The organism is Vibrio sp. THAF190c (genome assembly GCF_009363355.1).
GTDB lineage: Bacteria > Pseudomonadota > Gammaproteobacteria > Enterobacterales > Vibrionaceae > Vibrio > Vibrio fortis_A.
This window is the reverse complement of the sequence record NZ_CP045340.1, coordinates 346,030-403,700: the sequence shown is the minus strand read 5'-3', so window position 1 is coordinate 403,700 and position 57,671 is coordinate 346,030. Positions and strand designations below refer to the sequence as shown.

The 57,671-nt window shown below is 43.6% G+C and carries 50 protein-coding genes and 1 pseudogene (1 of these 51 running past the window's edge); 26 read left to right on the top strand and 25 right to left on the bottom strand.

From position 1 onward, the window contains the following. Positions 1-42 carry the 3' portion of an oxidoreductase gene (locus tag FIV04_RS24605; protein WP_152471024.1) on the top strand. The gene continues 864 nt to the left of window position 1, outside the view, so the window shows 42 of its 906 coding nt (coding positions 865-906); its start codon lies off the left edge, out of view; the stop codon is at positions 40-42. Positions 43-153: 111 nt separating this feature from the next. Beyond that, positions 154-1,062, top strand: coding sequence for an AraC family transcriptional regulator (locus FIV04_RS24600; RefSeq protein ID WP_152471023.1), 909 nt, complete (start codon positions 154-156; stop codon positions 1,060-1,062). Positions 1,063-1,084: 22 nt separating this feature from the next. Here the strand turns inward: FIV04_RS24600 and FIV04_RS24595 are convergent, their stop codons facing one another. Next, positions 1,085-2,026 (bottom strand): LysR substrate-binding domain-containing protein, encoded by a 942-nt coding sequence (locus FIV04_RS24595; RefSeq protein ID WP_152471022.1) that lies wholly within the window; start codon positions 2,024-2,026, stop codon positions 1,085-1,087. Between the two features lie 120 nt (positions 2,027-2,146). Here FIV04_RS24595 and FIV04_RS24590 point away from each other — a divergent pair, with 120 nt between their 5' ends. Genes FIV04_RS24590 through FIV04_RS24580 form a run of 3 tightly spaced genes read left to right on the top strand, consistent with a single transcriptional unit; the run spans position 2,147 to position 5,990 of the window. Beyond that, positions 2,147-3,583, top strand: a complete 1,437-nt coding sequence (locus FIV04_RS24590; RefSeq protein ID WP_152471021.1) for a Mur ligase family protein — start codon at positions 2,147-2,149, stop codon at positions 3,581-3,583. Continuing rightward, positions 3,580-4,764 (top strand): D-alanyl-D-alanine carboxypeptidase family protein, encoded by a 1,185-nt coding sequence (locus FIV04_RS24585; protein WP_152471020.1) that lies wholly within the window; start codon positions 3,580-3,582, stop codon positions 4,762-4,764. The genes FIV04_RS24590 and FIV04_RS24585 overlap by 4 nt, the downstream gene beginning before the upstream one ends. After that, positions 4,764-5,990 carry an MFS transporter gene (locus tag FIV04_RS24580; protein ID WP_152471019.1) on the top strand — a complete coding sequence of 409 codons (1,227 nt, stop codon included), beginning with the start codon at positions 4,764-4,766 and terminating at the stop codon, positions 5,988-5,990. Before FIV04_RS24585 ends, FIV04_RS24580 begins: the two co-directional genes overlap by 1 nt. A 95-nt stretch (positions 5,991-6,085) precedes the next feature. Here the strand turns inward: FIV04_RS24580 and FIV04_RS24575 are convergent, their stop codons facing one another. Beyond that, positions 6,086-7,003, bottom strand: coding sequence for an AraC family transcriptional regulator (locus FIV04_RS24575; protein ID WP_152471018.1), 918 nt, complete (start codon positions 7,001-7,003; stop codon positions 6,086-6,088). 366 nt (positions 7,004-7,369) lie between these two features. Here FIV04_RS24575 and FIV04_RS24570 point away from each other — a divergent pair, with 366 nt between their 5' ends. Further along, complete coding sequence (locus FIV04_RS24570) at positions 7,370-7,768, top strand: hypothetical protein (protein ID WP_152471017.1); 399 nt, start codon at positions 7,370-7,372, stop codon at positions 7,766-7,768. A 42-nt stretch (positions 7,769-7,810) separates the two neighbouring features. After that, positions 7,811-8,737: an alpha/beta hydrolase gene (locus FIV04_RS24565; RefSeq protein ID WP_253895603.1), complete on the top strand. Its 927-nt coding sequence runs from the start codon at positions 7,811-7,813 to the stop codon at positions 8,735-8,737. An 81-nt stretch (positions 8,738-8,818) separates the two neighbouring features. Here FIV04_RS24565 and FIV04_RS24560 read toward each other — a convergent pair whose 3' ends face one another. Beyond that, positions 8,819-9,397: a type II secretion system protein gene (locus FIV04_RS24560; RefSeq protein ID WP_152471152.1), complete on the bottom strand. Its 579-nt coding sequence runs from the start codon at positions 9,395-9,397 to the stop codon at positions 8,819-8,821. Between the two features lie 208 nt (positions 9,398-9,605). On the opposite strand from FIV04_RS24560, the gene FIV04_RS24555 reads away from it, so the two are divergent. From FIV04_RS24555 to FIV04_RS27040, 3 genes are all read left to right on the top strand, one after another. Beyond that, positions 9,606-10,478 (top strand): PhzF family phenazine biosynthesis protein, encoded by an 873-nt coding sequence (locus FIV04_RS24555; protein WP_152471016.1) that lies wholly within the window; start codon positions 9,606-9,608, stop codon positions 10,476-10,478. 364 nt (positions 10,479-10,842) lie between these two features. Beyond that, entirely contained in the window at positions 10,843-12,195 is a 1,353-nt protein-coding gene (locus tag FIV04_RS24550; RefSeq protein ID WP_152471151.1) for an ISNCY family transposase, read from the top strand. Positions 12,196-12,336: 141 nt separating this feature from the next. After that, a complete protein-coding gene (locus FIV04_RS27040; RefSeq protein WP_172974326.1) occupies positions 12,337-12,543 on the top strand; it encodes a hypothetical protein in 207 nt (68 codons plus the stop codon). 1,117 nt (positions 12,544-13,660) lie between these two features. On the opposite strand, the gene FIV04_RS24545 is transcribed toward FIV04_RS27040, so the two are convergent. Together FIV04_RS24545 and FIV04_RS24540 are read right to left on the bottom strand one after the other, a co-directional pair. Next, positions 13,661-14,695: a methionine synthase gene (locus FIV04_RS24545; RefSeq protein WP_152471015.1), complete on the bottom strand. Its 1,035-nt coding sequence runs from the start codon at positions 14,693-14,695 to the stop codon at positions 13,661-13,663. 18 nt (positions 14,696-14,713) lie between these two features. Beyond that, complete coding sequence (locus FIV04_RS24540; protein ID WP_152471014.1) at positions 14,714-15,691, bottom strand: DUF1852 domain-containing protein; 978 nt, start codon at positions 15,689-15,691, stop codon at positions 14,714-14,716. Positions 15,692-16,037: 346 nt separating this feature from the next. On the opposite strand from FIV04_RS24540, the gene FIV04_RS24535 reads away from it, so the two are divergent. The 3 genes from FIV04_RS24535 to FIV04_RS24525 all read left to right on the top strand — a co-directional run bounded on the left by FIV04_RS24535 (position 16,038) and on the right by FIV04_RS24525 (position 18,628). After that, positions 16,038-16,844, top strand: coding sequence for a sulfite exporter TauE/SafE family protein (locus FIV04_RS24535; protein ID WP_152471013.1), 807 nt, complete (start codon positions 16,038-16,040; stop codon positions 16,842-16,844). A gap of 35 nt (positions 16,845-16,879) precedes the next feature. Beyond that, on the top strand, positions 16,880-17,326 hold the full coding sequence (locus FIV04_RS24530; protein WP_152471012.1) for a GNAT family N-acetyltransferase: 447 nt from the start codon (positions 16,880-16,882) through the stop codon (positions 17,324-17,326). A gap of 150 nt (positions 17,327-17,476) precedes the next feature. Beyond that, positions 17,477-18,628: a tyrosine-type recombinase/integrase gene (locus FIV04_RS24525; RefSeq protein WP_152471011.1), complete on the top strand. Its 1,152-nt coding sequence runs from the start codon at positions 17,477-17,479 to the stop codon at positions 18,626-18,628. Positions 18,629-18,659: 31 nt separating this feature from the next. Here the strand turns inward: FIV04_RS24525 and FIV04_RS24520 are convergent, their stop codons facing one another. Continuing rightward, entirely contained in the window at positions 18,660-19,268 is a 609-nt protein-coding gene (locus tag FIV04_RS24520; protein ID WP_152471010.1) for a TetR/AcrR family transcriptional regulator, read from the bottom strand. 160 nt (positions 19,269-19,428) lie between these two features. On the opposite strand from FIV04_RS24520, the gene FIV04_RS24515 reads away from it, so the two are divergent. Beyond that, positions 19,429-20,655 (top strand): efflux RND transporter periplasmic adaptor subunit, encoded by a 1,227-nt coding sequence (locus FIV04_RS24515; protein WP_152471009.1) that lies wholly within the window; start codon positions 19,429-19,431, stop codon positions 20,653-20,655. A gap of 13 nt (positions 20,656-20,668) precedes the next feature. Next, positions 20,669-23,851 carry an efflux RND transporter permease subunit gene (locus FIV04_RS24510; protein WP_152471008.1) on the top strand — a complete coding sequence of 1,061 codons (3,183 nt, stop codon included), beginning with the start codon at positions 20,669-20,671 and terminating at the stop codon, positions 23,849-23,851. A gap of 96 nt (positions 23,852-23,947) precedes the next feature. Here the strand turns inward: FIV04_RS24510 and FIV04_RS24505 are convergent, their stop codons facing one another. The 12 genes and pseudogenes from FIV04_RS24505 to FIV04_RS24450 all read right to left on the bottom strand — a co-directional run bounded on the left by FIV04_RS24505 (position 23,948) and on the right by FIV04_RS24450 (position 34,983). Continuing rightward, complete coding sequence (locus tag FIV04_RS24505; protein WP_152471007.1) at positions 23,948-27,070, bottom strand: HD domain-containing phosphohydrolase; 3,123 nt, start codon at positions 27,068-27,070, stop codon at positions 23,948-23,950. 252 nt (positions 27,071-27,322) lie between these two features. Continuing rightward, a complete protein-coding gene (locus FIV04_RS24500; protein ID WP_152471006.1) occupies positions 27,323-27,820 on the bottom strand; it encodes a DUF2867 domain-containing protein in 498 nt (165 codons plus the stop codon). A 67-nt stretch (positions 27,821-27,887) separates the two neighbouring features. Further along, positions 27,888-28,079, bottom strand: coding sequence for a hypothetical protein (locus FIV04_RS24495; RefSeq protein ID WP_150897539.1), 192 nt, complete (start codon positions 28,077-28,079; stop codon positions 27,888-27,890). Between the two features lie 144 nt (positions 28,080-28,223). Then, a complete protein-coding gene (locus FIV04_RS24490) occupies positions 28,224-28,700 on the bottom strand; it encodes a GrpB family protein (protein WP_152471005.1) in 477 nt (158 codons plus the stop codon). 48 nt (positions 28,701-28,748) lie between these two features. Continuing rightward, the gene (locus tag FIV04_RS24485) at positions 28,749-29,195 is read right to left on the bottom strand and encodes a GNAT family N-acetyltransferase (RefSeq protein WP_152471004.1); all 447 of its coding nucleotides are present in this window, start codon (positions 29,193-29,195) and stop codon (positions 28,749-28,751) included. Between the two features lie 58 nt (positions 29,196-29,253). Next, positions 29,254-29,808: an adenylate kinase gene (locus tag FIV04_RS24480; protein WP_152471003.1), complete on the bottom strand. Its 555-nt coding sequence runs from the start codon at positions 29,806-29,808 to the stop codon at positions 29,254-29,256. 78 nt (positions 29,809-29,886) lie between these two features. Further along, positions 29,887-30,396, bottom strand: a complete 510-nt coding sequence (locus FIV04_RS24475; protein ID WP_152471002.1) for a ClbS/DfsB family four-helix bundle protein — start codon at positions 30,394-30,396, stop codon at positions 29,887-29,889. 146 nt (positions 30,397-30,542) lie between these two features. After that, positions 30,543-30,974: a hypothetical protein gene (locus FIV04_RS24470; protein WP_152471001.1), complete on the bottom strand. Its 432-nt coding sequence runs from the start codon at positions 30,972-30,974 to the stop codon at positions 30,543-30,545. Positions 30,975-31,107: 133 nt separating this feature from the next. Next, positions 31,108-32,055, bottom strand: coding sequence for an iron ABC transporter permease (locus FIV04_RS24465; protein WP_152471000.1), 948 nt, complete (start codon positions 32,053-32,055; stop codon positions 31,108-31,110). Between the two features lie 71 nt (positions 32,056-32,126). Continuing rightward, complete coding sequence (locus FIV04_RS24460; RefSeq protein ID WP_152470999.1) at positions 32,127-33,092, bottom strand: ABC transporter substrate-binding protein; 966 nt, start codon at positions 33,090-33,092, stop codon at positions 32,127-32,129. Next, positions 33,089-33,882: pseudogene (locus tag FIV04_RS24455) on the bottom strand (ABC transporter ATP-binding protein). The gene FIV04_RS24460 and the pseudogene FIV04_RS24455 overlap by 4 nt, the downstream one beginning before the upstream one ends. 201 nt (positions 33,883-34,083) lie before the next feature. Next, positions 34,084-34,983: a LysR family transcriptional regulator gene (locus tag FIV04_RS24450; RefSeq protein ID WP_152470998.1), complete on the bottom strand. Its 900-nt coding sequence runs from the start codon at positions 34,981-34,983 to the stop codon at positions 34,084-34,086. Positions 34,984-35,097: 114 nt separating this feature from the next. Between FIV04_RS24450 and FIV04_RS24445 the strand changes: the two genes are divergently transcribed. Further along, positions 35,098-37,140: an alkyl/aryl-sulfatase gene (locus FIV04_RS24445; protein ID WP_152470997.1), complete on the top strand. Its 2,043-nt coding sequence runs from the start codon at positions 35,098-35,100 to the stop codon at positions 37,138-37,140. Positions 37,141-37,217: 77 nt separating this feature from the next. Here FIV04_RS24445 and FIV04_RS24440 read toward each other — a convergent pair whose 3' ends face one another. The 5 genes from FIV04_RS24440 to FIV04_RS24420 all read right to left on the bottom strand — a co-directional run bounded on the left by FIV04_RS24440 (position 37,218) and on the right by FIV04_RS24420 (position 41,650). After that, positions 37,218-37,511 (bottom strand): hypothetical protein, encoded by a 294-nt coding sequence (locus FIV04_RS24440; RefSeq protein WP_152470996.1) that lies wholly within the window; start codon positions 37,509-37,511, stop codon positions 37,218-37,220. Between the two features lie 47 nt (positions 37,512-37,558). Then, complete coding sequence (locus FIV04_RS24435) at positions 37,559-38,227, bottom strand: NAD(P)H-dependent oxidoreductase (protein ID WP_152470995.1); 669 nt, start codon at positions 38,225-38,227, stop codon at positions 37,559-37,561. Further along, positions 38,227-39,174 (bottom strand): ankyrin repeat domain-containing protein, encoded by a 948-nt coding sequence (locus FIV04_RS24430; RefSeq protein ID WP_152470994.1) that lies wholly within the window; start codon positions 39,172-39,174, stop codon positions 38,227-38,229. The genes FIV04_RS24435 and FIV04_RS24430 overlap by 1 nt, the downstream gene beginning before the upstream one ends. A gap of 253 nt (positions 39,175-39,427) precedes the next feature. Beyond that, positions 39,428-40,528, bottom strand: coding sequence for a Fic family protein (locus FIV04_RS24425; RefSeq protein WP_152470993.1), 1,101 nt, complete (start codon positions 40,526-40,528; stop codon positions 39,428-39,430). Positions 40,529-40,759: 231 nt separating this feature from the next. Further along, a complete protein-coding gene (locus FIV04_RS24420) occupies positions 40,760-41,650 on the bottom strand; it encodes an EamA family transporter (protein ID WP_152470992.1) in 891 nt (296 codons plus the stop codon). A gap of 97 nt (positions 41,651-41,747) precedes the next feature. Here FIV04_RS24420 and FIV04_RS24415 point away from each other — a divergent pair, with 97 nt between their 5' ends. Beyond that, entirely contained in the window at positions 41,748-43,130 is a 1,383-nt protein-coding gene (locus FIV04_RS24415) for a PLP-dependent aminotransferase family protein (protein WP_152470991.1), read from the top strand. A gap of 83 nt (positions 43,131-43,213) precedes the next feature. Here the strand turns inward: FIV04_RS24415 and FIV04_RS24410 are convergent, their stop codons facing one another. Further along, complete coding sequence (locus tag FIV04_RS24410; RefSeq protein ID WP_152470990.1) at positions 43,214-44,470, bottom strand: carbohydrate porin; 1,257 nt, start codon at positions 44,468-44,470, stop codon at positions 43,214-43,216. A gap of 362 nt (positions 44,471-44,832) precedes the next feature. Between FIV04_RS24410 and FIV04_RS24405 the strand changes: the two genes are divergently transcribed. The 4 genes from FIV04_RS24405 (at position 44,833) to FIV04_RS24390 (ending at position 49,956) form a co-directional block, all read left to right on the top strand. Beyond that, entirely contained in the window at positions 44,833-46,059 is a 1,227-nt protein-coding gene (locus FIV04_RS24405; RefSeq protein WP_152470989.1) for a dipeptidase, read from the top strand. 91 nt (positions 46,060-46,150) lie between these two features. Continuing rightward, positions 46,151-47,095, top strand: coding sequence for an AraC family transcriptional regulator (locus FIV04_RS24400; protein ID WP_152470988.1), 945 nt, complete (start codon positions 46,151-46,153; stop codon positions 47,093-47,095). Between the two features lie 94 nt (positions 47,096-47,189). Beyond that, positions 47,190-48,416: a dipeptidase gene (locus FIV04_RS24395; protein ID WP_152470987.1), complete on the top strand. Its 1,227-nt coding sequence runs from the start codon at positions 47,190-47,192 to the stop codon at positions 48,414-48,416. A 208-nt stretch (positions 48,417-48,624) separates the two neighbouring features. Next, on the top strand, positions 48,625-49,956 hold the full coding sequence (locus FIV04_RS24390) for an MFS transporter (RefSeq protein ID WP_152470986.1): 1,332 nt from the start codon (positions 48,625-48,627) through the stop codon (positions 49,954-49,956). Positions 49,957-50,047: 91 nt separating this feature from the next. Here FIV04_RS24390 and FIV04_RS24385 read toward each other — a convergent pair whose 3' ends face one another. Then, positions 50,048-51,124, bottom strand: a complete 1,077-nt coding sequence (locus FIV04_RS24385; protein WP_152470985.1) for a LacI family DNA-binding transcriptional regulator — start codon at positions 51,122-51,124, stop codon at positions 50,048-50,050. Between the two features lie 258 nt (positions 51,125-51,382). Between FIV04_RS24385 and FIV04_RS24380 the strand changes: the two genes are divergently transcribed. From FIV04_RS24380 to FIV04_RS24360, 5 genes are all read left to right on the top strand, one after another. Next, entirely contained in the window at positions 51,383-53,485 is a 2,103-nt protein-coding gene (locus FIV04_RS24380) for an alpha-galactosidase (protein ID WP_152470984.1), read from the top strand. A 113-nt stretch (positions 53,486-53,598) separates the two neighbouring features. Then, on the top strand, positions 53,599-55,371 hold the full coding sequence (locus FIV04_RS24375; RefSeq protein WP_152470983.1) for a solute:sodium symporter family transporter: 1,773 nt from the start codon (positions 53,599-53,601) through the stop codon (positions 55,369-55,371). 243 nt (positions 55,372-55,614) lie between these two features. Continuing rightward, on the top strand, positions 55,615-56,415 hold the full coding sequence (locus FIV04_RS24370; protein ID WP_152470982.1) for an HNH endonuclease: 801 nt from the start codon (positions 55,615-55,617) through the stop codon (positions 56,413-56,415). Positions 56,416-56,469: 54 nt separating this feature from the next. Further along, a complete protein-coding gene (locus FIV04_RS24365; protein ID WP_152470981.1) occupies positions 56,470-56,982 on the top strand; it encodes an N-acetyltransferase in 513 nt (170 codons plus the stop codon). A gap of 29 nt (positions 56,983-57,011) precedes the next feature. Further along, the gene (locus FIV04_RS24360) at positions 57,012-57,509 is read left to right on the top strand and encodes a hypothetical protein (RefSeq protein WP_152470980.1); all 498 of its coding nucleotides are present in this window, start codon (positions 57,012-57,014) and stop codon (positions 57,507-57,509) included. The last annotated feature ends 162 nt before the right edge of the window (positions 57,510-57,671 follow it).

Here is a 57,671-nt window from a genome sequence, read left to right as displayed (position 1 = left end):
TCTGAGACAGAGAAGGTTCTAGACATGACATTTTTGTCTTAATTGTTGGATTGTTTTTAACCACATAATTGCTATAGATGTGAAGGCTTTTACTTTGTAATGCTCTGACTCTGCGCTACTTATTAAGTAAATAGTGAATGAAAGGAACCGGTTATGTCACAACTTATAACTATTGATACCGTTCAAGAATCAGTATCAATGTATACAGGAAAAACACCTGATCACCCTTTGATTCATGTCGTTGATTTAGCTGATACTGAAATAGCCCCAGCTTTGCTAAATGCTCGCATTTGCAGCAATCTTTATAGTCTGGTATTCAAAGCAAATGTCACCAAAAAGGTCCAATATGGACGTCGCCACTATGATTTCAGTAGTGGCGTCATTACCGCATTCGCTCCGGGGCAGGTTATAGAGATAAACGAGCTGTATAAGCCTGGAGAACTTAAAGGTTGGTCCTTAATTTTTCATCCCAACGCATTGCTTCAGCACCCTCTGAAGGAAGCAATTAAGCAATATGGCTACTTTTCATATGACATTTGTGAAGCTTTGCATGCATCTGAGCGAGAGCAACAGACGCTAAACCGCCTGGCAAGTGAGATCAAACATGAAACTCAACAAAATCAAGATGAGTTAAGCCTCGAGATTTTGCTTTCAAACATAGATTTACTGCTCAAGTACACCAACAGATATTTCAGCCGTCAGTTCTTAACTCGAAAACCCTTTACACAGAACTCCGTTGAGCGCTTTAATCGTCTGGTTGATGAACATATAGACAAAGCTATGAATAGTGAAATTGGGTTACCTAAAGTTCATCAGTTGGCAGAAGAGATGAACATGTCAGCAAATTACATGAGTGATATGCTACGTAAACAAACAGGGAAAAATGCGCAAGATTTAATTCACCAACAACTCATTGAAAGAGCCAAATACCGTCTACTCAACTCAGATGATAGCGTATCGTCCATCGCCTACCAGCTAGGGTTTGAGTATCCGCAATATTTCAGTCGAATGTTCAAGAAAAAGACGTCAATGACCCCTCAGGAATACCGAACTATGCAATGATGTACTCGTTCTTCTTAGGCGTTTAAGGAGATGGATTACGTAACCTAGACACCTTTTCCGTAACGACTTCTTTAACCAAATCTGACAACCATGTAATTCTTGGGTGCGAACTATCGGCGCTTAGTGATACTAATTCGACATCAAAGTCAGGTATATCGATAGGCGGCTCACAAAGCGTCAATGAGTCATCGATTAGGTCAGTTCTACCCACCATTTCAGCCATTACAGCTAATATTTTTCTACCTGTAAGCATTCTTCGTATGGTTAAAAATCTTGTTGTACCTAATACGACATTTCGTTGAACCCCTAGCTCTTCGAGTGTTTGGTCTACACGAGTAGTAAGCGCTTGGTTCGCCGTAACGATCATTTGTGGTGTCTCTAAGTAGGTTTCTAAGGAAATGGGCAAATCACTACGTAGGACTTGATTATCAAAAGTACAGAGGTGCTTTTCTCTATATAAAAATGTACTTTTTAACTTACTGGGTAGGTCGGAAAATACACCAATGCACACGTCGACATTTCTAGCTTCGAGTTCCGTAACACAATTTCCAGTATCAACGGGTTTAAAGATCACTTTCGCATTGGGTGCTAAGCTTTGTAACTTGTCGAAAAGCTGAGGTGCAAAGATCTGCTCAGCATAATCACTGAATCCCACCTTGAAGGTTCCGCTGAAGTGACGTGGTTGGAAACCGTCAACGTTCAAAATATCTTCTTTAAAGATTGTCATGATCTGCCTTACTTTAGGCTGGATCTCGTGTGCTCTTGCCGTTGGTTGCATCGTATGACCATCTCGTTCAAATAATGGGTCTTCGAGCAGTTCACGTAGTCTTTTCAAGTTATAACTGGTGGCGGGCTGGCCTAGGTGGAGAGCCTCCGCTGCCTTTGAAACGCTACGATGGCGAAAAAGTGCATCAAAGGTGAGTATTAAATTCAAGTCGACTCGTTGCCAATTAATCTGTGCCATTGGATACCCCTCAATTTCTTTGCGTATCAGTCTATTCGATACGGAATATAGAATCATTCGATTTCATTAATTAACTGCGCATTTCTATACTTCAGGCTGCTTTAGATTAAGGAGTTTGAGATGCCGACCAGTTTAATCTCTCAACAATTAGAGATATTAGCTTCATTGGAAGTGAAATCATTCAAGACGAGAAGTGATGACGTAGAGCCAAATGATGTGTTTGTTTGTCGCTATGGCCTAACTCATGATGGTCATGATTTCGTGCAGAAAGCGATTCAAAATGGGGCTATTGCCGTTATATCGAATAAGCCAATGACGCTACAGATACCAACGTTGGTGACGGAAAGTTACTATCAGTCTCTAGCGCTTATCAAAACCTTCTATAAACACCCACACCGAAAAATGCGCCATATTGGAGTGACCGGCACCAATGGTAAAACGACAGTATCGCATTGCCTCAACCAAATTCTCAATCGCACCAATCAAAGTGCATACATAGGGACGTTAGGTGCACAAATCAATGATAAAACGGTACCAACTATCAACACCACACCTGATGGTGTAGCGCTACTTAACATGTTTCATCAGATGCAAAGTGTTGGGACAGAATTCAATGTGATGGAGATGAGTAGCCATGCTCTCTCGCAAGATAGAGCTGGGTTTATCTCTCTTGAGATGGGAGTGATCACCAATATAGGGGAAGACCACATGGATTTTCACCGCACTAAAGACAATTACGTGCAGGCTAAACTACAAATAGTCGATCGCATTGCTCCCAATGGCACATTAGTAGTGAACCTTGATGATCCTCATGCTGCCGCTGCGATGGAAAGAGCCGCAGGTCGAGCTAAGGTTGTGACATTTTCAATGCATGATTCGAGTGCTGATGTTACCGCGACAAAGTGGGAGCCATCGTCGCGTGGGATGAGCTTTGAATTGTCGATTGGAAAAGAGAGCCTGGAAGTCTGCTCTCCCATGCCTTTTGAATACAACATTGAGAATGCATTAGCAATCACGTGTGTACTTTATTCATTAGGTTGGAGTCTGAAGCAAATTGCTGATGCTATCCAAGACGTTGTTATGCCCGACGGGCGTGCTCAATTTTTGTCGTTATCTAATGGGGCGATTGGGCTGGTTGATTATGCTCATAACAGTGACGGATTGAGAGCGCTATTGACTGCAGCAAGACAAAAAGCGAGCCAAAGACTGATTGTTGTCGCAGGCGTTACAGGGGACCGCATACAACAAGCAAGCCTCATTGGTTCAATATGTACCGAACATGCGGATCTCGTAATTTTTACATCTGATGATCCAATGGGCGTTTTACAAAGTGAATTGTTTAGAGTGCTGCGTTCAAAAGCCAAAGATAAGCCAGTTTTTGAAGTCAATGACAGAGCAGAAGCGATAGCCCTCGCCAAGCAGATGAGCGAGTCTGGAGACTTAATCGTTGTCTGTGGAAAAGGGAACGAAGCGTTTCAGTATGTTAATGATGGGAAGTCGTGCAAGCGCCCTTACATCGGTGATGTAGCAGCACTGAAGCAAGAGGTAATGGCATGAATGTGTTGAAGTCTTTTCTTATCTTAATGGCCTTTGCATATGCTGGGTCCGTTAATGCGGTCATTATCCCAAACGCACCTATTTTAAGTGCAAAAGGATATATCTTAATTGATGCAAATTCTGGTGATGTTTTGGCTGAAAGTGATGCAGATGTCCAAGTCGCACCAGCAAGTCTCACCAAGTTGATGACTGCTTATGTTGTTGGGCAAGAAATTGTTAATGGGCGCCTAGCATGGGATACCTCAGTAGAGGTAAGTAGAAAGGCGTGGTCAGCTAACTTTCCTGAATCGTCAAAAATGTTTATCAAACCGGGAGACGATTTAAATGTTCAAGATTTAATGCAAGGGCTGATCATTCAATCTGGTAACGATGCTGCAGTCGCACTTGCTGAACATGTCGCAGGAGGTGAGATCGCCTTCGTTAGCTTAATGAATGGTTGGGCACAGTCCCTTGGCATGACAAACACTAACTTTATTAATGCCCATGGCTTAGACGGGGAAAGCATTGCGACAACACCACGAGACATGGCTACGCTATTGAAAGCCGTGATTAACGATGTCCCAGAGGTTTACTCTCTCTACAACAAACGTCGTTTCACTTGGAACGGAATAGAGCAATACAACCGCAACAAGTTATTGTGGGACAAAACGTTAAATGTTGATGGTGGTAAGACAGGTTACACAGAAGCCGCCGGGTATAGCTTGGTCTCGTCAGCAACACAGGGGCGTATGAGGTTGATATCTGTTGTTATGGGCACGGCAAGTGCTCAAACTAGAGTCAATGAGTCGCGACAACTACTAAATTATGGTTTCCGTTTTTACGACACATTACAAGTCGGTAAGGAAGGGGAGGAGCTGTACCGAGCAGAGGTTTGGAAGGGTGACGTGGATGAAACATCCGTCCAATTTGATGAAGATGTATTTATCACACTGCCTAGAACCCAGGTCGCCTCGGTAGAGCAAATCCTTGAGCTCAATGAAACACTAATGGCTCCAGTTAAAGTAGGCGATGCAGTCGGTGAGGTGGTTTGGAGTGTCGAAGGTCAACCGATTAAAAGAGTGAACGTAGTTAGCGCTGATAATATTGAACAAGGCACCATGTTCAAGAGGATTAAAGATGCGGTATTACTCTGGTTAACCTCTTTGCTTAAAGACGTGAAAAGCTTAGTGGGAGAGTCGTGATGAATCTACCCGTTTCTTACAATAGTATCTGGAGCAACAAAGATTACGTCCGGCTTCTTACAGCTCAAGTCACATCTCTTGTTGGTACTGGGCTGAGTTCGGTATGTCTTGCTTTGCTGGCCTACGAACTTGCTGAAAGTGACGCGAGCATGGTACTGAGCATCGCCTTTGGCCTTAAAATGATCGCTTACATTGGTCTGGCACCGGTGTTCGCTTTTTTTAGCCGTCGATGGCCAAAGAAGCAAGCCCTTGTGGTTCTCGATATCGTCAGAGCTTGTCTTTTCATTGCCTTGCCGTTTACTGATCAAGTTTGGCAAGTCTATGTATTGATGTTTGCTATTAACGCATGTTCTGCTGCATTTACACCATTATTCCAAGCGACTTTGCCTGCCGTATTACCTGACCGGGAGCAATACACAAAGGCGTTGTCTTACAGTCGTGTCGCTTATGACTTAGAACAGGTTGTAAGTCCTGTTTTGAGTGCAGTGTTGCTAACGATGATGACCTTTCGACAACTGTTTTGGATCGATGCATTTACGTTTGTTTTTTCAGCAGCTTTGATTCTAATGTGCTTCATTCCATATGATTCATCAAAGCTTGTGGAGAAACAGCGACTCAACATTAACACGCTGTATAAAGGAATCTCGGCGTATTTAGCAATCCCGCCATTACGGAGATTGTGGTACGCCTACTTGGCCGCGGCTGCTGCCAGCGCTATGGTGATAGTTAACACGGTCGTATATGTACATGATATTCTACACGGTGGTGATAGTGAGACAGCTTTAGCCTTACTCGCGGTGGGGGGAGGCTCGATGTTGATTGCATTTCTACTACCTAAATTCATCGCCAATCAGGAACCGCAGCGATATCATATTCATGGGTTGTGTGTAATTTGTGTCGCATTTTATCTCGGGACGTGGTTACCAAGTTGGCTTGGGTTTATCGTAGTTTGTTTCTCGTTAGGGATAGGGATGTCTTTAATACAGACGACTTCCGGCTTGATCATCAATGACGCATCATCTGGACAAGATGCAAGTCAATATTTCGCTGCCCACTTTTCATTGACTCATTTTTGGTGGTTATTGACTTACCTTTTCGCAGGAATATCGGCGAGCTATTTAGGATTGGCAGGCGCTTACTGGGTGATGTTGTTTATCGCCTTAATCAGCAGCGCTATCTATATTTATCAGTTGCTTAACAGTGCTAGTTCCAAGTCTATTGGGTGACGATAGAAATATTGGAGAGCATAAGCTTCATCGGTTTGGCTTATGCTCTTTGATGTAGTCTTGTGGAGTGCTGATGAACGGAGTGCTCTGGATGTCTAATGTTTAATATTCGCAGTGCGGTACTCTGATGGGGTCATTCCCACTTTATTCTTAAACAATCTAGAGAAGTACTGAGGGTATTCAAACCCTAATCCATAAGCAATCGTTGCAACTGACTCTTTAGTTGAAAGCAAACGATCTTTAGAACGTTCAATCAAAGCCGAATTGATCCAATCTTTAGTCGTTTTGCCTGTTTCAGCTTTCAAAGCGTCACTTAAATAACGACTGGTCATATTCATACTTTGGGCAAGCTCTTCTACTTCGGGTATCGCAGCGGACTCTTCGATGACAGCTTGTAAACGGGCATCGAGCTGCGCAGAAAACTTATCATAGACTGACGTATCCGCTTCTTTTCGCATTAGAAACTGGCGATGATAATAACGGTTGGCGTACATCAATAGCGTGCTGATTTGCGACAGCATTAACTCCTTGCTAAACGCATCTAAAGCATTGCTTGATTCGACCTCTAGCGCATCAAAAAGTGTTGCCATGTGCTGTTCTTCTTTCGGGGAAAGGTGCAGAGCTTCGTGTACGGCATAGCTAAAAAACTGATACTTCTTGATCTCATCTTGCAGTTTATGGCCGCGAATATAGTCGGGATGAAAGCAGATCGTACGTGCAACCGCGTCAACCTTAATACCGCTCACCGTTAACTCCTGGTCAGGCGCAAAAAATAGCATGGTCCCGTTAGAGCAGTCATATTTGGTGCGACCATACATTAGCTCACCAGAGGTGATGTGCTTAAGCGATATGGAATAAAAACCCGACGATAGGCTGATGTGATCTTGGCAACTCAGTTGATTATCTTTACTGTTCGAGCTCATTTTTAATACATCAATTAAAGGGTGCTCGGGTGGGCGTAGTCCAAGCGCGTGATTCTGTTCTGCGATTGTATTGAAGTGGTATTTCTTCATCGTACTGCCTCGTTTGATGATGTATTGCCAATGGTCACAAGCGTATAAGCCTAACGCTTGATTTCTCTAACATTGAATCGTCTTTTTATTATGTTCGATACACAAGAATAGTGCAGTACACAAAACTGCGTAATGTGTATACGGAATGACGAAAACCCTCTCTTATATCGATCGCTAAGCCTTCTTTTTCTAGCGAGCAACTCAATGTCTGAGCCTTAAATTACAACAACTCGAATTAGATAAGGTGATTTTTTGTACCGTTATTTTGTATACAGATTAGGGGATTTTGTGCACTGACGATTGGAATAGCGAGTACTAAGATAACCCCATCGACTATCAAACAAACCACAACAAAGGTTAATCACTATGCTGTCACGCGACGATTTGAGTCAACTTATTCAAGCTGTAGATGGTCAAAAAGTCCATCAAATCAAATGTGGTGACCATCGCTTTATTGATATCACCATAGTGCAGACAGAAGGGCGATTTTTCATCCGACAATACAAGTTTTCTAAACGCAGTTGGTATGAAGCATTTACTCGCAATGTAGCCATTGAAGGTAAATCCAACGGTGTAATGAAAGTTGGGGCTTTGGAAGTATCAATTAATGGAAAAATTCCGGATGACTTGGATGCGATTAACCCAAAAGTAAACCAAGCATACCGGAAGTTGCTTGGGCTTATTTACCCATTGATGCGTTTGACGTTTGATAGAAAAAAACACGAAGAGACAACACTTGAGTTGGTTCCCGTATTTGACAACTAAATCGATGCTCCCACAAAGAGACATGAATAAAAGGTTAGTACTATGAATGTGAAAAAAATAACGTTTAAATCATTTGGTGTGGATCTTGTTGGTAATCTGTATTTACCAGAAGGTTTCGATGAGAATAAAAAATACAAAGCGGTGCTTGGTGCCAGTCCATTCCCCCAGGTAAAAGAGCAAGTGTTGGGCACATATGGACCAGAACTGGCCGAACGTGGTTTTGTCTTTCTTGCCTTTGACTACTTGGGTATGGGGGAATCGCCAGCACTTCCTGGTGAGCACATGCAATCGCGTTATATGTTCCGCTTAATCGAAAACACTTGGGATGCGGTCTCTTTCTTAAACACATTACCTTATGTTGAAGAAGTGGTGGGCCTTGGTGTTTGTCAGGGCGGTTCGATCATGGCGTCAGCTTCTGTAACAGACCATAGAATCAAAAAGATCGCCTTAGTATCTGGAATGATGGCCGCTGACGCATTTCAATGGACAGATAAAGCGATGGCGCATCAAATGATCGCTGCGGCTAACGCTTCTAAACAGAAAATGTATGAAACAGGCGAAGCAGACATTGTCTCTCCATTTGGATTGAACGACGATCAATCTCGAGACGAGTTTATTGGAGAAGCAGCGTTCCCTGAGATGGCGGGAGAGACTTACGATTACTATGGCCGAGATGGTTTTAGAGGTCCAAAAGCGGTGGAGACCTTCACTAACTTGCACATAGCTGATCAACCAATGCAGTCACTATTCTCCTTGTGTGAACATTACGCAGATAAGATCGTGCAACCTACGCTTGTGGTATACGGAGAAGATGCGCCAACGGCTATTTGTTCAACGGCGTTTATTGAAAAGCTAACAAACGACCCAGAAGTATTGGCTTTGGGCGAGTTTAGCCATGTCGATTTCTACTACAAGCCAGAAGCAGTGAAACTATCTGCCGATGCGGTAGCTGACTTCTTCAACAAATAGTCAAATGTACAGAAGCGATTTAGTGCACTATAACTAAATCGCTCTTTTCCAATTGGACTATCCAAAGACGAGGCGCCTAAATTATTCTGGTAAAGGATAATCGTCACCAATTTTACACACTAGGCTTCCCACCAAAGCTTTTTCAAATCGAATGCTACCCTTGGCGTCTGAATCCGCCGCATTCATCTCGCCATCAATCATGCGATTGACCTCCTGAGCCGCTCCGAGTGGAACCAACCAAATACAAGCCGCTAGTGAACATGCCTCAGATGAAGGTTGGCAGCCAGTTTCTGAGCTTCCTCTTATCCATGAACTGGCTTTTTCTTTAAGCAAGATCTGTGTGGCGATATAGTCAGGATGGCTAATGTACTGCTCACCCCCAATCCAGGTATCATCGAAGGGTAGGTATGGTCCTTGCCATGTGGATAATCCAGGATTCTCGATAAGGTTGTTGATATTCAAATAACCATAGTTAGCGTCAGTATCTAAAGTAATGGGTGGCAAACTACCGTTGTCGACGGCATATTGGTGCGTTGCATCTAATATTTGGTCAAGGTAGTTGATGATGAGCTTTGCTTCTTCAGTCTCAGACACATTGGAACTGAACGCTTGGCAACCGAGTAGACTAGCCACAATCAAAGCGGCGCTAGCTACTGCAATTTTCAATTTTGTCACTCGAACTAAAGACACAATTAAAATCCTGTTATTTGTAAAGTTGTGGCAAAAGGGAGATATATATTCAGAGCGGTGAATTTATATCAGAACATACCTAAAATTGTCACAAGTTTGTAATTAAACAGCGAATTTGCACTAACTTAACTATGCCATTAAGTTAGTCGTCAAAGACAAAACGAGGTGTTTAGGATTGATGGAAAACATAGAGGTATTCTTAGTTAACGCATTTACCAAGGATGGAAGCGGAGGAAACCCAGCGGGTGTCGTTCTAAATGCTGATCGTCTCAACGATGCAGACAAGCTACACATCGCTCAGATTATTGGTTACTCAGAGACGGCGTTTGTAAGTAGCGATGAAGAAGTAGACTTTGAAGTCTCTTTCTTTACGACTACTGGTGAGGTAGATTTTTGTGGTCACGCGACGTTGGCGACATTTTCTGTATTACATCAGAAAGGTTTTATCACTGACGGTCAATATCGTCAGAGAACCAAAGCAGGGGTATTACCTGTATCGGTCAACGTCCTCGGTGAGGTCACCATGGAGCAGGCTTTACCAACGTTTGGGCGTACTTTTTCTAATTTCGAAGTGTTTGGTTTAATTGGCATCGATGAAAACGTGTTGGATTCTTTAGACTTGCCGGTACAGGTGGTATCGACCGGTTTACCTGACCTTATTATCCAAGTACCTAAAGGATATCTCGATAAAGTAAATATCGACGAAGCCAAGTTGATTGAGTTCTCTAAAGAGCACGAACTAGTTGGCGCTCATGTCTTTGAGCTGTCTGATGGCACCGAAGTAACCGCAAGCTGTCGAAACTTTGCGCCTTTGTTTGGTATTTCAGAAGAGTCTGCAACGGGCAGCGCGAGCGGCGCACTTGCTTGTTATCTAGATAAGTATTTTGCGGCCGAACATTCACGCTCATTTGTCTTTGAACAAGGCCGCGCCATGGGTGCCTTGTCGCAGATCTTTGCTTCAGTAGAATCAAACGAACATGGTGTTCAACGAGTTAAGGTTGGCGGTGTCGCGAATGTCATAGGCTCAAAGATTGTAAGTCTACAAGACTAAACATCACGAAATCTTGCTCAGATAGATAACGTAAAAATGTTGCTGTTCAAGAATGCCCAGCATTCGCCGAACAACAACATTTATGGTTATTATCTATTTTATGGTAAATCGACTTATTGTTAAATTTTAATAAGTTAGAGAACTAAACGAGCTAAATTCGGAGCCATCAAAATGAGCAGAAGACTGGCTTAGTTACAGGATTTTGTAGACTTAGATATTAAAAGTATAAATTTAACATAATGTATCTAATACGCAGTCAGTTTGTAAGAGCAATATAGTAATGTCCGGTTTGAGCAACTTTAAAATGTCCTCCTAAGCTTAAAGTGTTGCTTGGCTTTGAGGACCTAAACTGATGTTAATTGCTATGAGTGAGCACGAGATAAATCGATTCAAAGTTCTAACGGATGTACAAGAAAAACGCTTACGACAAGTCGACGCTGCAGAAATTTTAAATGTCTCGACTCGACATGTCAGACGACTGTTGAACCAGTTAGCAACTTATGGTGCTAAAAGCTTGGCACATGCAGCCCGCGGTCGCCCAAGCAACCGACGCTATAATGATAACTTTCGAGCTGAAGTATTAGGGATTGTACGTGAACAATACTTCGATTTTTCACCCACGTTTGCGCTTGAAAAACTCTCTGAGCACCATAATCTGATTGTTTCTAAAGAAACTCTCCGACAATGGATGATCGCTGACGGACTTTGGACTCCATATTCTAGGCGCAAGCCTAGAATTTATCAGCCTCGCTATCGCCGTGATTGTCTCGGTGAGCTCATCCAAATCGATGGTTCACACCATGATTGGTTTGAAGGCCGCAGCGATAAATGTTGCCTACTGGTCTTCATCGATGATGCAACGGGCCGTTTGATGAACCTGCGATTTAGTGAGACCGAATCGGCGTTTGATTACATGTTGGCAACCCGCGAATACCTAAATGAGCATGGTAAGCCAGTCGCATTTTACAGCGATAAACACTCGATATTTCGGGTCAATCAAGAAAAACACAAACAAGTTGGCCAAACGCAATATGGCCGAGTATTGCATGATCTCGGTATTGAGCTCATCTGTGCGAATAGCTCCCAAGCTAAAGGTCGTGTAGAACGAGCGAATCTGACACTGCAAAACCGCCTAGTGAAAGAAATGCGTTTACAACGCATCAACACCATCGAAGAAGCCAATGCATGGCTTCCCTACTTCATCGATGACTTTAACCGTCGCTTTGCCAAACCCGCCAAGTTTCCTAAAGACATGCATCGTAAAGTACGAGAATCCGAACGAGACCTGGAAGATATCTTCAGCTGGCAAGAAACACGCAAACTCTCAAAGTCACTCACATTTCAATACGACAAAGTTGTTTATCTCATTGAACCAACGGAAGAAAATAGTCGTTTAGCTCATGAACACGTCAAGGTTTTAGATTATCCAAACGGCGAGATTGCCATTGTTTATGACCATCGAAAACTTAGTTTCAAAACCTTCGACAAGCTCGAACAAGTTCAACAAACACAAATCGTCGATAATAAGCGTCTTGGTCAGGTGTTGAAATTCGCCCAGAAGAAACAAGAAGAATTCGAAGCCCAACAGCAACGAACACGAAGTAAAAAAGCGCCAAAACGACGAGCCCAACGACGGGCTTTACAAGAGAAACTTCGAGCCATCAACCCTGTCCTACATGAACCTGAAAAACATAAAGGATCAAGTCGGAAATCCTAACCTCTTCACATAGAGAACTTGAAATAAGGACATTTTAATCTGGGTGGACAACAGGACATTTCAAACTTGAATTAACACAGTTTGTTATAACAAAGCGAAAATGTCCTACATTTCCTTTGAGGTTTGAGGATGCTAATCACTATGAACGACCGTGAATTACAAAGACTGACGATAATCCAAGATGTCGCACACCATAACCTAAGCCGACGCGACGCTTTAAAGTTATTGGATTTAAGTAACGGCTCATTACTCGTTTCATTCAACAAGGCGCAGCTTCTCTCGCGCATGGAAATCGAGGCAAACCGTCTTCAAATCGTGTCAATGAAAGCGTCAAGCTGCAAGCATTAGAACTCATTCATCAGTACTATTCTGATTTCGGACCAACACTAGCCCACGAAAAACTTCAAGAACTCCATGACGTCTCAGTGTCACTTAAGACTGTCCGACAATGGATGATCGCTGACGGACTTTGGACTCCATATTCTAGACACAAGCCTAGAATCTATCTTATGCCAATACCATAACGGTTAATATAGCCGAACCTACACAAAGTACGAGGTGAATATTGATGCATTTTTTAGCATAAATATTCCAGTGAGTTATTTGATACTTAGACAAGGCTCGAAAAATATTACGTACTTTCTACTTCTGAAGCTATACATGTGATTCAGGCAGTTCTGCACCAATTTGAAGCCATTCGATACAAATTAGTGGTTAAGTGACTGGCCATTCTGCGGCCATTCTGTGGCCATTTTACGGCCATTTTACGGCCATTTGGGATTTTACAGGGTTTAATACGAATAATATTCTAGTGTGAGGATGCTTGTAGATGGCCATCATTTGGCCATGAACTGGCCACGAATTGGCCACGAATTGGCCACGAATTGGCCAGAGAGGTCATGTTTTTTTTAGTAAAAATCATTAAATCAAACGATTTTAGCAGAAAAAATATTTGAGACCCTTCTTTAAGATTTAGAAATTTTTACACTTCTAAACTTTAGAAATTTATAAAGGGCTTCGCCTGAATTTATAGTTCGAAAATAATCTTGTCAAGTGGACAATGTTATTTTTGAGCGGGGGATGACGGGTGGCTGGGGCCGAGCGGTCGGGGGTGTCCCCCATGATGCGGGAATTGATTGGGTGAGAGCTGGCTGTTCTCACCTACCCTCTAATGAATATTTAGCTCAGAATTCAGATTGAATTTCGGTTGGTTAATTTGCATTTTGATGCAGCGTCCCAATGATGCGCCAAACGAACTTTAAGACCGTATAAGGCTTGTATTTGCGAGTTGACTCAGGTTCCGGTTTGGATTGCTCAGGGGATATTTGAGAAGTAATAAAGATGGCTTTTGTTTACTTGAGCGTTGGGGCAATTTAAAATGCGCTGTGATCTATATGTAAGCTTTCATTCCATACAAACTAAAAACGGGACTTTCTCAAGTCCCGTTATTCATAGAGTTTTGATATTAATCACCAGCTTCAAGTTCTTTTCGAACGATGGCGGCTCCAGCGCTTAAGGCGTCTAACTTGGCATTGGCGACACTGCGTGATAATGGCGCCATACCACAGTTAGTACATGGGTATAGCTTATCTGCGTCGACGTATTTGAGCGCAGTTCTTAGAGTTTCTGCGACTTCTTCTGGCGTCTCAATTTCATTGGTCGCAACATCAATTGCACCGACCATGACTTTTTTGCCGCGAATCAGCTCAAGCAGCTCTACAGGAACATGTGAGTTGTGACATTCCAGAGAGATAATGTCGATCTTCGACTTCTGTAACTTTGGAAATACCTCTTCGTATTGGCGCCATTCAGAGCCTAATGTTTTCTTCCAATCGGTGTTCGCTTTAATGCCGTAGCCGTAACAGATGTGGACAGCAGTTTCACACTTAAGGCCTTCGATAGCACGCTCTAAGCATGCGATGCCCCAATCATTAACCTCATCGAAGAATACGTTAAACGCCGGTTCGTCAAACTGGATGATGTCGACACCAGCTGCTTCTAGTTCTTTTGCTTCTTGGTTGAGGATTTTAGCGAATTCCCACGCCAACTTTTCACGGCTCTTGTAATGGTCATCGTAAAGCGTGTCGATCATCGTCATTGGGCCAGGAAGCGCCCACTTAATCGGTTGTTTTGTTTGCGAGCGTAAGAATTTCGCATCTTCAACAAAAACAGGTTTTTGACGTGACACTGGACCTACGACTGTAGGAACACTCGCGTCATAGCGGTCACGGATTTTAACGGTTTTTCTGTTTTCGAAATCAACGCCACTCAAGTGCTCGATGAAAGTCGTCACAAAGTGCTGTCGTGTTTGCTCACCGTCACTGACGATGTCGACGCCAGCAAGTTCTTGAGATTGCAATGACACCCGTAAGGCGTCTTGTTTACCATCGATTAGCTCGTTACCTTGTAACTTCCACGGTGACCATAACTTTTCAGGTTCAGCGAGCCATGAAGGTTTTGGTAGGCTGCCTGCGGTAGAAGTTGGTAGTAATTTTGACATATGTACAATCCCCTAACCTTAAACAGCGAAGCTTGCAGACCATTGGTCTAACGTGTGTTGGAACGGTTTGATAAAGTGCTCTTCAGCGAATTTACCTTGCTTGATTGCTAGCTTGCTACGTTCTTCACGGTCGTACACGATTTGTGTTAGTGAGTGATCTGAGTTCTTCAAGTTTGGTTGGTAACGATTACCAGCAACCGCATTCGCATTGTAGATTTCTGGGCGGTAAATCTTTTGGAAAGTTTCCATTGTACTAATTGTGCTGATCAGTTCTAGGTTGGAGTAGTCGTTAAGCAGGTCGCCAAAGAAGTAGAATGCCAACGGAGCAACACTATTTGGCGGCATGAAGTAACGCACTTCTAGGCCCATTTTCTTAAAGTATTGCTCAGTTAAAGATGATTCGTTTGGTTGATATTCGAAACCTAAAACTGGGTGTTGGTTGTCTGTGCGTTGGTATATTTTATTGTCTGATACGCTTAAGCAGATAACAGGTAGCTTTTTAAAGTTCGCTTTGTATGTGTCAGACTTAATGAACGATTTGAATAAATTGCCGTGTAGTTCACCGAAATTATCAGGAACGCTGAAGCCAGGTTTATCTTTATTATGCTCTAACAATAAAACACTAAAATCGTAATCTCGCACGTATGAAGAGAAGTTATTACCTACTACACCTTCAATGCGTTCATTGGTCGCGTGATCGACAATGTTAGTTTTCAATACCTCGATAGATGGGAAGTTTTCACCTTTGCCTTCAATGTCGATATCGACAGACACGATCTCCAGTTCAACAGAATAGCGGTCTCGATTTGGGTTGTCCCAGCTTGCTAAAGCATTGAAATTATTATTAATCATGTTCAATGCGTTACGAAGATTTCTCTGACGGTTTTCACCACGCGCTAAGTTTGCAAAGTTAGTTGTAATGCGCGTGCTGTCTGAAGGGTGGTAATTTTCATCAAGTCCGATGCTTTTAATCGTAAAGTTAAAATCAGTAGTCATGTTGAGCGGTATCCTATTTCCTGAGTTGAAAGCTTATTTCCTTACTCTCTCTAGGCTTTCTGGATTATTTTTATAGTCCCAGTCATTAGTCACCACAGCTCTATTTAATAATTGAATAACTTCAAATGCCAATATAACTGTAATTGTTTCGCTAGATTTAGAGAAGAATCTATTTTATAGCTCGAATCCAGGTTCGAAAAACAGTGGTAATCCTTCACATTGATTATGAGAAATATTCATGTAGTTATAGGGTGGCATTGATGTGCTACTCAGTTATATTACTTTATCCGTTTGATGATTTGCTTTATATGGAATGCAAACCCTAACAATTAAAAGGAGATTAAGGGTGAGTGAAATAGTACTGATATTGTGTTGTGCTGTGTTAGGTAGCGGCGTTGGTTTCTTAGCTGGGCTATTGGGTATTGGCGGTGGTCTAGTCATCGTCCCAATCTTAAGCATTATATTGCTGCAGTTTGGCGTTCTGCCATCTGAGCAAGTCGTGGTCGTGGCTATTGCAACTTCTTTAGCGTCTATACTCTTTACTTCGACTTCTTCTGCTATCGCTCACCATAAAAATGGTAATGTGCCGTGGGATATCGCACCCTGGATTATGGTCGGGGTTGCATCGGGCGCACTGATCAGTGGCTTTATGGCTGCGCAATTGCCAGACCAAGTCGTTAGAACCATTTTCGCAGTGAGTGTATTTCTTATCGCGGTTAAAATGTTCCTAAGTAGCAAAAGCGACAATGCACCTGAACGTACCTTACCTAATAAAGGTGTGCTGACAGTTCTTACCACTATTACTGGTGCGTTGTCTGCGATGATCGGTATCGGTGGCGGTGCTCTTTTGGTTCCTTTGTTGTCTTTCTTTTCAGTTAACGTCAAAAAGGCGATCGGTTGTGCATCGGCATGTGGGATCATCATCGCGCTGTTTGGGTCTGTCGGTTACGTGAGCTCTGGCCTTCCCTACTTTTCATTGAATGATGGTTTTGCCGGATTTGTTTACGTGCCTGCCTTGCTTGGCATTGTTTCGACGTCATGGTTCACTGCACCATGGGGAGCAAAGGCGACTAACCATCTTCCTGTCGCAACGATTAAGAAAATTTTTGCAGTACTTTTGGTTGTGATGGCCGCAAACATGGCGTTTAATTAGTGCCTTAAGTTTTAGCTGTATACGAGGAGCTCTTCTTGGAATTTAAAGAAACCGAACCTAGCAAGGTTCCTTTTGATTTGCTGCTAGAAGCGGATCCATCCGAAGTGAGTATTTCCTCGTATCTATATGATTCTTGGTGTTTTATTGCTTGTGATAATAATGAAGTACTAGGAGCTTGTATTGCTAAACCACTCACTTCTACCACTGTTGAGATTTTTAATGTCTCAGTACTGCCCAGTCACCAACGTCTTGGTATCGGTACAAAACTTTTAAAGTCGGTGCTTGCAGAGTTGCCAAACAAAGGTATCACTCGCGTAGAACTAGGAACGGGTACCTTTGGCTATCAATTAACGTATTACCAAAGATTGGGTTTTCGCGTTGATTCGGTATCTAAAGACTATTTCCTCATCAATTACAGAGACCCAATATTTGAAAATGGTATCCAGCATAAAGACATGCTGAGGCTGTATATTAATCTCTGATCATCATCTCAACCTACCATTTCGGCTCATTGTCTAATTACTAGGCGAAACTCACCTCGTTTGACGGAGTTTTTTATGTCGATCGTCGCCCTAATTACATAGTGTGATATAATTACAGTTATATCACACTCGTTTGTTAACATAGCCACTATGACGAACTCGAACTTACCTACTCAACGACAAAGCCAAGTGACGCTGTCACCTGAACGTTCTCATAAAGAAACTGTCCAGCAGTGGGAAAAACAAAAAGAGAAGCTTAGTCGCTTTAAACTTAACTTTCCGAACCTTAACGAGAGTTTTGATCCGAATTGGACTGAGTTATCTCTCGTGCGAAAGCACTTAGACGAGTTCGAAGAAAACCGTGGCGGGTTGAGTATTCACACTTTAAAAATGTTGGCGTTCGTTGTTCGTAAATGGGATGAGTACTGTAAAGACCAAAACGTTTATAGCTTTCCTATATACGCCCCTGTCCTATTAACTTGGTTCAAATCGCTTAAGCTAGAATTCGATGTGAAGATCAATACGCTTAAGCAATATCGAGCGCAGCTCAGTCTGTTCCACAAAATCATGAATACGGACGACGTCACTAAACTACCTGCTATCGCCACCTTCTTTAAATCATTGCCAAAAGATGAGATGGAAATTACGGGCTCGCAAGTTATCGAACTGCAAGCTAAACCGTTTCGAAAGCACCATTTGCTGCGATTGATGGATCTGTGGGGCAATGAAAAAAGGGCTGTACCTTATCGAGATCTTGCTGTTCTGACCGTTGCCTATGGCACCCTACTTCGTGAGGGCGAAATTGGTAAAATACGCAAAAAACACATTAAGTTTCTTGAAAATGGCGACATTAACATCGAACGTGTTACATCTAAAACCACAATAAGCCCTGAACCGAAGCGATTAACAGGCCGATTTTCAGCGATTGTAAAACGCTATGTTCAAACCTATTGCCAGCCGCTGGATGCAGATGATTTTATCTTTTGTTGGTTAACCGTAAAAGGAGCAAGGCCAGCAGGCTATCGTCAAACTCCAATGTCGGGCATGACTATCGACCGCATTTATCAGCGCGCCCACGATCTGCTCGTCGATCTGGGTGACGTTGTCACATCAACAGAGGCGCATCGAAACATATGGAGTGGGCACTCTAGCCGTGTCGGTGCATTACAAGATGGTTATCATGCAGGTTTAAATTTAACCCAGCTCATTCAACTTGGTGATTGGAAAAGCAATGAAATGGTACTGCGCTATTTGAGAGGTTTGAATAACCAAGACAGTCCAAACCTCATGCTCCAGGGTTAAAAACGCATCCCTTTAACATTTAATTAAAACATCAGCTTACGCAGAATGCGTGTAAGTCTTTTATTCCGAGTTCCGCCACAGCAATAATCATCTCTGGTGACACATCATCCATAGAGTGAACTGACAAGCCATTGAGAAAAGTGGCCATGAAATGCGTCATCACTTGTGGATCAGCAGATTCAATTAATTGGCCTTCATTTTGAGCCTTTGTGAATCTTGTTAGTAGTATGTCACCCATCTCTTTTCGACAGTCCATCATCGCCTGTTTTATCGGGCTAGCATCAGTGCTACATGCTAAAGCGCCCTGGATCATCAAACAACCTTTTGGTTTATCTTTACAGCTATGTGCTTCTGCACACCCAATGATGATGTCCGTGATCACCTTACGTATGTCAGACTGTTCTAATGCATGATAAAAATATTCTGATTCACGGGCTTTATACATTTCGACCGCTTTAAGAAACAGTTGTTCTTTATTGCCAAAGGCGGAATACATGCTGGGTTTATTGATGCCCATCGCCTTGGTCAAGTCAGAAAGAGATGTTCCCTCAAACCCTTGTTCCCAAAACACTTTTAACGCTTCTTCTAACGCCTTTTCTTGGTCAAAACTGCGTGGTCGACCTGCTGTACCGACTACCATAATCTAACTACCACTTATTCGTTCAATCCCCTAAATGGTAATGCGGCAGGCATACGTTGTCCATATGTTGTAACCATTCATTCTATAAATTTTACTTGATCAATATCAAAAGCCAGGATTATTATACCGATCGGTACAAAACTAACATAAGGATAGCGAGATGGTAGGCAAACACCTTAGAACGCCTCTTCTACTAATCTCAATTGCAGCGCCATTGGTGTTGTCTGGATGTCAAGATTCACGCGCCGAAGCACCAGCATCAGCGCCGCCACCACCAACGGTTGAAGTGGCACAAGTGCTTGTAGAACAGGTTACCGAGCTTGATCAATACACTGGTCGATTAGAATCACCTCAAACCGTCACCGTGATGCCTCGTGTGTCGGGTTACGTAGACCGTGTTCACTTCCGCGAAGGCCATCTCGTAGAAGCTGGAGACGTGCTTTTCTCAATCGACAATCGTTTGTTTGTTGCTGAAGTTAACCGTTTGAAAGCGGAACTTAGCAGTGCTCAAACAAGCTTGAATCAAGCAATCAAAGATTATGAACGTGCACAAAGACTAAGCAAAACCAAAGCGATTTCACAAGAGACCGTTGATGCACGTTTTGCGGATCAACAGCGCAGTGTTGCAAGTGTTTCAGCTCTTAAAGCTGCTTTGGCAAAAGCAGAACTAGACCTTGAATTCACTCTGGTTCGCGCGCCGATTGCAGGCAAAGTTTCTTTCGCAGAAGTGACCAAAGGTAACTATGTAACTACGGGTCAAACCGTTCTTACGTCACTGGTATCTACTTCGAAAATGTACGCTTATTTCGACATTGATGAGCGTAGTTTCCTTAAATATCAAAAGATTAATAACCTCATCTCAGCGGATGGTGAAATTGAAAATGTCGTCCAAATGTCGTTAGCTAACGATACCGATTTCCCTCATATCGGTTACATCGACTTTGTAGACAATGCGATTGACGAAGCAACGGGAACCATCCAAGTTCGTGCCGTTTTTGATAACGCGGATAAGAAATTTCTACCGGGTATGTTCGCGAAGATGCGTATCGCGGGTTCAGATAGCTACCAAGGTGTGTTGATTGATAACAAAGCGATTGGTACCGACCTGAATAACAAGTATGTCTTAGTTTTAGGCGATGACAATATTGTCCAATACCGAGCAATCTCTCTTGGTGAAGGCCTTAACGGCCTGCGCATTGTATTGGATGGCCTAAAAGGCGACGAAAAGATTGTCGTTAATGGCTTACAACGCGTTCGTGCCAACATGCCTGTTACCCCTGATGAAGTTGCAATGGCTGATGAAAACACCCTTGCCAATATTCGCCAGCAACAAGCATTACGAGACCAGCAGCGCAGTGAACTACTGACTCTGCAAGTGAAGCAATAAAGGAACCGTTGCAATGTTTTCTCAGTTCTTTATTCGTCGGCCGATCTTTGCATCCGTGCTGTCGATACTCATATTCATTGGTGGTGCATTGTCTGTATGGCAACTGCCTATCACTGAATACCCTGAAGTTGTTCCTCCGACTGTCGTTGTAACAGCAACTTACCCAGGCGCGAACCCGAAAGTTATTGCGGATACCGTCGCGTCTCCTCTCGAAGAAGAGATTAACGGCGTAGAAGACATGCTGTATATGTCTTCTCAAGCGACTTCAGATGGTGTGATGACGTTAACCGTCACCTTCGCCATTGGTGCCGACGTGGACAAAGCGCAAACCCTAGTTCAAAGCCGTGTTGATCGTGCCCTACCTCGTTTGCCTGAAACTGTTCAACGACTTGGTGTTGTGACGGAAAAGTCATCACCAGACTTAACCATGGTCGTTCACTTGGTGTCGCCTGATGAGCGTTATGACCTACTTTATCTTGCGAACTATGCAGCGCTTAACGTTAAAGATAAACTTGCCCGAATCGAAGGTGTGGGTGCCGTTCGCCTGTTTGGTGGTGGCGAATACAGTATGCGTATTTGGCTTGATCCAAACAAGGTCGCAAGCCTAGACCTCAATCCTAGTGAAGTGATTTCTGCGATTCGCGAGCAGAACCAACAAGCTGCAGCAGGTAGCCTTGGTGCTCAACCAAGTGGTTCGTCAGACTTCCAACTGCTTATTAATGTCAAAGGACGTTTAAGCGAGGTTGAAGAGTTCGAGAACATCATCATCAAGGTTGGTGAAGATGGTCAGATCAACCGTTTGAAGGATGTCGCTCGTATTGAATTAGGTGCCGAAACCTACTCACTTCGTTCACTACTTGATAACCAAGACGCCGTTGCCATTCCAATCTTCCAAGCTTCTGGTTCAAACGCGATTCAGATCTCTGATGACGTAAGAGCGAAAATGGAAGAGCTGTCAGCTAGCTTCCCTCAAGGTGTGAGCTACGAGATTGTTTACGACCCAACGGTATTTGTTCGTGGTTCTATTGAAGCGGTAGTGCAAACACTGCTTGAAGCGGTATTACTTGTTGTACTAGTTGTTGTTCTGTTCTTGCAAACTTGGCGCGCATCGATCATCCCATTGGTTGCGGTTCCAGTTTCGCTAGTCGGTACATTCGCTTTCATGTACTTGATGGGCTTCTCTTTAAATGCTCTGTCACTGTTTGGTCTAGTACTTGCTATCGGTATCGTGGTTGATGATGCGATCGTGGTGGTCGAAAACGTCGAGCGAAACATCGAAGAAGGTCTTGCTCCTATTGCGGCGACAGAAAAAGCGATGCGAGAGGTTACAGGCCCAATTGTTGCGACTACCTTGGTGCTCGCTGCGGTATTCATCCCGACTGCGTTTATGTCTGGCTTAACGGGTCAGTTCTATAAACAATTTGCGTTGACCATTACCATCTCGACCTTCATTTCAGCTATTAACTCGCTGACTTTGAGTCCGGCTCTTTCTGCCCTACTGTTACGTGGTCACGACCAACCAAAAGATTGGCTCACTCGTGCAATGGATGGTTTGTTCGGACGCTTCGTATTTACCCCATTCAATAAGCTATTTAACAAAGGTTCTATCGCTTACGGTTACGCGGTGAAGAAGAGCATTCGACTTGGCGCACTGATTGGTGTGATGTATGTTGGCCTGCTTGGCTTAACGGCTTACCAATTCGATCAGACTCCTACGGGGTATGTACCAGGTCAAGATAAGCAGTACTTGGTTGCGTTCGCACAATTACCAGACGCGGCTTCACTTGAGCGTACCGATGCAGTGATTCGTGAGATGTCTGAGATTGCTTTGGCACAACCAGGCGTTGAGCACTCCGTGGCATTCCCAGGTCTGAGCATTAACGGGTTCACCAATAGTCCAAATAGCGGCATCGTATTTACTCCGTTGGCTGATTTCGACGAACGTCAAGATCCTAGTCTTAGCGCAAATGCGATTGCAGGTCAGCTGAACCAAAAATTTGCTTCTATCCCTGATGCATTCATCGCGATCTTCCCACCACCACCGGTTCAAGGTCTGGGTACGATTGGTGGTTTCCGTTTGCAGATCCAAGATAGAGCGAACCACGGCTACGAAGCACTATACGGTGTCACTCAACAAGTGATCATGAAAGCATGGGCGCACCCGGCACTAACTGGTGTGTTCTCAAGCTATCAAGTTAATGTTCCACAGTTAGACCTGGATGTTGACCGTACAAAAGCGCTCAAGCAAGACCTATCATTAGACGATGTTTTCTCTACTCTACAATCGTATATGGGGAGCACTTACGTCAATGATATCAACCGCTTTGGTCGTACATACCAAGTGAACGTTCAGGCCGACGAAGAGTTCCGTCAAACACCAGAGCAGATTCGCCAGCTAGAGGTTCGAAATGCGAACGGTGAAATGATTCCTTTGGGCGCGTTTGTTGATGTGAATTACAGTGCTGGTCCTGATCGTGTGATGCATTACAACGCTTACACCACAGCAGAAATCAATGGTAGCCCTATGCCAGGTTTCAGCTCAGGTGAAGCGCAAGCGGCGATTGAGCAGATCCTTGCAGAGACACTACCGATTGGTATGACTTACGAATGGACAGAGCTGACCTACCAACAGAAGTTGGCCGGTGATACAGCTATGTTGATCTACCCACTGGTTATCTTGTTGGTGTTCCTTGTACTTGCTGCGCAATACGAAAGTGTACGTCTTCCGATGGCAATCATCTTAATCATTCCTATGACGCTTCTATCAGCGATCAGCGGCGTGATTCTATGGGGTAGCGATAACAATATCTTCACTCAAATTGGTCTAATCGTATTGGTTGGCTTGGCAACTAAAAACGCCATCCTAATCGTGGAATTTGCGAAAGAGTTGCAAGATAAAGGTCGCACTGTGATGGAGGCTGTTCTTGAAGCATCACGCTTACGTCTTCGCCCAATCTTGATGACGTCGATTGCCTTCATCATGGGTGTGGTTCCAATGGTGTTCTCTACCGGTGCCGGTGCCGAAATGAGACAAGCAATGGGTATCGCTGTGTTCTCTGGCATGATTGGTGTAACCATATTCGGTCTGCTACTCACGCCACTGTTCTACTACGTATTGGCTAAACGTACTCCTAAAGAGGAAAGTGACAACACAGAGCAAGTTGCACTAGAGCCGATTAACGAATCCACTGTCTAATCCTTTATTTTGAGTGATTAGAAAGGCAGCCCGTGCTATTTGGGGCTGCTTTTTTTCGTTAAGGATTCAACAACCATTCCAGCCGTTATTTTTTGCTCAGTCTAGAAACTGTTGAATATCGTCGACGTCCATTAACTCTGGCGATAAATACCGCTCTGCATAGTTGCGATAAACACCACTGGTTAACAGTAGGTGAAAAATCTCTTTATCGATATGTTCATTCTCCGCCATTTTAGAAAGGATGCTGATCGCTTCACTCAATGGTTTGGCTTTTTTGTATGGTCTATCTGAGGCGGTCAACGCCTCGAATATATCAGCCACAACCAGTATTCTTTCTGGAATCGATAGTTCACTTTCATCCAAACCGCGTGGATAGCCAGTCCCCTTTAAAGTCTCATGGTGGGTCGTCGCATATCTTGCAACACGCGCCAATTCAGGTGGGAATGGGATACTCTCGAGCATTTTGATGCCACTGATCATATGCTCATTGATTTTAAAACGCTCTTCGTTAGTCAATGTCCCGCGTCTAATCGAAAGGTTGTACAACTCACCGTGGTTATACAGCTTTTCAGGAACCTTCATGTTGATGCCATACTCTGCGAGATTCACAAATGGATGGTCTCTCTCAATCACATGTTCCAAACGATCCGTGAGCAGTTTTTCTTTAGCCGGTGTTGGTTGTGGTTGATGTCTTGTCTCTTCAAGCGGCGACAATCCAAGCCCTGAATCGAAATAGCGAGTCCATTGAGTTTCGGCAAGCTGCTGGATGCGCTCTACGTCTTCGTCAGACATAAACTCTTTACCAACATTCGCATTGGCCACAAAAGCAAACTTTTCACGAAGCTCTTGCAACTCAGAATGTAATACATGTTCTAAATCGATCTCTTGGTCTAGACGTGATAAAAGGTATTCGATCTGCGCATCTCGCCACAGCACTTCAAAGCGCATCCGTACTTCATGAATACGGTTGTAGTTTGTTTCTAGCTTACTCCCCTTATCGACCACATACTCCGGCGTCGCTATCTTGCCGCAATCATGCAACCAAGCAGCAATTCGAAACTCACGTCTTTCTTCATCGTTTTCAAACTTAAAGCAGGCGAGCGAGCCGTGATTCGATTGCTCAGCCGCTTCAGAGAGCATCAAGGCTATCTCAGGTACGCGATTACAGTGGCCTGCTGTATACGGCGATTTTTCATCGATCGCACGCGCGATCAATTGGATCATCGATTCGAAAAACAAGTTCTGTTGCTCTTCAAAATGTTTCAGCGAATTACTACCTCTCGTTACCGATAGACCTAATTGGTGAATTTCTTCAATGCGACTATGAACCCGTTGCACCTTATCGTATTGACGATTGCGAACGAATCTGACTTGTTGGCGAAGTAGGTTAATTGGGTTGGCAATCGGTGCTGCCATCGCCCACGCTAGTGGAATCAGCAGCAGCAACACAAAAAATGAGCCGCCCACGGAATACCACGTTGTCTCTCGAACGCCGGCCATGATGTAAGACTTAGGAACGAGCACAGCAAAATAACGCTCATCTTTGTAGGTTAGCTCCGAGGTATAGAGATACTTTTCAATACCGTTGATCGTTACAAGCTCTACCGTTCCTCGCTGGGACAAAGTGCTCGTTAAATCGAGAAGCTCAGGATAAGGCAAGAACGTGTGGGTGGACTGAACAGCTTTTGAAGAGAACCATTTATCTTTGAGCTCTTGTCTGTGTTCGTCACTGAATGAAGCAATAGCTAGATTGATGATATCAACCACATCGCGATATTCATCCCTTACCGCAAAATATATTTCCCGTGACAGGATTGGAGATTCGATAGGTATCACCTTAAGGTTCTCGCGAAACTTCTCACGAATTTTGGAAAGCAGTACCTGCTTGAGGTCCAACACCGCATCGATCCGACCCTGTTGGAGATCGTCAATGGCCGTGTGTAACGAAGAGTATGAAGTGAAGCGTAAATTCGGATGCACCTGCTCGATATTGTCTTGTATGCTCCAACCTCTCAGTATCCCAATTCGCTTGTCGGTAATATCTTCAAACGTCTCAAGTTCGTTGTTATCGCTGTTCATCAAAAGTGCAAAGTTAACTCGGTACAATGAGTCACCAACCACACTAGTTTGGTCAAAGTTGGAGGGATCTGATAGTGAGTGGAGAATATCAATATTTCCTACGTCAAAATCAGTAACCAGGTCATCCCAAGAGCCGTCATTTACAAACTTAAATTTCAACCCTGTCATCTCGGAAATGACTCTAAACAGATCGATTGCAAAACCATTTGGGCGCCCTCCTACCGTATAGTCCAATGGTGCCCAATCATGCTGATTCGATACTTTTAACTCTGGCGTTCTTTCTACCAAACGCTGCTGCTCTTCAGAAAGTGGGATAGGACTAACAAGCGGGATGCTGTCATCAATTTCGATCGCTTGATTCGTTGCGATCAGGCGGCCGTCACGTCTGAAAACAAAAGCCTGTGCTTGTGGTTGCCTTTTGTTTTCAACAAAACGATTGGTTAAACGAGATTCCAAGGATGACAATAAAACATCGACACCGACGACAACATCGCTACCACTGACTTTGAACGAAAAGGTCTCACCGGTAAGTTTTAATGTGTTGAAAAGGTATGGGGAGGTATTATAGATCCGCTCTGAATTCGCATTTTTATACCAGCTACGCTGGGTAGGAAGAAAGTTGCTGTACTCTTTTTCGCTTTGACTTGGTTTGAATGATTGGTCGTAAAAGGTGGATGTTTTAGTACGCTCCCTACCCTCACCTTGATGAACAATGACCAACCACTTGTCATTTTCGTTGGCGCCCACTCTTTCTCTTATATCAGCAGACTCCAAATGAATGATTTGTAAAAAGTCGTTATTCGATTGAGCAACGAAAATGCTATGAAGGCTTGGATCTCTTAGTAACAACTTAGATAAGGGCAGCGCAATGTTCTCCGTAGGAACGTCTGTGCCAATGAGCGTAACAAGTTGACCACCACTTCGCGCCACGTTCTCAGCGACATTTTGAAGGTTTGAAAAATAATCGGAGATACCGGACGCAATCGTCTGATAACGCGTTAAAGTGTGTTTTAGTTCTGTCTGACTGGCGAAGTAGTATTGTAGAGAAATAGCGACGCCTGCCGTCGTAAAAGCGCAAAATACGAACATTAGGCCCAAAACAACTCTCAATGAGATGCGACGATGCGTTCTCTTTTCCATGTCTATATTCCGCCATTCCACTATGAATCGAATCCAACCTAATCCTACAAAGGCCACGTTTATCATGTCGGCAGAGCACCAAATCTGTAACACGAATAGACTTATTATGGCCTCAATATGCACAGTATGGAGCACATAGTTTAGATTGTACGAAAGACCAACTGGTTTATACGAATCAATTAGTTTATCGGATTAATAGAAAATGGTTTCTGTGTAGAAAAGACTATCCATCAGGCTACGTAGCCTCGGTTGTTATGTCTGCTCTAACGTTTTCAGAGAGCTAGGGACAATGATCTTATGCACTGGAGCCACGAAGAACATGTACGCTTTACCCCAACGGTTGTGTACGTGAACTACAGTCGTTGCATGCACGGTCACCTTCTCCCTTTGAAGATCCAACAAAAATGACACTCTCACATCCAGATGCTTGTCACTATCTTCCAGCACGATCTCATTATCTGTATTGCTTACCAGCGTAAAAATACCAAGGCGATCGCCGACCTTAAGGTTATCTGGCTCTATATCCATTGCTGCATCTTGTAGCCGACCTAAGTGCTTTAATCCAAACATCGACACGACCCTATTTCTCATCGCCATCAAGAAGGAAATCCAAGCGGGTGTTTGTTTCGCTATTTCAAGGTAAACATCGAGGGCAGTTTGGCCCTTGTCGGGTACTTCACAAGAAAAGCTATCTGCGAAATATGAGCCTTTCGCATAACTAAACAGCGCTGAGTTTTGAGGGATTTCCATATCTCATCCTTGAACAGAAAGCTAATTTAGGTCTCGAACAACGCTGTAAAGAAACGAAGTTCCAACTTTAGATATTAAAAAGGCGCTTTGCTTGATTATAAAAGAAGCTAACCATCGTTCCTGCCACAATAAACAAGCTTAAATCGATAATGGCATACTTGAAACTGAACGGGTCAGAGAACAGTTGATAACTAAACCCGAACTGAGAACCGATAAACTTAGCCAAAACAACGGTAGCTATAACAAGAACAATATTCACTTTTCCACCTTAAACTTACTATTGGACTGGAACTCACTCCACCAGCCCAATAAAGCCCGCGTCATGGAATACACGTTAACATCAACTCGAAGCATTTAGCGCGATCAAAAGGGAGAAATAGTAAGCCTTGCGAATCAGATCAAATTACTTTTTTTGCCCGAGTACGCATTCTACAAATGCTGATTTTTTTCGGCGATAGTCATCATGAAACCACCCCTCACAAGACATTTTTAGTTCATTATACTGTTGAACCAACTCAGGGTTTTGACGAAGTTGGTTTCTAAAGCTCACAAACATCTCAAACTCAGGTCCATGTGCGACTACTTGAAAAGCAACATCCTCACCTGAATAACTTTCAAGCATGCATAACTCTGGTGTTCTCAACGTATCGGTTTTTTCTTTAAAGCCTAAGTTGGAAAGTAGTTTTACCGCTCTCTCCAATTCGTTACCGTCAACACCAACCAATATGTCAAGATCACCTTTAGAGACAGCATTAGGAATTGAAGACGCTCCAACATGTTCTATCACAGCATCTGGAAGTAAAGCCGCTATTTCACGTGCATACTTAAAAAACATATCCTTGCAAGCGGGCTGATATTTCTCTGCTTTGTAAAACTTCATACGTTCTCCAAGAAACGATTATATGATTTGAAGTGCTGAGAAACACTCCTAACTTGTTTTAAACATGCGAGCCAGTTGATAACGCATTTCTATTAGTTGGTGTTCACCTACAATCTCAACTTCCTGTACGAAGATAAAGCCAAATTTTTCATAATAGTTTCTTAAGTAGCTGTGCGCATGAATTTCAATTGACTCAACACCTTGCTGCTCAGCATAGTTAACCAACGCTTTCACAACTTCTGACGCGATACCTTGTCCTCGGTAAGCTTTTAACACGGCAACTCGCGCCATAACCGACGAACCATCGGGTTTAATGAGTAGTCGTGCTGTCGCTATCGCTTGGTTGGCGTCCATAACTAAAGCATGAACTGAAGTATTGTCTAGACCATCTAAATCCAGTTCATTCGGAATACTCTGCTCAACACTAAACACCTGAAATCGTATAGCCTGAGCTTGTTCGATAATCTCAGGAGACGTTCCAATGATCACTTCCATGTAATTTTTCCTTTTGGACAACTAAAGGCCTTCTAGGCGATAAGTCGTACTGACCCGTCTATTGTCGTCGCAGCTCTTGTTGTACACGCAACTCGTTTATAAATGTATCCGCATTTTGAGGACTTGTTATCCTAATAAACTCGATATGACTGTATTTCGGGTCATTGAACAATTCGGTGTAACGAACTCGATTTTTCTTGTACGTTTTCAGTGTCCAAAGAATGATTGAGTCTTTACTGAGGAAAGATTTTTTAAACGATTCAACATTACCCGCTTTGCCCCATAATTCCTGCTTGGTCACAATGCGGGTCAAAGCCCTTTTCACGGCTTGGAATACTGTTCTTTGAAAAGAGTAATCAACCCAAATGATGGTATCGGCTCTACTCCATTTGATTTCAGACGTTCGAGTGTAGTTACCATCTAGAACCCAACATTCGCCACTTAACTTCTCAATCAAGTTCTCAAAAAACTCTTCATCTGAAGGCTCTTGCCAATTGGGCTTCCAGAAGATCTCATCCATCTCCAAATAAGGGCACTTTAGCTCATTTGCGAGCTTGAGGCTGAAAGTACTTTTCCCACTACCGCTAGTACCTATTACATTGATTCTTTTCATCGTCCGACCTATTTTTAAGCGTGAGTAAACAGCACCTTAGTCACATACAAGAAACTTGCAGACCTATTAAATGATTTTCTATGTGAACTCTCGATTGAAACGCCGAACTTTTGTGCGCATATTTTTCATTGGTGACGACGTATTAAACTGAATCATACGCCCCAAAGTCCACTGCTCATACCATGCAACGCCATATAAATCTTGGTCACTTAAACTTGCAACGAGTAAAAGTATCTCGCTAACTGTAGACTCAAGTTCCGCGAGTAGATCATTGTATTTCCAGTCACGATACTCTTCGTGAAAGCTCTCTGCGAGTGGACCCAACTGGTTCCATTTGTAACCTGTTTCGGGGAAATCAACGTGTTGATCTTGGGACTTTAGGCGATACCATTTAAGGACGAGTTTGCCCCAACCAATCAAGTAAGCCACTGTGTCAGAAACGCTAATGACCGTACCCTTCACGTTTCCTTCTACACCCAATTGGCGCGCTTTGTTTTCCGGAATAGACCGATACTCAGCCATGAGCTTCGGAAATATTGAAGTTATAGCTAGCTCTAATTCATCCTTGTTTCTTGGTACAGAAGACATTTAAACCTCCATTTAAATCATAACTAGTACCACTTGCTCAGCGGATAGGCTTCCATATGAGAGGAATCTTAATTTCAATACTAAGAGACCATACAAACCGAGAGAAGGATGGTGACAAACATTGGGTTATTGAAACCATCCTCAGATCAGAGTGAGTCGTAGTAATCACCATTCTTGTGTCGGAAAAATACATTACAATAAGTCAACTCAAATTGTTCTTTGTCCCCAGTGAGTACATGAACGTAAGGATTTAACTCTAGGACAACTGTAGTGGTGCGAGACGATTTAAGATCTTCATATAACTGTCTTTTTTTGTCTTCATTTTGTGAGTAAGGCATTCGCACAATTATATTTTTATTGCAGTTTGGCGCTGGAATCGGAAACTTTTCTTTAGGAATCAAAACTGAAAATTGTCCACCAGCATTAAATCCATAACGTTCATCCAGTTGGTACTCTCCTGCAACCAGCTCGTACTTCATATGATAATAATCGAAATACTTACCAGGGGTGGTTTTCACCAAATTCGCATGCGAAAAACCACTGAAAATCATTATGGATATCAGTGTTAAATATTTCATTATGTCCTTCTTTTATTTCAGCGCTCTAGTACATATCAATAAGCGATATACGTCAGCCACCACCATACCTAAACTATTGTTACATAACCACTAGCGAAGAAAACGAAAACGCTAAATATTGAAGACCTCGATATTATTTTCGCCATACAAGATAGAGCACAAACAGCCCACCCAATGCAGCAGTTACAATACCAACGGGCAGTTCTTGTGTTGCTAATACCGTTCGGCTGACTAAATCTCCGAACAACAGAAGGACGGCGCCCCATAATGCGATTAGAGGTAATGCGCGTTTATGAGTCACTCCAGAAAAAGGCCTTACTAAGTGAGGAACCATGAGACCAATAAAACCCACAACGCCCGTCAATGAAACGATCGAGGCAGTACAGAACGCGCAACAAAGGAATATTTCGCTTTGTAGACGATGAACATTTACGCCAAGAGAGCTTGTCGTCTGTTCACTCACGAGTAAAGTATCTAATTCACGGTAACGCTTGAAGATGAGCACAATTAATAGGAACACACCTAGTAGCGCGAATATGAGATTATCCCAACGAGCGAGTCCTAAACCACCCATTGTCCAAAATAGAATAGAACTCGCGGCTCGCTGATCGCCAGAGTAAATAAGAAAGCTTGTTATCGCACCAAATAAAAATGAGATGGCGAGGCCACACAAGATCAGGTTGTCGTTACCCTTTTTCCTCTGCATCGAAAACAGAATAAGAACCGCACCTGCAGAAACAATCCCCCCTGAAAATGCCGCTAATGGTAATGACCAAATCCCTAAAGCGTCTCCTACCTGAGTAATGACCAATACAGCGCCAACAGACGCTCCAGAAGAGAGCCCAAATAAGAATGGATCCGCGAGATCATTGCGCGTAGATGTCTGAAGCAATGCGCCTACCATTGCTAACCCTGCCCCGGCAATCACCGCTAACAGAGCTCTAGGTAACCTCAAATCAAACAAGATACGGCTTGTCATGTCTGGCTCAGCCTCGTTAAACGAACTAAGTCCAATCATGACTTCTTTAAAAGTTAAGGGAACAGAGCCAAACTGTAAGCTCATCACAAAAGCGAGCAGCATAGATGCGATACCTAACACCCAAGCTACTCGATATCTACTATGTAAAGTCAATGGAAAAACAGCCTTGACAATTATTGTGCGTCAAATGCTACAGCCAGTTTCTCAATCGCATCGATGTTGGCAGGCCCTGGAGTTAGCTGCTCATAGCGAAGCTTTACGTAACGGCTCGACGTCACCGCTTTGGTGTGTTTCATAAGAGGATGCTCTTCTAAGAAACGTTGCAATGAATCTGCTCCACTTGCAGTTTGGTAGTCTAAAAGAATGATCACGTCTGGGTTTTCACGAGCGACATTTTCCCATGACGTTCTTGCCCAACTTGCTTCAATGTTGTCTGTAATATTATGGCCACCAGCTGCCTCTATCATGGCATTTGGCATCGCATACTTACCCGCAGTAAATGGCTTATCCTCACCTGAGTCGAACAAGAAAACCTTTGGTGCGTCTCGCTCAGATGTATTTTGCTTGTCTGCTATTGCAGCGACGCGCTGTTTCCAGCTTTTCACTAACGCTTCGGCTTTATCCTGCTTATCAAAAATTACACCAAGCTTCTTCACATCATCATAAAGCAGATCCATTGTCGCAGCTTGTTGATCATCTTGAGTGTGAATACAGCTTTCAGATAGAACTAAGGTATCTACGTTATATGGTTTGAGTGTCTGAGGGGTGACTTCACCTCCAACTTTCATCCCATAGTTCCAACCGGCGAAAAAGAAGTCAGTATCAGCTGCGATCAATGTCTCTAACGTAGGGTATTTAGATGCCAGTTCTGGTATTTCACCTAACTCTTTCTCAAAAGGCTTCGACATTTTGTACCAGCCAGTAATACCCGTTACCCCAATCATGCTTGGCTGTAAATCTAGTGCAAAAGCCATTTCCGCCATGTTGATATCGTGCACAACTGCACGGCTTGGACGCTTTTCAATGGTGAGTGGGCTACCACAACTGTCTACGGTAACCGGATATACAGTATTGGTTGCATTGGCTGCAAAGGTGATTGGTAGGCTAAGTAACATACCGGAAATTAAAGGCCACTTCATTGGGCAACTCCTATTATTGGAAAGTCAGGATGGTGATGGGCAGCTTCAAAATGATGAATCATGCTACTCATATGGGGATGTTTGAATTAGATTACGCGCAGGCCAAAAACTGGTGTCATAAAATGGTCTCTCATTACGATGTCAGGCGTTTCGAACGTCACCATTTTTTGGTCAGACATGAGGAGTACTTTGTCTGCGAATGGGGTGACCAAAGGCAGATCATGCAAAACAGCGACACACGCTATACCACGTCGTTTGATTAGACTGAGTAGCTCTAAGCGAGCAAGAGGATCTAAGTGGTTGGTTGGCTCATCTAAAAGTAATAGTCTAGGTTCTTGAGCGAAGGCGCGAGCTATACTGGCACGCTGTTGCTCTCCACCAGATAGATCACCAAAGTATCGTTCATTTTTATCAGAAAGCCCGACGTCTTCTATTGCTTGATTAACAGCTCTTTCGTGCTCTTTCTTACTGCAACAAAAGGTATGGGGAGTGCGCCCGAGCCAAACATATTCGAAGATGCTTAAACGTGGATCGACATGCTCGTGTTGAGTGACAACCGCAACCCTCTTTGCAAGTTGTTGTTTATCGATACTCTTCATACACTTACCAGACAGGAACAATTCCCCATCTATTGTTTTGTATTCTCCAGTGATCGCTTTCATTAACTCGATTTTCCACTGCCATTAGGCCCGATAACGGCAACACATTCTCCGTCAGCAACGCTGAAAGATACATCTGAGACAGCTCTCCAATTAGCCTTACCATTGGCAAACAGCCTTCTAACCGACAAGACAGGTATATCCAAGTTTCCACCCAAAGAATCAAACGCTCAACACTATTGTTACGTTATAATATAACAATAGTGTTGAGCATATACCCTTACGAGTGCATATCTAATCTAGGGGATAACTAGGCCATTTATAACATTGCCCTTGGCGAGTACAAACTCCAAATGCATGTTGAACTAGAGGTCACAAACAGTAGCCATCACCTAACCTTCAATCAAATAAGACTTTAGTTTTTCTCTGAGCCAGATATTTGAGGGGCTCTTCTTATCTCGGTTATGGACGAAGAGTTGGTACTTTATTGGGAATGTTGAGAATGGCATCGGTAATATTTGCAGCCCTAGCTTATCAGCAAGTTCATTCGCCAAACTTCTTGTCATTGAAGCAATACAATCGCTACTCGATACCATCGACATTTGCCAAATGAGCGACGTGCATTCAGCAGCAACCTTTCTCTCTTTCAGGCTGACTTCGGTGAAATAGTCCGCCAAATACGCCTGCTCTCGACGCAACTTAAGCGTTATATGCTTCTCACGATAGAATTCATCTTGGGATATTGCACCTGTGATTCTCGGATGACCTTTTCTCGCAATAATGCACATCTCGTCATCGAATAATGGCTCTGTAAAGAATGAGCTTGATGTGTGGTTTGAGAACTCAATTGCAAGATCAGCCTGCCTCTGGTTGAGATCATCCATCAGCTGTTCTTCGTTAGAACGCGTAGGGTGAAGCTCAATCGTAACGTTACCCAACTGATTATCGGATTCAATTTTCGTCATTAGTCTTAGCATCACTGGTTCCGATGTGTACACCACAAATTTATGAGGCGTCTCGGTACTAAACTCTTCCAAGTTTTCCAGCGCATTATTAATTTGTATCAACGCTGGCTCAATTTGACGAATCAGCTCTTGTGCTTGCCTTGTTGGTGCTATCCCTCTACCAGAACGAATGAAAAGCTGACAGCCTACTTGTTGTTGCAATCGCTTAAGCAAACCACTGACACCGGGTTGAGTCATCCCCATTTCGTCAGCAGCAAGTGTGATCGATTGATGGCGATAAACAGCGGAAAACACTCTAAGTAGGTTTAAATCGAATTTCTCTAACATAGTTCATTACATAACAAATCGTGATGTTTGGAATTAATATTCGTTTATGTATTCTTATGTGTCAATCCTCTAAATTTGTCTCATACCAACTTGAGAGACAACACGAGGTTCTCTATGAAAACGACTCTAAACCGTTCTGTACTATCCCTAGCTATCATCGTTTCTTTCAGCGCGACTGCCGACAACGAATATGAATCAATCGAGACATACAAAGGTAAACCTGCAACGGAACATACCATTGCAGCTAACGATGCACTGGCTGAAACACTGCCTTGGCAAGATACCTCAGCATTTGAGCGTTCAGAGAGAGGACTCATCGCAGCGTTTGGTGACCATCGTGTAGGTGAGCTGCGTAATCGTATGTCTCACATGAACGTAGATAGCATTCGTGAAGACCGACCGGATACCGTTAACCCGTCTATCTGGCGCCAAGGTCAAATGAACTATGCCTCAGGCGGCCTTTATCAAGTTACGGATGGTGTCTATCAAATTCGCGGTGCCGACCTCTCAAACATGACAATCTACCGCACTGACAACGGGTACCTTATCCACGATCCACTGCTGCATGATGAAGTCGCAGAAGCAGCTTGGAACTTCGCGAAACAACACCTACCAGCGGTGAACGGTGAACATAAGATCACCGGTATGATCTATTCACACACTCACGCCGACCACTTTGGTGGTTCAAGAGGCATCATTAACACGGGCGACTTTGTAGAAGGTGCCCCAGTTATTGTCCCTGGCGACTTCATCAAAGAGATGGCGGACGAAAACATCATGGCGGGTAACGCGATGTCACGACGCGCACAATATCAATACGGCCAATCTTTAGAGAATGACGCCACAGGTATTGTAGACAACGCACTGGGTATGGGTTTTGGTAAGGGAGCGGTAACGTTAGTAACACCAACAACAGAAATTGTTGAACGCGAAGAAACGCGTGTTATCGATGGCTTAGAGGTTCACTTTATCAATATGCCTGGTGCTGAAGCACCAGTTGAAATCGTAAACTACGTACCTGCTTACCGCTCATTGAATACCGCCGAACTCACTTACGACGGACAGCACAATATATACACATTCCGCGGCGCAAAAGTACGTGACTCGTTGGCTTGGTCTAAGTACCTAACTGAACTTAAGATGCGTTTCGTAGACTCTGGCCTTGTTGATAACATCCATTCTGCCCATTCCGCTCCAGTTTGGAACAACCCAGAAACCGAAGAGAATGAAATCGGCCACTACATGGAAATGCAACGCGATAACTATAGCTGGCTGCACAACAACTCCGTACGTTTAGCCAACCATGGTGTGAAAATTGGCGATGTTGGTCGTTCAATTGAAGAGATCGTGCCAGAGTCACAAAAACAAAACTGGGCATCACGTGGTTACCATGGTTCGTACAGCCACAATGCTCGAGCGATTGTAAACTTGTACTTAGGTTACCTAGATCTGAACCCTGTTAACATAAACCCGCTCAAGTCGGTCGACAAATCTTGTACTTACGTGAACGCTGGTGGGGCAGATAATTTCTATAAGTCGGCTAAAGCTCACTTTGATTCAGGTAATTATCAGGAAGCCGGTCAGCTATTGAATGACTTAGTACTGTGCGAGCCAACTAATATCGAATACCGTGAATTATTAGCAGACACATTTGAACAACAAGGCTATCAGTCTGAAACGATGGCATGGCGTAACTCGTACTTGCAAGGTGCGGTGGAGCTTCGTACTAATGAGATCGGAGAGTCTCTAAAAACAGCCTCTGAGGACGTTATTGCAAACACACCGACAACAAACTTCTTGGACTTAGTAGGTGTGCAGCTAAATGGGCCAAAGGCTGAGACTGCAGGCTTGAACTTTAACATGGGGATTTATCACCCTGATATTGAAGAGCGCCATTACATTGAAGTTTCTAATGCTACCTTCTCTCACCTGCCAGTAACTGAGTTAGGTTTAGAAAGTTCTATCCCAGCATTGGATACAGAGATCATTATTCACAAAGCCGACTTAACCAAAGTAATTACTGGCGAGACGACACTTGAAGCACTATTTGAGAGTGGTCAGGCAGGTCTACGTGGTGATGCGAAGAACCTACAAGACTTAGCGAGTTCTCTAGATAAATTCGACATGAAGTTCGATATTCTTCCACTAAATCGTTAGTAATAAGCTGCTAATTAAAAACCTAAAAGAGCCGCCGTGCGGCTCTTTTATTTTTAGGGGGAGAAAGAAAAGTCCTCTTATATACAGAGCATGCTTCTGATGATGCGATGTGCCTCTGCAACTTGCTCTGCCTCTCCTGAGAGAATCACATCTAAGGGTTTTCTCCCCTCAAAAAATACACTCTTACTGGCAGTGGTCAAAAAGCTGAGTCGCTGTTTGGGTTCTCGATAAAGTAGCTCTAAACATTCATCGATCGCCACTACATGTTCACTTTGCTGATGCGATGTTTGGTTCTCTAGAAAACGAGTGATTTGACCATCACTTACGCCCCACGATTTCAAAATCTCACTCGCTTTTTGTTGAACAGTCATAATAAACCTCACCAAGTTATCTAATTTAACGGCAGAACGGTTCGCCGTTAGTAATGCCCGACTTCAATTGCAGCTTCATCGAAGATCGTTTGTAAACGCTGAGCATAGCTTTCTAGCATTTCAATACGCTCTTGTTGCGTTTTACGTGCAGGCCCAAATACTTTCTGTGGAGCGAGAACCGAAAACCCAGTGAATTCGAACACGCCACGATGTATTGGTCTTAAAATCGCGTCTAAGTCACCATTCCAGCCATCTTTCTCGTAAAGCTCTTCTGGCCCGCCCATGGTCACGCTCACCATGGCTTTCTTTCCTTTGAAGACACCATCCTCGTAAAATCGGCCCCCGCCATACACTCTGCCCATCGCAAATACACGATCCACCCAACCCTTAAGCGCTGCAGGCATACCGAACCACCAGAGTGGAAATTGGAAGATGACCAAATCGCACCACTCTAGTTTTTGTATCTCTTCTTCTATATCTGCTGCAAAACTCTGATTATCCGACGCGTGCATCTCTTCGAGTTGTTGTTTGAAAAACTCAGTATCCATTTCACTATTGAAGTTATGGCGCCCAGATACTGGATCAAAGTTCATCGCGTGTAAGTCCGATGTTTTAACTCTATGTCCAGCCGACTCTAAGGCTTCTACCGAACGACGAAACATAGCGCCGTTAAAGCTTTGCGGCTCTGGATGCCAGTAAACAACGAGTACGTTCATTATTTGTTCTCCAATAGTTTCACAATTTCACTATAGCGATATTCTTGCGCAAGCATTAAAGGTGTCTTACCGTCGAAGCCCACTAGATCTGTCATTGCTCCGGCGTCAATCAAGGCTTTTGCTGCAGCCACATGGCCATGCCAAACCGCGTCATGCAAAGGGGTATAGCCGTTGTTTGGCCCTTGTGCATTCAATGTTTCCTCGAAACCCGGATAGTTTGATAGCAGCTCAATAACATCAGCATGGCCGTTATAGGCGGCTTTGTGTAACGGAATGGCTTTCATATAGTGATCAGGAATCGTTTGATCGGCACCTTTATCCATAATCACCTTCAAGCTACCTGTTAAGCCATCTCGTGCTGCGACCATTGCAGCGGTGTGTTCATCATTTCCAGACGCAGTAATGGGAAACGTACCGTTGATCGAAGACCAATCTGTCAGAGCTTTTAACTCGGTTACGTTTTGCTCATCTACACTCTCATTTTGACTAACAATATTGAAAGCAAGAAGTGACTGCTCCACCTCAGAACGACGTTGAGTGTATTGAGAGAACAGCTCACTCATTTCGCGCGCTTGTGCTTTTCCATATTGGTCATCTTCACTGGCACCAAAGTCCAAGAGATCTCTTGCTCTAAGTCCAAACGTCGAAACAATTTCGATATTAACGTCTGAATCGGAAAGTAAACGTTCTACGATATGGGGCTTACGATGCCAAACCGCCACCATTAAAGGCGTAACCCCATGCTTTGGCGTTTGAATATTGATGAAAGCGCCAGCACCAAGCAAAGCATCTACCCACTTAGTCGAACTCTGCTGCGCTGCAATATGCAGAGGCGTATTACCCATAATAGGATCAAGTTGATTAATGTCGCTTCCTTGTTGGATCAAACGGCTAAACTCTTCGAAATTCCCTGAAATAATGGCTTGGTGAAGTTCTGGTAGATTCATAACGGTCTCTATTCAATATTGCTTTGATGCGTTTAGTATCGAACAATTTCTTGTTAACTTGTAGCGCCACTATAATTACCTTAAAGATAACCGTTAGTTAATGAGATAAGCTCTCGAGGTGTTTTCTTTAGATCAGGTAGGTAGTCGCCACCTTTAGCCGATTGAAGAGGAACAAACTGAAAAGAATAGTTATCACATCCACTTAATGCCAAGCAGATGTGAAAGAGTAGGAATTCGATCTAAGGAACAGAGACTATAATTTGGGTAATTGGTAGCGAGTACTTCGGCCACCACCCGTTTTCACTAAACACTCTTGCTCAACCAATGTAGTTAAGTGACGAGTTGCCGTTGGTTTACTCACCTTGGCTACTTTATGATACTGAGATGTGTTGATGCCATCCGCAAAGTCACCATCAAGCATGCGATTGAGAACTTTAACTTGTTCCTCCACCAGCTTAGTTTGATCGACATGACGCCAAAAGTTGGTCTTGAACACCGTTTGATCGATCTCTTTTAACACCTCATCAAATGTCTCATTCAGCGTATTGAAAAACCAAACAAGCCACGGAGTAATATCCAGAGACCCTTTCTGAGTTTGTTCAAGAATATCGTAATAGCTTTTACGATTGGCCAATATGCCGACAGACATGGCGTAAAAGCGTACCGATTGCTGCTCTGCCTGTGCAAGTGCGAGGTCGGTAAGAAGACGGGTAATTCGACCATTTCCATCGTCAAGGGGATGCAGAGTCACAAACCACAAATGAGTGATTGCGGCTCTTATTAAAGGATCGAGCGATATCTCTTCTCTGGAGTCGTTGAACCACTGGATGAATTGGTTTAACTCAGCATCAAGTACATCGCGACTCGGCGCTTCAAAGTGAACGGTTGGCTTGTCTATTCTGCCGGAAACCACCTGCATTGGCGTGTAACCTCTTAGTTGTCCGCCAATAACCGGGTTGAACATGGTGTAGCCTTCAGGAAAAAGCCTGTCGTGCCAGTGTAGAATCCGGTCCAATGTTAACGGCGTGCTCAGGTTTTCTACTGCATCAACCATGATTTCCGCCAAACCATCAGTCTGTTCAGTGGTCGGGAATGGTCTTTCTTCTGACAAGCCCAGTTTATTCGCCAATGAAGAACGCACCGAAAAAGCATTAAGCTTTTCTCCCTCTATGGCACTTGAATGAACGATATTGGCAAGCAAGGTATCTAACATGCTCTCAGTCTGATCTTGAGAGTGGCTAAACATTTTTCCCAATAGGATCCCTTGGTTGAGACGCGTGCGCCTTACCAGTGGTTCTATAGTATTGTTGTCCCAGTCAAACTGTGGCCAATTTGCTTGTTGCCAGATCCACATACCCATTCCTTGATTTGAAAAATTACCATAATCAAATCACATTATGAGCTGTTTATTTCGCATAATCAAATTACAAAATGATTTGATTAATACCGTTATTCACCTCATTAACGCCAACACAACCATCAAAATGAAAAATGCCACCCTCTCAAGGTGGCATATCATTCAATCAATTGCCGCTCGACATTGAATTATTCGTCACACTAGTTCCGTGACTATCGATTCACATGTTTAGTTCGTGAGTGGTTTACCTGCAGCTTCAATTACCTTCTTACCAGGTTTAACTATCAGCCCTATGCCGATGAGGAAAAGAACACAGGCAACAACTTGCGCGGTACTTAGCATTTCATCGTACATGTAGTACCCAGATATCAAAGCAAAAACAGGTACCAACAGAGTCATCGGTGCGGTCGTGCTCAATGGGTATCGAATTAATAATCGATTCCAGACCCAGTAGCCAAACAGTGTGGTTGGATAAGCTTGGAACAGAACAGCAATCGTCGTATTCATATCCCACACTTCAAATGCTTCTGTCACGATGTTTGGTCCGTAAATACTCACCGCAAACATAACCAATGGAATGGGTGCGAATAACATTCCCCATACGTTGAACGCAAAGGCTTGAGTGGTTTTAGACGCTTTAACGATCATCCCCATAATTGTCCAGCAAGTCGCCGCTATCATGATGAAGATACCGCCTTGCAACGTCACATTACCGTTGGTCGCTGAAACAAGGACCATCAGTGCAATGAGTGCTGTTATCGCACCAATAACTTTCCTTTTTGATGCCGCCTCTTTATGAATAAATACCCCTACAGCCATGCTGATGAGCGCATTGGACGATAGCAAAACCGATGACATACCAGATGATAAGCCTGCTGTAATCGACCACGACGCCATGCCCCAGATACCAACACCAAAAACTAACCCGTAACTAAACAGATAGCGCCATGCCACGTTTGGCCTGCGAATGAAAAAAATCGCTGGAATCACTGCCAAGGTAAACCTCGCAGCGGTGGCTAATAATGGATGAACCTCTGTAATACCCATTTTGATCATCGAAAAGTTAAAGCCCCAAATTGCCATCACAAAGATTGCCAAAAATAAATCGTTTCTAACCATAAACTGCCCTCCTTCTTCTTTGAAAAAGAGTATCAATCAAGTACAGTTTCCAGTACAGATACAGTTTTTAACAAAAAAATAAGTACAGTTGGCATCTATGAGTCTTTACAAAACATTGGCGAGTCAGTTTGTTCAGGAAATTGAAGACGGGAAATTAAGCGAAGGGAGTCGTATGCCCTCTTTGCGACAATTAGCGAAACAACAAGCCGTGAGCATGTCGACCGCAGTCAGTTGTTATCAAGAATTGGAGTCTCAGGGTTGGATCCACTCTCGCCCACAAGCGGGCTATTATATTTCTGCGCGAAGTAAAAAACACAATACGCCTGAGTGGACGCAGTTTGTCAGTAAAGTATCTCAAGTACACCAAAGCTTCTCTATTCACTCTCCTTACAACGGCCCGCTTGGTATATCCAGTACGACGATTGATGACACCGCGCAGCTCGAGCTCGAACGTAGCTTTCGCCGGTCGAGCAAACGACTAGGCAGTCGACTGAATCATTACCCTCACACTCAAGGCGACCCGTCATTGTGTGATGCATTGAGCGTTCATTTTTCAAAGTTGGGAATTCATATCAACCCACAAGACCTCGTCATTACATCCGGCTGTATGCCTGCGATTAAGGCTGCTCTTGAAGCATGTACCCAAGTTGGCGATGCTATAGCCATCAGCTCTCCGTGTTTTAGTGGGATATTGGACCTATTGGGGAAAATGGGAAGGCGCATTGTCGAGATCCCATCAATCGATGAAGGAATTGACCTTGTACAGCTTGAATTACATTTGCAACAAGGAAGCGTTAAGGCTGGCATCTTTTGTACGTCGCATATGAATCCGCAAGGTATCACTATGACTGCTCAACAAAAACAGAAGCTTGCCGAGCTTGCTAATTATTACCAAGTGCCGATGATTGAAGACGACGTCTATTTGGAGCTATCGTATTCAGAGCACACCCCTTTACCAGCTAAGTATTATGATTCAAATGGCTACATACTTTGGTGCGGCTCGATTTCTAAAAGCTTATCGCCAAGCTATCGTCTTGGTTGGTGTCTACCGGGGCGCTATACAGACAGCTATCGCCAGCAACATTCTGCATCATGTTTTGGTGTGTCACTGCCTATTCAACTTGCAGTGGCTGACTTTATTGAATCGGGTAACTACGCCAAGCAGTTAAAGCGCCGTAGAACGAAGCTACTTAGTTTACGGCAGTCTTATCTCAACTATTTATCCGAGCGTTTGCCAAGCGGGGTTAACATAAGCCAACCGCAAGGAGGAATGGTACTGTGGTTACAAGTCCCAAAACTCAACCTCGAAAAATTCACGGCGTTGATTGAGAAACATAAAATCGATATTCGATTGGGCCAGCTATTTAGCACGCTACCACTCTACAATGATTGTTTTAGGATCAATATTGGTTTCGACCTAACTGAAGATGTGAAAAGGGAAATAGACTTATTGGCGGATGCGATTAGAGACTCGCGTTAACGATCCAACTCGTTAAGCCATTGACTCACTGATAAAAAGTGGGCGCATAAGACACCCACTTTTTTACACTGAATCGTATTTTCTTAAATAAACACTCTCGCTCGAATAGCAAATACCCAAGCACTGCTTTCGTTTGAGAAGGCTGGATCCTTAATGTATTGAATGTCTGGTGTGATCTGAAGGTGGTCACCAAATTGCATGTTGTAGTATAGCTCTGCCGCCACTTGGTCTTCGCCAGCATTCAAGAAAGTCTGCAATGTATCGCTGTTTGTTTCAGACCAGTTCACTGCAAAACCTAAATTGTTATTAGGCTGACCCAAACCAAAATAGCCTAAACCAACCGAAAGCGATTTATCATATAAAGCGACATCGCCCTCCGATAATCCACCACGTACGAATGGCATGATTTGCGGTGTAACGAACTGGCTCCAAGAGAAATTGATACCTTTTCCAGACTCCCCTCCAACGACAGTGCCATCAGGCAAAACCGTTGAGGATAGGCTATGTCGAGATCCTTCATCCATGTGCCATAAGGTCACGTGAAAATTATCGGTATAGATCTGCTCTTGTGACGCTGTCCAACCCAACTCTAAAGTCGCGAATAGAGTGGTGTCGTTAAACAAGGTATCGAAGCCTTCAAAGATATCATCAGACTTACCTTTCGCATCAGCTATACCACCAACAATATAGAAGTTATCCCCTATCATGTGCCCGGCAGACAGGGCCAAAATACCATCGTCGGGTAAGCCCATGGCACCCGCCCCTGTCGAGAACGCCAGGTTGGTAAAACCAGACCAAGGGCTTGCAAGTGCATAAACATCAACATAGTTGGTCACATCTTGCCATCCGACAATAATGGTACCCTTGCCATCATTGATCTTCTGTTTCCAGTTAAGATCAGTGACACGAAACCCTTGATCGCTAAACGCAGGGGCGATCATCCCAGCATATCCGATTTGATCTTCTCCTAGCCAAGCGAATTGCTTAGGAGAAGTGTCCGTATAAGAGTGTCGATGCTCAACTTTCCAAACCAAACTGCCGCTATTTTCTGTTCCTTTACCGGTAAGATTCCAAGAGCCATATAAACGCGCGACTCCAGAAGCAGCACTGACCGAGTCCCCTGTTTTTCCATCAGACGACTGCACCCTCAAAGCAAAGTAATCCGCACCAAACGTAAAACCGTCTGCCGCTAATGACTCCCGCCAATCAAGTTGTTGAGACTTTTGTTGAGCTATCGTGTTTTCCACTGAATCAGGGCTTTCGAAATTAGCCGCAAAGCTAGATGATGCGGCCAAAGCAGCTACGATCGCCAAGTTTAAAGTCGACAATTTCCTATTCATTTAACTCTCTCTTTTTATCTCGTTATCTATCGGTCAGTTTAGAAAGTCACGCTTTTAAATATGTGCATAACACGACAACAACAGCAGGTATCACGCTACTTTTTTTCTTGCTAGTCCTGTTATCTAAACCACTGCTTGTTTAAGAAGGTAAGTGCATCATACTTATTAAGTGTAGGAGGAAATGGCCACTTGATGACATTTGGATAACTTTTAATTTTATTGACACACCACGCAAAATCACTTCGTTTACAAAGCGTTGTATATCAGATGCTGTTCTATACTGAATTGAATGCTTTAAATCATTACTTACGACTGGTCAAAGAAAGATCGTCACGGTTAGACATCATCGATAAGGGATTAACATGCGTAAACTGCTTCTCTCAACAATCGTTGCATCACTTAGTGCCCCAACTCTCGCGTCAATTGAGACTAAAGACTGGCACGAATTTGCGTCTCCAGAAGCTCAGAAGTACGTAGCCGACAACATTGTGCTCGACTTTTATGCCTCTCCAAGCGGCACTGGCTACACCAAAGATTCAGAAGTAGCGGCATACATAGATCTCGCCCACCAGCGTGGTATTACCGGAGCTTCAGTGACGATTGCTGCGCCCCATACACCTAATTTGCTTGCCTTTAAATCAGAACATGGCAAATGGACCAAAGCCTCTTCATCTGCAAAAACACCGATCAGGTACGTGACCAAAGTAGAGGATTTCAAACTCGCACATGACAATGGTGAATACGCCGTGATGTGGGCAGCTCAGACTACAATGCCACTTGAGGGTGATATCGCCAACGTTGCTGTCATGGCTGAGTATGGTGTCAAAACCATGCAGTTAACGTACAACGAGACTGAACTGACTGGCTCTGGCGTTATCTCCATGATTAATGGGGATACCAGTGGCTTAACCGACTTTGGTAAACAAGTGCTAGATGAGATGGTAAAACATGGAATCACCGTCGATTTATCACACACCTCTTACTACACCACCAAAGGAATTACCGACTACATGCAAAAACACCACAAAGGCGTGCCAGTCATATATTCCCATTCACCAGTCGCTTCTACTTATGGTTGCCAACCCCATGAAACGCTAACAGAAACTGAACAGCGCATGGCGAAGAAGAATCTGAAAAAAGGCGATCCCGATTTCCGTCTAGCCGCTTGCTACCGATTACTTTCCGACGAACAAGCGAAAACGGTGGCTGATATGGGTGGCGTTGTCGCTGTGACTGCGACTGAGTGGATGATGGATGGTATTTGGCCTGAAGATATCACCCCTAAGCAGTTTGCAGAGATGATTGATGGTGCCGTCAAAGTAGCTGGTGTTGATCACGTGGGTATCGCTACTGACGACATGATGACAATCGCCAAAGTTGTTCCTTTTACGATGGCTAATGCAGATAAATATGCTGACAACGGTTATATGGTGGATGCCTTTAATCGCGGTTCAACCGGATGTGCTGAATTGTCGAAACACATGGCTGGTGTTGTCGATAGTCTTTGGGAGATGGGTTACTCAAACGACGATTTAGCCAAGTTATTCGGCGGCAACCTAATGCGTGTTTACGCGCAGACTTGGAAATAGAATCACGCATATTTCAACATTTAAAACCATGCCCGCACCCTAAAACGGTGTGGGCGTTTTATTACTAACTCGATAACTAGGAGAGCTGTCGTTGATTGCTCTGATCCATAAATACGCGCCTATAACTTTCATTGAACACTTAAGTCATCAAGTGAAAGACATTTGGTCATTGGTGAGCAATGCTCGTGTACCTATTTATTTAGAAACAAGCTCTGCGCAATTTATATCCTTTTCGGCATTCATAACGTTGCTTGAACTGACTAAACGCCAGGTACCTGAATCCGAATTCATTTCGCTTGTTCGGGCATCTTCTAAAGCGTTTGTCGACAAAATTTCATCTGATACTAATAATGAAAAATCAATGAGTGGGCTCTGCAGTTATATTCCTGTTAACGCGCTCATTATTGATGAAAGGGCCAACGAACACTCACTTAAATTAGAACTTCAATCTCATAGCCAGTCGTTGTTTTTAGGAGAGCTCTATCTGCTAAGCGTTGTACACTGCTACTATCAATCACTCGCTTCAAATGTAAATGATCCCATCAAATATCACTTACAACATCCAGACGCGAGCGATCTTGCGCTGTTAAAGATCAACCACCAAACGTCACAATTCTTAGGGCAAGGTAGCACCGCGCTGTTCTATAAAGAACCAATTCAATCTGAACTTTCTTCTCAGTGTGATTATCCAGTTAGGTTTCAAAGCCCAGACCTGAGTTGCACTCAACAGATCACTGCCATACTCGAAGGCTACATAGGTAGAGAAGACATTTCGATAGAACAATTAAGCCAGATTATTGATGTCAATGCGCGTACGATTCAACGACGCTTAAAAAGTGAAGGTAATACATTTAGGAAAATTAAAGAGTCCTTAAACATCGCGTTTGCAAAGCGTGTAATGGTTCAAAGAAAAGCTTCTATATCCGATGTCGCGGAACACTTGGGCTATTCCGACACTTCACAATTTATTCGAGCATTCAGAAAAGCTGAAAATACAACACCACTACAATGGCTCAAGAAACACCAGAAACCGTAAATCTCTCGACTGTTACCGACTGTCGTAAAATGCACATTTTTGCCTAAGCGAACAATTATATTTGCACTCGTAAACTAAATACGAGGGTAAACACATGAAAAAGCTTCTTATCGCTACGCTAATCTCTGCAGCCACTTTCGGCGCCCAAGCCTCTATTGAATCTAAAGACTGGCACGATACTGCAACACCACAAGCCGCTGATTTTGTGCAAGACACGATTGTTTTAGATTTCTTTGCGTCTCCCGCAGAGATGGGGTGGACATCAGAAGCGATGCTTGCCGACTATATCGACCTTGCCCATGAACGCGGGATTACAGGCTCAAGTATTACTATTGGCATGGGAGCTCATAATACTTGGGAAAAATTCGTCACTGATTATAACAAGTACGACAAAGCCATTCGTGAATCAGATACTGAACTGGTCTTCGTACATAAAGTTGAAGACTTTGAAAGAGCACACAGTGAAGGCAAATATGCCGTGCAATGGAACAACCAATCTACAGCGATGTTAGAAGGCGATTTAAGCAGGGTCGAGACCATGGCTGATATGGGAATTAAAACCATGCAGTTAGTCTATAACGGCTCCAATGATGCAGCATCGGGCGTGATTGATATGATGAATGGTAAAGATGGTGGTTTAACAGAGTTTGGTAAAATGGTTATCGATGAGATGATTGAACACGGTATCACCGTTGATTTGTCCCACAACTCTGAGAAAACCATCAAAAGCATCCTAGATTACATGGAAGTGAAACACCCTGGCGTACCTATGATTGTGTCTCACTCTCCGGTAGCTTCTACCTATAATTGTCAGCCATACGAAACCATTCAAGAAACTGAAAGTCGTATGCAGAAACTGGGGCTTAAAGATGGTGACAAGGACTATCGCCTGTCTGGTTGTTATCGCCTGATCGACGCACCAGATGCAAAACGCATTGCTGATAACGGCGGTGTGATTTCTGTGACTTTCACTGAATGGATGATGGATGGTATCTGGCCAGAGGATATTACGCCTCGTCAAGCTGCAGAAATGATCGATGGTGCCGTTCAAGAAGTAGGAATCGACCATGTGGGTATTGCCTCTGATGACATGCAAACCGTTGCGGGTGTCGTGGGTTTTGCGAAGAAACACTCCGATCTGTATGCAGATAATGGCTATATGCTGAATGCGTTCGACCAAGGTGCAACCGGTTGTGGTGAAATGTCGAAGATTATGGCTCCTGTCGTCGATGAACTAAAAGCAATGGGCTACTCTGACGAAGACATGGCGAGAGTGTTTGGTGGCAACTTAATGCGAGTTTACAGCCAAACATGGAAGTAACTTTTTGCGAAGGAATGATTCAATTCAATAAATTGTTTTGGGCGACTTAGGTTGCCCAAAATATTCTTTCCCCAAAAAATCTCACCCGTTTCTACTACTACTTAATTAAACAAAGAGTTTATGATTCTTATCGACTTATCAATCCTTTGCTATCACACTAAGAAAGGTATTAATCAAATCACATAATAACGAAGGCGTAACCCACTCCATGACGCTAAAAGAGATCCTTCAAGTTCGTAATGTCCGCTACTTCCTGATGTTTAGAAGTAGTTACTTCGCTCGCTTTTACTATCCCGTATTTACACTACTCTACTTAGATTACGGCCTAACACTGTCTCAGTTTGCCATGCTTAACGTAGTGTGGGCGGTAACCATTGTACTTGCTGAAGTCCCATCGGGAGCATTTGCCGATACGCTCGGGCGTAAAAAGCTGGTGGTACTGTCATCGATCGTGATGTTTATTGAAATCGCCATGATAGCCTTCGTGCCCACGGGGAATCCGAGTCTCGTATTTGTTGTCTTTTTAATAAACCGGGTACTGAGTGGACTCGCTATGGCACTTGCCAGTGGGGCCGATGAAGCGTTGGCTTATGACACCTTGAAGGATCAAGGTCATGAAGAACTGTGGCCTAGAGTGCTGCAAATCCAACTGCGAATCGCTTCAACGGTCGGTATTTTTGTCACCTTAGTCGGCGCTGCAATGTACGACGTAAACTTTATGTCTGGTGTTTATCAGATTCTTGGGTTCGACGCTCCCCAGAACACCCAAGATATTATGCGTATTCCTGTTTACGCTACACTCATCGTCGCCCTGATCGCAATCTATGCAGCATTCAGCATGGAAGAAGAGAAAAAATCTGTGCCAAAAGGTAGCAACAAGCTAACCAGCACAATCGAAAGCATGAAGCTCACATTGAATACAGGTAAATGGGTATTATCGACCCCATACGTGCTATTTATCATGCTCTACTACAGCTTATTCGAACATACATCTCGCATGTTCTTGACCATGAACAGCCAATATTACACGGCCATTGATATCCCTATTATCTATTTTGGCTTAATTGGTGCTGGCGTGAGTCTGTTAAAAATCATCATGGCGGGTCAAAGTCGACGATTAGCCGAAAGCATGGCGCCTAAGGCGTTCATTTTGATCATGGGCGTGGCAAGTATGGCGACTTACTATTGGATCAGCTTAGGTTGGTCTATCTATGGTGTGATTCCAGCGTTAGTGCTGATCTTCATTATCATGACAATGAACATATTTATCAGTTATCACCTTAACAAACAGACTGAATCTCATAACCGAGCAACCGTGCTTAGTTTCAAGGGGTTAATGTTTAATGTGGGTTATGGTTTGATTGGTGTTCTCTACGCCTACTATTACAAGCTTCTGTCTAAGAACTACACTGACGAAGAGATAGAGCAACACATAGACTTCATCGCGTCGCTCTCATCGTTTTTCTACTACTTCACGTTCCTATTCATCGCTATTAGCGTCGCCTTTTATTTGAAAGACAGAAAGCGAGCCATCTTTTAAAACGCTTGTTCAACGTCGGTGTCTATGTCTTCCACTCGCAAAGGCATAGGCATAGACACTAACGAACGTCTAAATACAGTTTGTGCTTAGGTTATTCAGGCAAGCGTAGCTCAATCTGCTTCAATAGCTCTTGGATTCCCTTCTTGTCATAGGTTTGCTTCGTTTTAGGTTGGCTACTTTTACGGACAATTAATTCCACGGGAATGCAGGTTTGTTTGAATTGAATTGGCGTGTTTGACGGATGGTTTTTTAGATCAACTGCTTGGATGACACACTGTTCGCCAATGGCTGTGAAGTCTTGCTTAACTGTCGTTAGAGGTGGATTGAAATACGCACTGTCGGTGATGCCATCAAACCCAACAACCGCAACCTGATCGGGTACCTTGATGTTAAACTCATCCAAAGCACGCAATACGCCAAGCGCCATTTGATCACTCGCGACAACCACGGCATCAAAACTCAGTTGTTTTCCAATCGCTTCACTGATTGCAAGGTATCCACTTTGTGCTTGCCAGTCTCCTCGGTAGCAATCTACGGCTTTCGTTTCTGATACATCGATTTCCGCTAGCCAAGATTGCAAACGAATATTGGCCGCTGTTGACGCCTCCGGCCCCGCAACTAACAAAAACTGGCTTCGTCCTGTCTCTACCAAGTGCTTGACCACTTCAGAAGCCCCAATAGCATGCTCACCATGAACAAAGTGCACTGGAGTACCATCAGGCACGTCGATAAAAATCAGATGTAAGCTTGGAAACTGCTCTGCCAACACCAGAGCATCGTCTTTGCTAAGCGGTACGTTGAGAATAATGCAATCAACTTGCTGAGCAATCAACTCTCTCATCGCACCTTGAATACTGGATAAGCTTGGCTCGGAAACAACAGAAAAAGCAGTACCAAAATTCAATTCATGTGCTTTTCTTCTCACACCATTGGCGATAAGTGCGGCGCCATGCAAAGCCATATCTAATGTCACTAGGCCAATATTGGTCGATTTCGCTCGACTCAACATCTGCGCTCCCTTATTGGGTACATAACCTAGCTGCTTGATCGCCTTATTCACTTTAATACGAGTAGATTCAGCAACGCTGTTTGACCCATTCGTCACTCGAGATACCGTTTGGGTCGATACACCTGCCAGTTTTGCTACATCTTTAAAGGTTACATTCATCGTCTTTTCTAATGCTCTTTGCTGCCTTAGCTCGACTCTAACAGATGGGTTTCAAAAATAACGTCACACACCTCTCAAAATGTTTGCGAAAACATTAATTTTTGTTCCCGAAAACAGTCGATCTAGACCCAATTTAGACAATTCCAAAGCTGCTTAAGATCACATTTAATCGGCATTTAAGTTCTAAAAGCCATAGATAGGCGCAATATATCTTTCAGAAAATATGTTCACGCAAACAAATAGCAGAGCGAGCAAATAATGAGTGAGTTTGTCCATTTACAAAGCAAAAATCACAGCTTGATTATCAAAACTGACCGAGTGCCAGAGATCCTTCATTGGGGCGCTAAAATTGCGCAGATAGACGAAGACCTATTGCTTTCAACAGAGCGCCCGATTTCCCAAGCTCGTTTAGATGTCGATGTTCCTTTGTCTCTGTGTCCTGAACTGGGTAGCGGTCACTTTAACGCGCCGGGCATTGAAGGCCATCGCGACGGCTACGATTGGGCACCTGTATTCAAACTGGTATCGACTCGAGTTGAAGAAAACCAAGTGACATTTGGTATGGTTGATGATGTTGCGAATCTTGAACTTACTGTTGAGCTTAAATTGAACTTCGAGACCGATGTCGTTCAAAAGCGCATTAACGTTAAAAACCTTGGCGACAGTAAATATTATCTTGGCAAGCTCTCTTCTACTTTGCCTTTACCAAACCACGCCAACGAGTTAATGACTTTTCACGGCCGTTGGTGTCACGAGTTCCAAACACAGCGACAACGCTTTGAGCATGGCGGCTTCATGCAGGAAAACCGTCGCGGGCGTACTTCCCATGAAAACTTCCCAGGCCTGTTCGTAGGCACGAACGGCTTCAGTGAACAGCTCGGTCAAGTATGGGGTTTCCACCTTGGTTGGAGTGGTAACCACCAAATGCGTGCCGATGTACGCAGTGACGGTCGCCGTTTTGTTCAAGCTGGTGAGCTGCTACTGGCTGGTGAATCGATTCTTGAAGCTCATGCTGAATACCAAACGCCATGGCTGTATGGGTGTTACAGCAACACTGGCTTGAACGGTATTTCTCAACGCTTCCAACAATTTGTTCGCGATAACATTGTTAAGTTCCCTGTAAGCAAGCCTCGCCCTGTACACCTAAACACATGGGAAGGCATTTACTTCGACCACAAACCTGAATACATCATGCAAATGGCCACAGAAGCGGCCGAAATGGGTGTAGAGCGCTTCATCATTGATGATGGTTGGTTCATTGGTCGTGACGGTGAACGAGCAGCTTTAGGTGATTGGTATTTAGATGAAAAGAAATACCCTAATGGTTTAGAACCGGTGATCAATCATGTGAACCAACAAGGGATGGAGTTTGGTCTTTGGGTAGAACCTGAGATGGTAAGCCAAGATTCGAACCTGTATCGCAACCACCCTAATTGGGTTCTGGGACTACAAGGTTACCACCAGCCCTCTGGTCGCTGGCAATATGTTCTCGACTTACAAAATGAAGATTGCTTCAACTATCTGTTTGAGCGCCTAAATGACCTACTCACACGCTACAACATTACTTACTTGAAGTGGGACATGAACCGTGAACTGGTTCAGCCCGGCCATCAAGGTCGTCCAGCTGTACATGGTCAAACGCAAGCGCTATATCGCCTTGTCGATGAGCTAAACAGAGCACACCCAGAAGTGGAAATTGAATCTTGCTCTTCGGGCGGTGGTCGTATCGATTTCGAAATTCTTAAACGCACGCAACGTTTCTGGGCATCAGATTGTAATGATGCGTTAGAGCGTCAAGCCATTCAAAAAGGCATGAGCTATTTCTTCCCACCGGAAGTGATGGGCGCGCACATCGGCCCCGCAGAGTGTCACTCGACTAATCGTCGCCATGGAATAAACATGCGTGGTGTTACCGCATTGGGTGGTCACATGGGTGTCGAGCTTGATCCGGTGAAAGAATCAAAAGAAGAGAAAGAGGCATTTTCTCGCTATATCGCGCTTCATAAAGAGTACCGTCACCTTCTTCATGGTGGCCGCAGTTTCCGTATCGATCCAGCAGACAAGAACCAGAACATTTACGGCGTCGAGAGTGACGATGAAATGTTGATCACTGTGTGCCAATTAGCAATGCCAGATCATGCGCTGCCATCACCGTTGAGAATTAGCTGCGCGGATATCAACGCCAAGTATCAAGTAAAGTTGGTGGAGATGCCTCAAACCAGTTTCCAACTCATGAAGCAACGTCCTAAGTGGCTAGATAAAACGCTCACACTAAGTGGCGATAACCTGAAAGAGATCGGCGTGACGTTGCCAATTCTCGACCCCGAATCAGCACTGATAGTACACCTAAAAAAAATCTAATTCGTCGTCAGTCATAAGAAAACATCGGGCAAAGGCGGTTGTGAAAATCATCACGACGCCTCTGCCTGACAGGATAACTACATTCAAAATTCCAATAATTTAAGGACAAAGCTATGCCAATGACAATCCTACTGTCATTCTTTTTCTTCACGGGCTTGGTGGTGTTTTACACCTGGTCACGTGTTAAGAATCAGAAAAATGACTCCAAAGACGGTTTCTTCCTCGGAGGTCGAAGCCTAACCGGTGGCCTTATCGCAAGCTCACTCATTCTAACTAACCTTTCCGCGACCAGTTTTGTTGGGATGAGTGCCCTATCCTTTAAAGGCAATATGTCTGTAATGGGGTATGAAGTAGCTTCAGGTATCACACTGATCATTATCGCACTCTTTTTGGTACCGCGTTACCTCAAACAAGGCATTACAACGATTCCTGATTTCTTAGAATCTCGCTATGACTTATCAGTAAAGCAGTTCGTAACCGTATTGTTTCTATTGAGCTACATCATCAACCTTCTACCAAACACGCTATATGCAGGTGCAATGGTTATCGGTGGTATTTTTGACATCGAAAGCATGCTCGGAATTAGTCGTTTCCAAGCGATCCTACTTATCGCATCAATTATCGGTTTCCTAGGTCTTTTCTACGCTATCTATGGTGGTCTAAAAGCGGTGGTAATCGCAGATACGTTAAACGGTGTAGGTTTGATTGTTGGCGGCCTGATGATTCCAGTCTTTGGTCTGATCGTGCTTGGTGACGGCAGTTTCATGGAAGGTGTAGACGTGATTACGACCAACGCCACAGACAAGCTTCAAGCCGTTGGTGCCGAAGACGACCCTAACGTACCGTTCTCGACTATGTTCACTGGTCTACTGCTCGTTAACCTTTACTACTGGGGAACTGACCAAGCCATCATCCAGCGTGCGCTTGGTGCTAAAAACCTAAAAGAAGGCCAGAAGGGTGTAATCCTTGCCGGTGCAATCAAAGTTGTGACGCCTCTGTTCCTAATCATCCCAGGTATCATTGCTTACCATATGTTCGGCACAGTAGACGCGACAGGTCAAAGCTACGAAGCGGATACTATGTACACGCGTTTAGTTAACGAAGTACTGCCTAAACCGCTTGTCGGCTTCTTCCTAGCGGCAATGTTCGGCGCAATTCTATCGACCTTCAACGGTGTATTAAATTCGTCAACGACACTATTTACACTTAACGTCTACAAGCCAATCTTTGATAAAGAGAGCAAGCTTTCTGATGAACAGTTAGTCAACAAAGGTCGTTCATTCGGTCTGTTCATTGCAATCCTATCTGTGGGCATTGCCCCGTTCATCATGTTTGCGCCGAATGGCCTATTCGATTTACTACAACGCTTGGCAGGCCTATTCAGTGTACCAATCTTCACTATCGTGTTTATGGGTTACATTACTAAGCGTGTTCCAGCGGTGGCGGCAAAAGTTTCATTGGCAGTATTTGTTGCGGCTTACGGTATCGTACAGTTTACTCCAGCCTCGATGCACGACTACTTAGGTCCACTTAAGCCATTGGCTGAACTGCACTTCTTCCACCAGCTAGCAGTATTGTTCGTGCTATGTTGCGGCATTATGTTTGCTATCGGTAAAGTTCGTCCACGTGATACAGACTACGTGCTTCCAGTCAACGAAGCGATGGACATTAAACCTTGGGAGTTCCGCTTTGAAGCCTCTGCAGTGATTCTGTACATGGTACTTGGCGCTTACATCACCTTCTCTGACCTAGGTTTGGTCGCAGGTGACACGTCATTCATGGTGACCTACGCGCTTTGCGGCATCGTTATTCTTGGCGGCCTCTTTGCCCGCATTAGAAAGAAGAAAGCTCAATCAGCGCAGCTTAATGCTCAGAACGCACAGTAACTAACTTACAACCCATAGAAAACAAGCAGAGCCCATTATCGGCTCTGCTTTTTTATATATGCTCAAAAAAAACTTAGCGAGCGTGTTCGACTATAGGCGGCGCGTTTGTATGTGAAGATAGCATGCGCATCTAAATATATTTTCTATAATTTTTAGTGACTTATGGTAAATTTGTTAAAAGTCGGATAAGCAGACAAACGAGCATGCTTGTTATTAATAATGTTAGGAAATTTGAGGAAAGTTATGTACGCGGTGATAGTAGAAAATGATGTTTCTCAGTGGGACGATGATACAGGCGTTTTGTATCATTTTCCGAAGAGGTACTTAAAGTATCTAGAGCCAGGAACTCAAGTCATTTACTACAAAGGACGAATTAAAGACAAAGGGTATCAAGTAAGTAGATTGTCAAACGAACCACACTATTTTGGTATTGGAACAATCGGCAAAGTATTTCCCGATAGAAATAGTACTAAAAGTGACTACTTTGGCACTATCGATAGTTTTGAAACATTCTCTAAGCCAATCCTTGCCAAAATAGACGGTAAATATTTAGAAAGTATTCCCTCTAACCTGATATCAAATTATTGGCGAAACGGTGTTAGGCCTATATCTAAAGAAAACTATGACCTGATATTAGGGCACCTTTCTAAAGACGACTTGCAAACTGCCAAGCCTAGGTATGGAGTGGAAGAAAGTAGTGACCAATCAAACATGTTTGAGTCATTTCATGAGGGTAACTTCAATAAGAAGTACGTCACTACGTATGAGAGAAATCCAAAATTAAGGCGCCAAGCAATAGCAATTCATGGGGCTATATGCTCCGCGTGCGGTTTCGACTATGGCAAAGTTTATGGCAGCATCGGCGAGGGTTACATTCATATCCACCATAAAGTTCCGGTGTCACAATTAGGTATTTCGACGTTAGTAGACCCAGAAAAAGATCTAGTCCCTTTATGTGCAAATTGTCACGCAATGGTTCATAGGAAAAAAGAGCAGACTCTGTCGGTCGAAGAACTAAAAGTATTGCTGGATTCAAATTCCTAACAAACAATTCAACAGTGAAGTGATTCGCAACGCTTAGCAATCTCAGGAGGAGTAATGGAGTTAGTCAAAGCATCTACAGATGAGCATTGGAATATTGCATCCAATTTCTTAGCTCAAACGGTAGAGCGTTGTAATGCGAGAGGGCTACCCTTGTGGACTCAACAACAAGTGTCAGTGAAAGCATTAAAAAGCAACTATGCTATTGAAAATTTATACCTGTTGAAATCTGATCAGCACACTATAGGGTGTGTATTTATTAGTTTTGATTTCGATGATTTTTGGACAGACACGGATACAAAGGGAACCCTGTTTTTCCATAAGTTTGCAATTGGCAATGCATTCAACTCTAAAGGCTTTGGCTCGCAAACATTGACCGCAATCCGTTTATTGGCTGAAGAACGTGGATGTATTTGGGTTCGTTGCGACTGTCATGGTGGCAGAGGGAGATTAAGAGCGTTTTATGAACGTAGCGGGTTCGAGTTTGTAGACAGACAAGAAATGTTGGGGTTTGATGTTGCTCGATACCAAATGCTGACAAAGCGTTCAAGACGAATTCACAACGCTTAACGCGGTGTCATGTTTCTTGAGGAATTCCCATGTCAAGCCAGTTAGTCTTTAAAGTGATTGAGTTCGAACTCTTGTGTTCAATAACTGACGCTCAGCAAATAGTAGATTGGGCTGATGAGCAGATCATTTCGAGCGATGAGCCAGAAGAAATTCTATTTGATCTTTGTTTAACAAGCTCTAAAGAAAAGCAGCTTAAAATATTAGGTAGTCTGAATGCCAATTTGGAGAATGAAGCATTTGAGTTAGTTGTAATCAAACTATTGAAACGATACGAATTAGGTCTACTCGATTTCTTTGAAGTGACCAGTAAGCTTGTAGCAATACATTATCATTCATCAAATCTGTTAGTTGATTTTACTAATTTCATAATATGGCTTGATGATGAGGCATGCTTAATAACTGAAGGCATAAAAGAACTAGAAACTGCAGAAGATGATTTAATTAGGTTCCTACTCGGTATCAAAGAAAAGCATAGCAAGCGTTTAGAGTTTCAAGATGCTTTTTCTAATCCAAATTGGGTACTTTGAAGCTCATACGCTTACGTGTTTCTGCCCAAAAGCTTGCTAGGAATGAGTCCAACTTCATGCTCTTTTCCAAACTCCAAGAGTCGAAACGAAGTTGTGACGCTAAATTCGCAGCGAGATTTATACCCGACCACATCAACATGAATTGATGTACAATACGCGCTT

Coding starts and splice junctions, on each gene's coding strand:
- FIV04_RS24500 (WP_152471006.1), bottom strand. CDS start 27,820: ATGGAAATCCCTCAAAACTCAGCGCTGTTTAGTTATGCGAAAGGCTCA.
- FIV04_RS24475 (WP_152471002.1), bottom strand. CDS start 30,396: ATGTCTTCTGTACCAAGAAACAAGGATGAATTAGAGCTAGCTATAACT.
- FIV04_RS24375 (WP_152470983.1), top strand. CDS start 53,599: ATGCCAATGACAATCCTACTGTCATTCTTTTTCTTCACGGGCTTGGTG.
- FIV04_RS24410 (WP_152470990.1), bottom strand. CDS start 44,470: ATGAATAGGAAATTGTCGACTTTAAACTTGGCGATCGTAGCTGCTTTG.
- FIV04_RS24545 (WP_152471015.1), bottom strand. CDS start 14,695: ATGTCAAAATTACTACCAACTTCTACCGCAGGCAGCCTACCAAAACCT.
- FIV04_RS24415 (WP_152470991.1), top strand. CDS start 41,748: ATGAGTCTTTACAAAACATTGGCGAGTCAGTTTGTTCAGGAAATTGAA.
- FIV04_RS24380 (WP_152470984.1), top strand. CDS start 51,383: ATGAGTGAGTTTGTCCATTTACAAAGCAAAAATCACAGCTTGATTATC.
- FIV04_RS24465 (WP_152471000.1), bottom strand. CDS start 32,055: ATGCTGCTCGCTTTTGTGATGAGCTTACAGTTTGGCTCTGTTCCCTTA.
- FIV04_RS24575 (WP_152471018.1), bottom strand. CDS start 7,003: ATGAAGAAATACCACTTCAATACAATCGCAGAACAGAATCACGCGCTT.
- FIV04_RS24510 (WP_152471008.1), top strand. CDS start 20,669: ATGTTTTCTCAGTTCTTTATTCGTCGGCCGATCTTTGCATCCGTGCTG.
- FIV04_RS24525 (WP_152471011.1), top strand. CDS start 17,477: ATGACGAACTCGAACTTACCTACTCAACGACAAAGCCAAGTGACGCTG.
- FIV04_RS24470 (WP_152471001.1), bottom strand. CDS start 30,974: ATGAAATATTTAACACTGATATCCATAATGATTTTCAGTGGTTTTTCG.
- FIV04_RS24555 (WP_152471016.1), top strand. CDS start 9,606: ATGGAAAACATAGAGGTATTCTTAGTTAACGCATTTACCAAGGATGGA.
- FIV04_RS24585 (WP_152471020.1), top strand. CDS start 3,580: ATGAATGTGTTGAAGTCTTTTCTTATCTTAATGGCCTTTGCATATGCT.
- FIV04_RS24600 (WP_152471023.1), top strand. CDS start 154: ATGTCACAACTTATAACTATTGATACCGTTCAAGAATCAGTATCAATG.
- FIV04_RS24520 (WP_152471010.1), bottom strand. CDS start 19,268: ATGGTAGTCGGTACAGCAGGTCGACCACGCAGTTTTGACCAAGAAAAG.
- FIV04_RS24390 (WP_152470986.1), top strand. CDS start 48,625: ATGACGCTAAAAGAGATCCTTCAAGTTCGTAATGTCCGCTACTTCCTG.
- FIV04_RS24540 (WP_152471014.1), bottom strand. CDS start 15,691: ATGACTACTGATTTTAACTTTACGATTAAAAGCATCGGACTTGATGAA.
- FIV04_RS24395 (WP_152470987.1), top strand. CDS start 47,190: ATGAAAAAGCTTCTTATCGCTACGCTAATCTCTGCAGCCACTTTCGGC.
- FIV04_RS24460 (WP_152470999.1), bottom strand. CDS start 33,092: ATGAAGTGGCCTTTAATTTCCGGTATGTTACTTAGCCTACCAATCACC.
- FIV04_RS24595 (WP_152471022.1), bottom strand. CDS start 2,026: ATGGCACAGATTAATTGGCAACGAGTCGACTTGAATTTAATACTCACC.
- FIV04_RS24430 (WP_152470994.1), bottom strand. CDS start 39,174: ATGAATCTACCAGAACTTCACCAAGCCATTATTTCAGGGAATTTCGAA.
- FIV04_RS24425 (WP_152470993.1), bottom strand. CDS start 40,528: ATGTGGATCTGGCAACAAGCAAATTGGCCACAGTTTGACTGGGACAAC.
- FIV04_RS24490 (WP_152471005.1), bottom strand. CDS start 28,700: ATGAAGTTTTACAAAGCAGAGAAATATCAGCCCGCTTGCAAGGATATG.
- FIV04_RS27040 (WP_172974326.1), top strand. CDS start 12,337: ATGAACGACCGTGAATTACAAAGACTGACGATAATCCAAGATGTCGCA.
- FIV04_RS24480 (WP_152471003.1), bottom strand. CDS start 29,808: ATGAAAAGAATCAATGTAATAGGTACTAGCGGTAGTGGGAAAAGTACT.
- FIV04_RS24440 (WP_152470996.1), bottom strand. CDS start 37,511: ATGACTGTTCAACAAAAAGCGAGTGAGATTTTGAAATCGTGGGGCGTA.
- FIV04_RS24450 (WP_152470998.1), bottom strand. CDS start 34,983: ATGTTAGAGAAATTCGATTTAAACCTACTTAGAGTGTTTTCCGCTGTT.
- FIV04_RS24580 (WP_152471019.1), top strand. CDS start 4,764: ATGAATCTACCCGTTTCTTACAATAGTATCTGGAGCAACAAAGATTAC.
- FIV04_RS24445 (WP_152470997.1), top strand. CDS start 35,098: ATGAAAACGACTCTAAACCGTTCTGTACTATCCCTAGCTATCATCGTT.
- FIV04_RS24385 (WP_152470985.1), bottom strand. CDS start 51,124: ATGAATGTAACCTTTAAAGATGTAGCAAAACTGGCAGGTGTATCGACC.
- FIV04_RS24365 (WP_152470981.1), top strand. CDS start 56,470: ATGGAGTTAGTCAAAGCATCTACAGATGAGCATTGGAATATTGCATCC.
- FIV04_RS24405 (WP_152470989.1), top strand. CDS start 44,833: ATGCGTAAACTGCTTCTCTCAACAATCGTTGCATCACTTAGTGCCCCA.
- FIV04_RS24565 (WP_253895603.1), top strand. CDS start 7,811: ATGAATGTGAAAAAAATAACGTTTAAATCATTTGGTGTGGATCTTGTT.
- FIV04_RS24370 (WP_152470982.1), top strand. CDS start 55,615: ATGTACGCGGTGATAGTAGAAAATGATGTTTCTCAGTGGGACGATGAT.
- FIV04_RS24570 (WP_152471017.1), top strand. CDS start 7,370: ATGCTGTCACGCGACGATTTGAGTCAACTTATTCAAGCTGTAGATGGT.
- FIV04_RS24435 (WP_152470995.1), bottom strand. CDS start 38,227: ATGAACGTACTCGTTGTTTACTGGCATCCAGAGCCGCAAAGCTTTAAC.
- FIV04_RS24515 (WP_152471009.1), top strand. CDS start 19,429: ATGGTAGGCAAACACCTTAGAACGCCTCTTCTACTAATCTCAATTGCA.
- FIV04_RS24550 (WP_152471151.1), top strand. CDS start 10,843: ATGAGTGAGCACGAGATAAATCGATTCAAAGTTCTAACGGATGTACAA.
- FIV04_RS24590 (WP_152471021.1), top strand. CDS start 2,147: ATGCCGACCAGTTTAATCTCTCAACAATTAGAGATATTAGCTTCATTG.
- FIV04_RS24420 (WP_152470992.1), bottom strand. CDS start 41,650: ATGGTTAGAAACGATTTATTTTTGGCAATCTTTGTGATGGCAATTTGG.
- FIV04_RS24505 (WP_152471007.1), bottom strand. CDS start 27,070: ATGGAAAAGAGAACGCATCGTCGCATCTCATTGAGAGTTGTTTTGGGC.
- FIV04_RS24360 (WP_152470980.1), top strand. CDS start 57,012: ATGTCAAGCCAGTTAGTCTTTAAAGTGATTGAGTTCGAACTCTTGTGT.
- FIV04_RS24485 (WP_152471004.1), bottom strand. CDS start 29,195: ATGGAAGTGATCATTGGAACGTCTCCTGAGATTATCGAACAAGCTCAG.